General features: G+C 62.6%; 49 protein-coding genes and 4 pseudogenes (1 of these 53 running past the window's edge). 19 read left to right on the plus strand and 34 right to left on the minus strand.

The window, feature by feature from the left end; translation table 11 throughout:
• On the plus strand, positions 1-138 hold the final stretch of the coding sequence (gene oxlT, locus QYH69_RS20045; RefSeq protein WP_308833545.1) for an oxalate/formate MFS antiporter. The gene continues 1,146 nt to the left of window position 1, outside the view; the window shows 138 of its 1,284 coding nt (coding positions 1,147-1,284); its start codon lies beyond the left edge, outside the window; it ends in the stop codon at positions 136-138.
• A gap of 667 nt (positions 139-805) precedes the next feature.
• On the opposite strand, the gene QYH69_RS20050 is transcribed toward oxlT, so the two are convergent.
• Together QYH69_RS20050 and QYH69_RS20055 are read right to left on the minus strand one after the other, a co-directional pair.
• A complete protein-coding gene (locus QYH69_RS20050; RefSeq protein ID WP_308833546.1) occupies positions 806-1,903 on the minus strand; it encodes a PHB depolymerase family esterase in 1,098 nt (365 codons plus the stop codon).
• 47 nt (positions 1,904-1,950) lie between these two features.
• A complete protein-coding gene (locus QYH69_RS20055; RefSeq protein ID WP_308833547.1) occupies positions 1,951-2,379 on the minus strand; it encodes a CopG family transcriptional regulator in 429 nt (142 codons plus the stop codon).
• 119 nt (positions 2,380-2,498) lie between these two features.
• On the opposite strand from QYH69_RS20055, the gene QYH69_RS20060 reads away from it, so the two are divergent.
• Positions 2,499-2,690 carry a hypothetical protein gene (locus tag QYH69_RS20060; RefSeq protein ID WP_308833548.1) on the plus strand — a complete coding sequence of 64 codons (192 nt, stop codon included), beginning with the start codon at positions 2,499-2,501 and terminating at the stop codon, positions 2,688-2,690.
• A 78-nt stretch (positions 2,691-2,768) separates the two neighbouring features.
• On the opposite strand, the gene QYH69_RS20065 is transcribed toward QYH69_RS20060, so the two are convergent.
• A complete protein-coding gene (locus QYH69_RS20065) occupies positions 2,769-2,984 on the minus strand; it encodes a hypothetical protein (protein ID WP_308833549.1) in 216 nt (71 codons plus the stop codon).
• Positions 2,985-3,483: 499 nt separating this feature from the next.
• On the opposite strand from QYH69_RS20065, the gene QYH69_RS20070 reads away from it, so the two are divergent.
• Both QYH69_RS20070 and QYH69_RS20075 read left to right on the plus strand, forming a co-directional pair.
• The gene (locus tag QYH69_RS20070) at positions 3,484-4,992 is read left to right on the plus strand and encodes a multicopper oxidase family protein (protein WP_308833550.1); all 1,509 of its coding nucleotides are present in this window, start codon (positions 3,484-3,486) and stop codon (positions 4,990-4,992) included.
• A 186-nt stretch (positions 4,993-5,178) separates the two neighbouring features.
• Positions 5,179-6,087 carry a LysR family transcriptional regulator gene (locus QYH69_RS20075; RefSeq protein WP_308833551.1) on the plus strand — a complete coding sequence of 303 codons (909 nt, stop codon included), beginning with the start codon at positions 5,179-5,181 and terminating at the stop codon, positions 6,085-6,087.
• A gap of 6 nt (positions 6,088-6,093) precedes the next feature.
• On the opposite strand, the gene QYH69_RS20080 is transcribed toward QYH69_RS20075, so the two are convergent.
• From QYH69_RS20080 to QYH69_RS20125, 10 genes and pseudogenes are all read right to left on the minus strand, one after another.
• Positions 6,094-7,470, minus strand: a complete 1,377-nt coding sequence (locus QYH69_RS20080; RefSeq protein WP_308833552.1) for an MFS transporter — start codon at positions 7,468-7,470, stop codon at positions 6,094-6,096.
• Positions 7,471-7,536: 66 nt separating this feature from the next.
• A pseudogene (locus QYH69_RS20085) lies at positions 7,537-8,054 on the minus strand (glucose-methanol-choline oxidoreductase); the annotation flags it as partial.
• The gene (locus QYH69_RS20090) at positions 8,021-8,182 is read right to left on the minus strand and encodes a hypothetical protein (protein ID WP_374992460.1); all 162 of its coding nucleotides are present in this window, start codon (positions 8,180-8,182) and stop codon (positions 8,021-8,023) included. The pseudogene QYH69_RS20085 and the gene QYH69_RS20090, both read right to left, overlap by 34 nt.
• Before the next feature lie 45 nt (positions 8,183-8,227).
• Complete coding sequence (locus QYH69_RS20095) at positions 8,228-9,034, minus strand: enoyl-CoA hydratase-related protein (RefSeq protein ID WP_308833554.1); 807 nt, start codon at positions 9,032-9,034, stop codon at positions 8,228-8,230.
• 6 nt (positions 9,035-9,040) lie between these two features.
• Positions 9,041-10,615 (minus strand): AMP-binding protein, encoded by a 1,575-nt coding sequence (locus QYH69_RS20100; protein ID WP_308833555.1) that lies wholly within the window; start codon positions 10,613-10,615, stop codon positions 9,041-9,043.
• Complete coding sequence (locus QYH69_RS20105; protein ID WP_308833556.1) at positions 10,608-11,144, minus strand: 2Fe-2S iron-sulfur cluster-binding protein; 537 nt, start codon at positions 11,142-11,144, stop codon at positions 10,608-10,610. Before QYH69_RS20105 ends, QYH69_RS20100 begins: the two co-directional genes overlap by 8 nt.
• On the minus strand, positions 11,141-11,962 hold the full coding sequence (locus tag QYH69_RS20110) for an FAD binding domain-containing protein (RefSeq protein ID WP_308833557.1): 822 nt from the start codon (positions 11,960-11,962) through the stop codon (positions 11,141-11,143). Before QYH69_RS20110 ends, QYH69_RS20105 begins: the two co-directional genes overlap by 4 nt.
• Complete coding sequence (locus QYH69_RS20115; protein ID WP_308833558.1) at positions 11,959-15,000, minus strand: molybdopterin cofactor-binding domain-containing protein; 3,042 nt, start codon at positions 14,998-15,000, stop codon at positions 11,959-11,961. The genes QYH69_RS20110 and QYH69_RS20115 overlap by 4 nt, the downstream gene beginning before the upstream one ends.
• 4 nt (positions 15,001-15,004) lie before the next feature.
• The gene (locus QYH69_RS20120) at positions 15,005-15,619 is read right to left on the minus strand and encodes a UbiX family flavin prenyltransferase (RefSeq protein ID WP_308833559.1); all 615 of its coding nucleotides are present in this window, start codon (positions 15,617-15,619) and stop codon (positions 15,005-15,007) included.
• Entirely contained in the window at positions 15,612-17,105 is a 1,494-nt protein-coding gene (locus QYH69_RS20125) for a UbiD family decarboxylase (protein WP_308833560.1), read from the minus strand. The genes QYH69_RS20120 and QYH69_RS20125 overlap by 8 nt, the downstream gene beginning before the upstream one ends.
• Before the next feature lie 274 nt (positions 17,106-17,379).
• Here QYH69_RS20125 and QYH69_RS20130 point away from each other — a divergent pair, with 274 nt between their 5' ends.
• Together QYH69_RS20130 and QYH69_RS20135 are read left to right on the plus strand one after the other, a co-directional pair.
• Complete coding sequence (locus tag QYH69_RS20130; protein WP_308833562.1) at positions 17,380-18,321, plus strand: LysR family transcriptional regulator; 942 nt, start codon at positions 17,380-17,382, stop codon at positions 18,319-18,321.
• Positions 18,318-18,497, plus strand: coding sequence for a hypothetical protein (locus QYH69_RS20135; protein ID WP_308833563.1), 180 nt, complete (start codon positions 18,318-18,320; stop codon positions 18,495-18,497). Before QYH69_RS20130 ends, QYH69_RS20135 begins: the two co-directional genes overlap by 4 nt.
• A 35-nt stretch (positions 18,498-18,532) precedes the next feature.
• Here the strand turns inward: QYH69_RS20135 and QYH69_RS20140 are convergent, their stop codons facing one another.
• The 7 genes from QYH69_RS20140 to QYH69_RS20170 form a co-directional block, all read right to left on the minus strand.
• Positions 18,533-19,258, minus strand: coding sequence for an ATP-binding cassette domain-containing protein (locus QYH69_RS20140; RefSeq protein ID WP_308833564.1), 726 nt, complete (start codon positions 19,256-19,258; stop codon positions 18,533-18,535).
• A gap of 11 nt (positions 19,259-19,269) precedes the next feature.
• A complete protein-coding gene (locus QYH69_RS20145; RefSeq protein ID WP_308833565.1) occupies positions 19,270-19,989 on the minus strand; it encodes an ABC transporter ATP-binding protein in 720 nt (239 codons plus the stop codon).
• Positions 19,986-21,131, minus strand: coding sequence for a branched-chain amino acid ABC transporter permease (locus QYH69_RS20150; protein ID WP_308833566.1), 1,146 nt, complete (start codon positions 21,129-21,131; stop codon positions 19,986-19,988). The genes QYH69_RS20145 and QYH69_RS20150 overlap by 4 nt, the downstream gene beginning before the upstream one ends.
• Positions 21,128-21,994 carry a branched-chain amino acid ABC transporter permease gene (locus QYH69_RS20155; RefSeq protein WP_308833567.1) on the minus strand — a complete coding sequence of 289 codons (867 nt, stop codon included), beginning with the start codon at positions 21,992-21,994 and terminating at the stop codon, positions 21,128-21,130. The genes QYH69_RS20150 and QYH69_RS20155 overlap by 4 nt, the downstream gene beginning before the upstream one ends.
• Positions 21,995-22,043: 49 nt before the next feature.
• The gene (locus tag QYH69_RS20160) at positions 22,044-23,270 is read right to left on the minus strand and encodes an ABC transporter substrate-binding protein (protein WP_308833568.1); all 1,227 of its coding nucleotides are present in this window, start codon (positions 23,268-23,270) and stop codon (positions 22,044-22,046) included.
• Between the two features lie 41 nt (positions 23,271-23,311).
• Positions 23,312-24,829, minus strand: coding sequence for an amidase (locus QYH69_RS20165; protein ID WP_308833569.1), 1,518 nt, complete (start codon positions 24,827-24,829; stop codon positions 23,312-23,314).
• A gap of 199 nt (positions 24,830-25,028) precedes the next feature.
• Positions 25,029-26,087, minus strand: a complete 1,059-nt coding sequence (locus tag QYH69_RS20170) for a substrate-binding domain-containing protein (protein ID WP_308833570.1) — start codon at positions 26,085-26,087, stop codon at positions 25,029-25,031.
• 201 nt (positions 26,088-26,288) lie between these two features.
• Here QYH69_RS20170 and QYH69_RS20175 point away from each other — a divergent pair, with 201 nt between their 5' ends.
• The 5 genes from QYH69_RS20175 (at position 26,289) to QYH69_RS20195 (ending at position 30,771) form a co-directional block, all read left to right on the plus strand.
• Positions 26,289-26,723, plus strand: a complete 435-nt coding sequence (locus QYH69_RS20175) for a MarR family transcriptional regulator (RefSeq protein ID WP_308833571.1) — start codon at positions 26,289-26,291, stop codon at positions 26,721-26,723.
• Positions 26,724-26,852: 129 nt separating this feature from the next.
• Positions 26,853-27,842, plus strand: a complete 990-nt coding sequence (locus QYH69_RS20180; protein WP_308833572.1) for an acetamidase/formamidase family protein — start codon at positions 26,853-26,855, stop codon at positions 27,840-27,842.
• Between the two features lie 313 nt (positions 27,843-28,155).
• The gene (locus tag QYH69_RS20185; protein ID WP_308833573.1) at positions 28,156-29,112 is read left to right on the plus strand and encodes an ABC transporter substrate-binding protein; all 957 of its coding nucleotides are present in this window, start codon (positions 28,156-28,158) and stop codon (positions 29,110-29,112) included.
• 3 nt (positions 29,113-29,115) lie between these two features.
• Complete coding sequence (locus QYH69_RS20190; protein ID WP_308833574.1) at positions 29,116-29,949, plus strand: ABC transporter permease; 834 nt, start codon at positions 29,116-29,118, stop codon at positions 29,947-29,949.
• A complete protein-coding gene (locus tag QYH69_RS20195; RefSeq protein ID WP_308833575.1) occupies positions 29,950-30,771 on the plus strand; it encodes an ABC transporter ATP-binding protein in 822 nt (273 codons plus the stop codon).
• Positions 30,772-31,178: 407 nt separating this feature from the next.
• Here the strand turns inward: QYH69_RS20195 and QYH69_RS20200 are convergent.
• Together QYH69_RS20200 and QYH69_RS20205 are read right to left on the minus strand one after the other, a co-directional pair.
• A pseudogene (locus QYH69_RS20200) lies at positions 31,179-31,479 on the minus strand (transposase); the annotation flags it as partial.
• A gap of 13 nt (positions 31,480-31,492) precedes the next feature.
• A pseudogene (locus QYH69_RS20205) lies at positions 31,493-31,812 on the minus strand (tyrosine-type recombinase/integrase); the annotation flags it as partial.
• A gap of 45 nt (positions 31,813-31,857) precedes the next feature.
• On the opposite strand from QYH69_RS20205, the gene QYH69_RS20210 reads away from it, so the two are divergent.
• The 4 genes from QYH69_RS20210 (at position 31,858) to QYH69_RS20225 (ending at position 38,215) form a co-directional block, all read left to right on the plus strand.
• Complete coding sequence (locus QYH69_RS20210; protein WP_308833576.1) at positions 31,858-32,796, plus strand: hypothetical protein; 939 nt, start codon at positions 31,858-31,860, stop codon at positions 32,794-32,796.
• A 336-nt stretch (positions 32,797-33,132) separates the two neighbouring features.
• Positions 33,133-34,098 (plus strand): hypothetical protein, encoded by a 966-nt coding sequence (locus QYH69_RS20215; protein ID WP_308833577.1) that lies wholly within the window; start codon positions 33,133-33,135, stop codon positions 34,096-34,098.
• A gap of 212 nt (positions 34,099-34,310) precedes the next feature.
• Positions 34,311-35,987, plus strand: coding sequence for a ShlB/FhaC/HecB family hemolysin secretion/activation protein (locus QYH69_RS20220; protein ID WP_374992459.1), 1,677 nt, complete (start codon positions 34,311-34,313; stop codon positions 35,985-35,987).
• A gap of 206 nt (positions 35,988-36,193) precedes the next feature.
• Positions 36,194-38,215 carry an acyltransferase family protein gene (locus QYH69_RS20225; RefSeq protein WP_308833578.1) on the plus strand — a complete coding sequence of 674 codons (2,022 nt, stop codon included), beginning with the start codon at positions 36,194-36,196 and terminating at the stop codon, positions 38,213-38,215.
• A 138-nt stretch (positions 38,216-38,353) separates the two neighbouring features.
• Here the strand turns inward: QYH69_RS20225 and QYH69_RS20230 are convergent, their stop codons facing one another.
• Positions 38,354-40,105, minus strand: a complete 1,752-nt coding sequence (locus QYH69_RS20230; protein ID WP_308833579.1) for an NAD(P)/FAD-dependent oxidoreductase — start codon at positions 40,103-40,105, stop codon at positions 38,354-38,356.
• A 122-nt stretch (positions 40,106-40,227) separates the two neighbouring features.
• On the minus strand, positions 40,228-41,187 hold the full coding sequence (locus QYH69_RS20235) for an AraC family transcriptional regulator (RefSeq protein WP_308833580.1): 960 nt from the start codon (positions 41,185-41,187) through the stop codon (positions 40,228-40,230).
• A 118-nt stretch (positions 41,188-41,305) separates the two neighbouring features.
• On the opposite strand from QYH69_RS20235, the gene QYH69_RS20240 reads away from it, so the two are divergent.
• Positions 41,306-41,611 (plus strand): carboxymuconolactone decarboxylase family protein, encoded by a 306-nt coding sequence (locus QYH69_RS20240; protein WP_075156507.1) that lies wholly within the window; start codon positions 41,306-41,308, stop codon positions 41,609-41,611.
• A gap of 160 nt (positions 41,612-41,771) precedes the next feature.
• On the opposite strand, the gene cobA is transcribed toward QYH69_RS20240, so the two are convergent.
• The 6 genes from cobA to QYH69_RS20270 form a co-directional block, all read right to left on the minus strand.
• The gene (cobA, locus tag QYH69_RS20245; RefSeq protein ID WP_308833581.1) at positions 41,772-42,566 is read right to left on the minus strand and encodes a uroporphyrinogen-III C-methyltransferase; all 795 of its coding nucleotides are present in this window, start codon (positions 42,564-42,566) and stop codon (positions 41,772-41,774) included.
• Positions 42,567-42,679: 113 nt separating this feature from the next.
• Complete coding sequence (locus QYH69_RS20250; protein WP_308833582.1) at positions 42,680-43,993, minus strand: sulfate adenylyltransferase subunit 1; 1,314 nt, start codon at positions 43,991-43,993, stop codon at positions 42,680-42,682.
• 21 nt (positions 43,994-44,014) lie between these two features.
• Complete coding sequence (gene cysD, locus QYH69_RS20255; RefSeq protein WP_308833583.1) at positions 44,015-44,977, minus strand: sulfate adenylyltransferase subunit CysD; 963 nt, start codon at positions 44,975-44,977, stop codon at positions 44,015-44,017.
• Positions 44,978-45,093: 116 nt separating this feature from the next.
• Positions 45,094-45,834 carry a phosphoadenylyl-sulfate reductase gene (locus QYH69_RS20260; protein WP_308833584.1) on the minus strand — a complete coding sequence of 247 codons (741 nt, stop codon included), beginning with the start codon at positions 45,832-45,834 and terminating at the stop codon, positions 45,094-45,096.
• A complete protein-coding gene (locus QYH69_RS20265; RefSeq protein ID WP_308833585.1) occupies positions 45,831-46,382 on the minus strand; it encodes a DUF934 domain-containing protein in 552 nt (183 codons plus the stop codon). Before QYH69_RS20265 ends, QYH69_RS20260 begins: the two co-directional genes overlap by 4 nt.
• A 24-nt stretch (positions 46,383-46,406) precedes the next feature.
• Complete coding sequence (locus QYH69_RS20270; protein WP_308833586.1) at positions 46,407-48,086, minus strand: nitrite/sulfite reductase; 1,680 nt, start codon at positions 48,084-48,086, stop codon at positions 46,407-46,409.
• 234 nt (positions 48,087-48,320) lie between these two features.
• Here QYH69_RS20270 and QYH69_RS20275 point away from each other — a divergent pair, with 234 nt between their 5' ends.
• From QYH69_RS20275 to QYH69_RS20285, 3 genes are read left to right on the plus strand one after another with little or no spacing between them, the layout of a single operon-like run.
• Positions 48,321-49,262, plus strand: a complete 942-nt coding sequence (locus QYH69_RS20275; protein ID WP_308833587.1) for a CysB family HTH-type transcriptional regulator — start codon at positions 48,321-48,323, stop codon at positions 49,260-49,262.
• Positions 49,263-49,283: 21 nt separating this feature from the next.
• Positions 49,284-50,444 (plus strand): ABC transporter substrate-binding protein, encoded by a 1,161-nt coding sequence (locus QYH69_RS20280; RefSeq protein ID WP_308833588.1) that lies wholly within the window; start codon positions 49,284-49,286, stop codon positions 50,442-50,444.
• A 54-nt stretch (positions 50,445-50,498) separates the two neighbouring features.
• Entirely contained in the window at positions 50,499-50,756 is a 258-nt protein-coding gene (locus QYH69_RS20285; RefSeq protein ID WP_308833589.1) for a hypothetical protein, read from the plus strand.
• A gap of 30 nt (positions 50,757-50,786) precedes the next feature.
• Here the strand turns inward: QYH69_RS20285 and QYH69_RS20290 are convergent, their stop codons facing one another.
• From QYH69_RS20290 to QYH69_RS20305, 4 genes and pseudogenes are all read right to left on the minus strand, one after another.
• A complete protein-coding gene (locus QYH69_RS20290) occupies positions 50,787-51,926 on the minus strand; it encodes a Gfo/Idh/MocA family oxidoreductase (protein ID WP_308833590.1) in 1,140 nt (379 codons plus the stop codon).
• A gap of 41 nt (positions 51,927-51,967) precedes the next feature.
• Positions 51,968-53,020, minus strand: a complete 1,053-nt coding sequence (locus QYH69_RS20295) for a sugar phosphate isomerase/epimerase family protein (RefSeq protein ID WP_308833600.1) — start codon at positions 53,018-53,020, stop codon at positions 51,968-51,970.
• 71 nt (positions 53,021-53,091) lie between these two features.
• Entirely contained in the window at positions 53,092-54,057 is a 966-nt protein-coding gene (locus tag QYH69_RS20300) for a substrate-binding domain-containing protein (protein WP_308833591.1), read from the minus strand.
• A gap of 154 nt (positions 54,058-54,211) precedes the next feature.
• Positions 54,212-54,895 (minus strand): annotated as a pseudogene (locus QYH69_RS20305) (ABC transporter permease); the annotation flags it as partial.
• Positions 54,896-54,965: the final 70 nt, after the last annotated feature.

Consider the following 54,965-nt stretch of genomic DNA (forward strand, 5'->3'; position numbering starts at 1 on the left):
CTGCTGCATCAGCGCACCGGCGGTTGGCATGCGGTATTCGGCACGGCGATCGCGCTCGATACCTGCACGGCGCTGCTGGCGATCGCGGTGCTGCTGCCGCTGCGCCGCGCGTGGTTTGCGCGGCAACGGGCACACTGAGCGCCGGCGCGTGCAGCAGTGATGCAAGCAACCTCGAGGGCTGCGTGCGCGGTCGGAGGGGCTCTACCGATTCATGTGGTCGAAACGCAGTCATACCATCCCGCGTTGCCCCGAGCTTTCGCGGGCATCTCTTCACGTTGCTCCGGTTCAACACATATCGGTTCGGTGATGACTATGCGGTGCGCAGTGTCGGTGCCGCCGAAGGAAGCGAGCCAACGTGTCGCGTTGGCGCGTTCTGCCGGTCCACTTCTCACACACCAGGCACTGTGCAACCCATCCATCGGATGACATTCGGGTAGACCGCGGGCCGCTTCACACCCCACAAACGGGAGATCGCCAAGTGCGGCGGATAGCGCGTCCCCGTTAGGCAACCGGATGTTCGAGATGATGGTGAGTCCAGGTATATCGGTCGCATAGCGGTAAGTGTTCAGGCTATCCGGCCTTCGCGGCAATGCCGATCGTACTGGCTCATGGTATTCAAGCCGTCGCTATGATCGACGACAGGCTTGCGACGGCCGTTGTACGCGTAGAAGCGGACGTTTCTGCAATAGTAGCGAACGTCTCCTCGTGGCCGACCGAAGACTCCATGCCCCGCATCGTGCCCGGCAAGACGACCGTAAAACGAGATCGGACAGTGTGCACCGTCACGACATCGCGCTGGCCTGCACTACGGTTGTCGCGGATGCTCAAGAAAGAAGCGTAGCATTTCGCCACTCGCGTCCGGCCCGCTTGCGTCCGTATAACTGCCGCGCGCACTGCCGCCCGCCCATGCGTGCGGTGCGCCGTGAATGGTCCATAGCTCGGCATCGACGCCGGCGCGGGAAACCAGCCGCTCGACCGTGCAGTCACGTCGGCCCTTCCCGCTACGACGCTCTTCGTTGACCCCATCGCGTTGTTTTTCGAAACCGCGCACGATCCGGGCGGCATTCGACACGTGAACCGTGGCGTCGGCATCACCATGAAAAACGATCATCGGCCGTTGCGGCGCAAGTGAACGGCATTGCACGCGTTGTGCCTCCGCGGGATGCATGCCGCCTTTCATCGCGGCGAGCGCAGACGGCAAGTTATGCGCACAATGCGCAGCGAGACCGGAATGGATGCCAGCCGCGGCGTACAACTCGGGATACTCGCTGATCATGACTGCCGCCATCGCGCCGCCTGCGGACAGGCCCGCCACGTACGCGCGCGCGGGGTCGACATTATGCATGGCAATGATCTCGCGCGTGATGCCCGCGATCAGGGACGGCTCGCCGCGTTCGCGCGACTGATCACCCGGCCTGAACCAGTTCCAGCATTTTGACGGGTTGGCCTGCTTCGGCTGCACCGGATACGCAACAAGAAACCGGTGGCGCTCGGCGAGCGCATTCATCCCGGTACCGGCGGCGAAGTCATCGGCGTCCTGCGTACAGCCGTGCAGCATTACAACGAGCGGCATCGGTGTGCTCGCGGTCCCTGCGGGCACATAGAGCCGATATTGCCGACGGCCAGCAGCATTTGAATACGAGTGCGTGCTGAAATGCCCGCGATCTTCGACATCTGTGCGTACCCGTTCCGTCGCACGCGGCGGGACGTCGTACCTATTCGTCCGGTAACGCGGGGCGTCCACGGGACTGGATACCGTCACATCCGACGTGTCGTTCGCCGCCCGCGTGCCTTCGCCACGCAACGCTCGTTGTATTGCCGCCGTCGCTTCGGCGGGGCCGCGTGTACGCAACAAGGCCATCGCTTCGTGTATCGAGTTCAGGAATCCTTCATTCAGTTTCATGGTGTGGTCCTGTGAGCGGAGTAGATGCCGGGTTGGGCGGCGTGTGGTTACCGGATACGGTCGGCGAGCGCCGCCTTGACGGCAGGCGTCGCATGAAATGCCCCCAGCACCGCCACACTTCCGATCGTTGCGCGCGCAAGTTCCGGTGAGACGTCAGCCGCAATGCTGGCCAGCCCGAGCACCTGGATGTCGAGGCGCTCGCGCGCCGCGCGGACTGCCTCAAGGTCCTGTCTGGAAAAATGCTGCATGCCGAGCACGAGCGCGCGGCGTGTGACCGTCTCCTGAACGACCTGAGCGTGTAGCGCGAGCTGATTGCGGATGGCCGTCCGGATCAGGTCGGTGCGGTTCGAATAGAAGCCTTCTTCAACGAGAAGATCGATCTGACCAAGGTCGACCGGGACAAGGTTGATCGTGATTTTTTCGGACTCTCCGCCCTTGGCGCGAGGAGTCTCGGGGGGATTCGCAGCTTTTCTCATCATCCATCCGTATGCCATCCATGTGGATGGTTATAGGATGGTTTTAGCGACAATGCAACATATTTTCGCTGCGGGCTAACATCCCGCAGATTGGCCGGTTGGGCGCGCGACGCAGGTGCATGCCGGCGATCACTCCCAGCATCGAAGCCGTTGCGTCCGACGATATGAGCGGCACGCGATTACTGGCATCAGAAACCGACGCCGATGCCGACATGCGCCGCGGCTTCCCTTCGTCGCGGCGATGCCTTCGCGCCAAGACGCAGGCCGATGGCGCCGCCGATGTAGCCGGCACCGATGATTCCGATGGTTGACACGTTTTATATCTCCAACTGTTTGGGGATGGGTTCAGATAAACGTTGGTGCCGCCTGATGCAATGACTCGGATGGCATCAACCGTGGTAGATCGGCGTGGATCCGGATTTCCGCTGGCGGTCGCCAAGCGCGAAGAGCTTTTCGCGAAGTCGTTGAATATTGCGTTCGCCTGTCGCCAGCCCCTCGGCCGTCGCGTGCACCGAGTAGTAACCAAGATGCAGGTCGTGCGGATGCGGGATGGCCGAGCCGAGCACGAACGTCGCGCCCTCGGGACCACCCTCGAGAGCGATCACGCCGCCATCGTCTCAAAACACCAGCAGCTCGCCATTCGACGCAGAAGCAGGGCCCGACAGGCTTCCTCTGGACAGAGCGAGCCAGCCGACAGTGTGTCCGGTGGGCGGCTCGTAATTCCAGCGCTGGCGGGGCGCGAGTGTCACGAGCAGATAATTCACCCCCTGTTCGGCGGGAAGCTGCCGTTCGCAGGTCCGCTGACGAGTGCGGACGATCGTCCGAAGATGGCCGCACTCTGCCGTCTGCGACGGGCAGCCGCCGACCCTTCCGTGACATCGAACTACGCGGTATCAACGGCCGATCCCGGTCGGCATCGGTCGCGTGTCTGTTCGGAAACCGACGCGCATTGACGGTGCAAATTACGCACCGCCACTGCTCGGGCCTGAACCTAAGCCGACAACAATTGACAAAACTCCGCACACGGCTGTCACTGACCGGCGCAGTGCAAACGATGGCGGTTTTTTTCAATTGCGTTGAGGGTTGAAATCTGTGGACAGGGATTTGCTGAACCGGCAGCGCCGGAACTTTCTTGCACTCCTCGGGCGAACGGGCAAAGCTGCACTGCTTCCAGGCGTCTTAAATATCACCGCCGCCGAAGTGGTAGCAGGTAGCGCGGTATTGAGTTCGTCCGTCGAGGCGCAACCGCGGCCTGGCGACACGCTGATCGAGCCGCCGCAAATACGTAGTAAAAACGGCACGCTCGAGACGACCCTTACCGCTGCGAAAGGTGAAGTGCGACTTGGCTCGTTCTCATTTCCGGGGCGAATGTACAACGGCGAATACATCCCGCCCGTACTTCGCGTCAGGTTGGACGACACGTTGAAGATCAGATTCAATAATCGCCTTCCGGACGAACCAAGCAACCTCCATTTTCATGGAATGAGCGTGTCGCCGCGGGGCCATAGTGACAACGTCTTCGTTCACGTGCCACCGGGCGGCAGCTTTGACTATCAGGTGAATATTCCCGCGAATGACCGGCAGGGGCCGGGAATGTTCTGGTATCACCCGCATGCGCACGGTGTGGTGACACCCCAGATACTCGGCGGCATGTCTGGCGGACTTGTTGTGGAGGGGATGGACGAGCGCTTCCCGGTCCTGAAAGGGATGCCAGAGCGTCTCCTTTTCATCAAGCATGTCGAGCATGAAGGACGCGAGGTCGTTTCGATCAATGGCCAGATCAATCCGGTCGTTTCGATCCGGGCCGGAGAGCTTCAATACTGGCGCATCGCGCACATTGGTGCGACGCTGTTCATGAAGTTTGCCCTTGACGGTCTGCCCTTTTACGTCGTCGCCACCGACGGACACGTTCTGTCAAGACCACGGCGAATCACCGAGTTTTTCATGGGCCCGGGACAGCGATACGACATCATCTTCGTCGGCCCACCGGCGGGCGAGTACGCGATGCGCACCATCTCGTTCCAGAACGAAGCATGGGTGCCGCCCGAGCCCGCCCAGCAGTTGATGACGGTCGTGTCTTCAGGCCCGGCAGTGCAGTATTCGCCTATCGAAGACCACCTGCTCGGTCAGCAGGTTCGTGGGCCCAGGTGGATCGACGATGTGCGCGGCGCGGCGATCGCGCGCCGCCGGACGCTCGACTATTCGCGGACGCCGGACCGGAAGATGTTCATGATCGATGGCCGCACAATGGACGAGAATCGCGTCGACCAGACTGTCCGGCTGGGTGACACCGAAGAGTGGACCATCGTCAACACCGACCAGCAATTCCACAGCTTTCATATCCACCAGACTGCCTTTCTCGTCACGGAGGTCAATGGCGTCGCGCAGAGCAGGGACAGTTTGCACGACACATATTCAACTCCGCCCGCGACCGATCTTGGGCCGGGTTCACTCAAGGTGGTAATACCGTTTACCGACCCGGTGATCGTCGGCCGTTTCGTGTATCACTGCCATTCGGTCAATCACGAGGACAAGGGGATGATGGGGATTGTCGAGGTGGTGGACGGACGCGGACCAACCGGACCCGATGGGCCTGCGATGTCAGACATGTGACGGTGCAACGATCTGCGCACTTGCCGGTGTCGCTGAGGTCCTCGGCGCGATCGTCTCGGCCGACCCGGATGGATGCTCGGCTGCAATCAGCGACTCGATACCGTGGGTTAGCGCTACGACGCCTGCCTCATGAAAACCGGCGCGCGGTACCATCTTCGTCTGCCCCGCCCCGTATCCCCCTGCCCCATGGAACTGAAGCAGATCCAGTACTTCATCGCGCTTTTCGAAGAAGGCACCGTCACGCGCGCCGCCAGACGGCTTAGCATCGCGCAGCCGGCGCTCAGCATGCAGATCGCCAAGCTCGAAACGGAGATTCGGCAGAAGCTCTTCGAGCGTGGACCGCACGGCATGGCGCCGACCGAAGCCGCACGGTTGATGTACCGCCTTTACACGCCGATCATGCGCGACATCAATCACGCACGGGAGCACCTGAGTCGTCGCGACGTCATCGTGACGGGCCGCGTGTCGCTGGGCATGGTGTCGTCGGAGGCGCAGAGCGTATTGCCCGAATCGCTCGCCCGATTCGATGCGCTTTTCCCGCAAGTCGAAGTCTCCGTCGCCGATGGCTTCAGCGCGCAACTGATCGACGCTGTCGAATCTGGCCGGCTCGATGCCGCCATCATCAACAAGCCGCGCGGGCGGCTGACGCTTCACGTAGAGCCTTTGCTCGTCGAGGAAATGGTGCTGGTGACGAGCGTGGTGCATGGCCCAAAGCTGCCCGACGAGATCGATCTCGCGCAGCAGTCGGGCATCGAATTCGTGTTGCCCACGCGCCGCAACGGCCTGCGAGGCGCGCTCGATGCCGCGCTGATGGCGGCTGACATTGTCATCAAGCCGAAGTTCGAGATCGATCTGCTTAGCACCATCGTGCAGTTCGTCGAGCAGAGCAGTGTCGCCACAATCCTGCCGCGCGTCGTTGTGCAAGCGAAAGTGGACGAAGGGCGCTTGCGTGCACGCACGATCGCGTCGCCGCCGATCGTGCGCCACATCATTCAGGTCACGCATCCGAAGCGGCCGATTGGGCCGGCCGCCCAGGCGCTGATCGCGATCATCACCGAGGAGATCCGGCGCGTGACCGCAGGATCGCCCGAATGAGCGCGATCAGGAAGGATTGCGCGCCGAGCCGTTGTCGAGCTTGCCGAGCGTCTCCGGCACCACGAACGCGCCGACCAGAAAGATCACGCTGATCGCGCCGACGAAGATCGCGAGCGTCGACGGCAACTGGCCCGCATCCTTCGCGACGAACGAGACGAATGTCGGCATCATTCCGCCGATCGCAAAGCCGACATTCCACGAAAGGCCCGTGCCCGTCGCGCGGATCGCGGTCGGGAAGCGTTCATTCAGGAAGATCAGCACGGGCGCATAGCCGGCGCTGCCGAGCGCGGAAAGGAGCACCGCATAGACGCCGACCATCGTGATGCTTTGCGCTGTCGGCAGCAGCAGGAACAGGCCAGGCAGCGCCACGAGCCGGATGACGCCGATCCAGATGAACGCGCCCTTGCGGCCGATGAACGTGCTGACGTGCCCCGCCGCGACTGACGCGATCACCACGCCCACGCTGCAGATCATCAGGATCGCAGCGGCCGCGCCGTTCGGCGCATGACTCACAACCTTGAGGAACGTCGGCAGATAGCCCGACGTGAGGTAGTAGCCGCTGCCGCCGCCGATGGTCAGCAGCAGATTGACGAACAGCACGCCGCGATACTCACGCGAGAAAAGCGTGCGGATCGGCGAGCGCGCCACTTCGACGGTCGCGCTTTTCATCTGCGCGGCGGCCTTCGCAGCCTTGTCGGCGGCGAGCTTCTTCCAGAGCGGCGATTCTTCGAGACTGTTGAACACGAAGAGGCCGAGCAGCGAACTCAAGATGCCCGTGAAGAACATGCAGCGCCAGCCCCACTCGTCGAATGCATCGCCGGGAAAGAGCGAGGACATCGCCAGATATGTGAGCGATGCCAGCAGCGCGCCGAGTCCCGCGCCGCCGCCGCCGATCAGCCCCGACACCGCGCCGCGATACTTCGGCGCGACCGATTCGGTGCCAATCGTATGCGTGGACGCGACCACGCCGCCGACGAACACGCCTTGCACGAGACGCAGCAACAAGAACAACACCGGCGCGGCGACGCCCGCCTGCGCGACCGTCGGCAGCACGCCGAAGGCCGCCGTCGACACGCCGACGCCGACGACCGCGACGATCATCGCGCCCTTGCGGCCGTGACGGTCAGCGTAAGAACCGAAGAGCGCAGAGCCGAGCGGCCGCATCAACAGCGTCACCGCAAACGACGCGTAGACCGCAGCGAGCGAAAGCATCGCGTGCTCGGACGGAAAGAACAGGCGCCCGACGATCGGCGCGACATACAACAACACGAACAGGTCGAACAGATCGAGCGCCCAGCCCATGCACGACGCCATCACCGCTCCCATGATCTGCCGCTGATTAGCCGGAAGCACGGTGGCCCCGTCTTGCGCTGCTACAGACATTTGCATCTCCTTGTGTGTCACAGGCACGCTTTGTTGGACGCGCGCTCTTGTCCAGGTTGAAAATCGTCAGTGCGCGGCGGCGAACGGCGATGCCACGCTCGCCCTTCGCCGGGCAACCATCGCATCGGCGATCTTCCCGGCGATCGCGATGGCCGGCATGTTCGTGTTCGCCGATGGCAGCCGCGGCACCGGCGATGCATCGACGACGCGCGCCAGCATCCGCGCGCCAGCCGCGAGCCGTTGCGAATCGCGTTCGTCCTCGAGCGGATTCAGATCGACGCGCGGCGCAACGGCGGCATCGGGCGACGCCGCTGGCACGCGGCCACGCGAATACGGCCGGTTGCACCACAGGAAAAAGAGGCTGAGCCGGTTGCCGAGCACATGTCACGCTGCGCGCGTCGCGCGAGCGGCATCCGAAAGCGCGCCTCGAGAAAATGACAGAACGTGAGCGACGGATGATCGTGCAGATTGCGTCCGACGCCCGGCAATTCCACCGTACACGGGATACCCATAGCCACGAGTTGGCGCGCATCGCCGATATCGGCGCGCATCAGCATCGTGGGCGAATGTTCGCCGGGGGCACTGCGCCCGGCGGTGTATCGGCGCCCGCCTCGATCAGCGCGACGCGCACCGACGCCGCCGTCGACGGCCGATGCGCAAGCACGCATCCCGCCGACCCGCCGCCCGCGATCACGTAGTCGAAGCGATCCATCGCGTTGTCTCCTTTTGTCTCGTGCGCCATGCGGCGTGTCGGGTATCAGCTGCCGCGAAACACCGGCTTGCGCTTGCCATGAAACGCTTCCACGCCTTCGCGGAAATCGTCCGACGAGCGCAGACGGCTATAGCAATGCCCTTCAAGTTCGATCGCGATCGACAACGGCGCGTCTTCCGAATCGTTCAGGAGCTTCTTCGCGGTGCGCTGCGCGAGCGGTGAGAACGCGCGCAGTTCGTCGACGAGCGCGTCCGTCGCCGATTCGAGTTCGGCGTCCGCGACGCATTCGACGGCGATGCCCCACTCGTACGCCTGCTTGCCCGGAATGCGGCGCGAGCGCATCACGATGTCCTTGGTTCGGCCGATGCCGACCATCGACTGCAAACGCGCCGAGCCGCCCGAGCCGGGAATCTGGCCGAGCTTCTGCTCCGGCAGCGCATAGAAGGCCGTATCGGTGACGATGCGGAAATCGCACGCCAGCGACAACTCGAAGCCCACGCCGAAGCAGAAGCCGCGATTGGCCGCGATCACCGGCTTCGAGCAGCGCGCGGGCGCCGCGATATTCCAGGCGAGCTTCGACACGTGCTCCGGCGATGCTTCCAGAAAGCCCTTGATGTCGCCGCCGCTCGAAAAATGCTCGCCCTTCGCGCGCACGACGATCACCCGCACGCGGTCGTCCTCGTCGAGGGCTTCGAACACGGCGCGCAACTGATCGCGTGCGTGCATCGAAATGACGTTGAACGGCGGCCGATGCAGAATGATGTCGGCGCGCTCGCGCTGAGCGTCGATTTCGACCAAGAAGCCGTCGAGGTTTTGCAGCAGCGTCTGGCCGCGATGGTTGAGATCACTCATTGTGGATTACTCCCTGGTGGTTTCTGTAAATTGCGCGGCCTGGGCGTTTGAAGCGGGCGTGTACTCGCCCGCTTGCAGCTTGCGGCGCAGGATCTTGCCGACCGGCGACTTCGGAATGTCGTCGACGAACACGTAGTCGCGCGGACGCTTGAAATTGACGAGGTCCGACTGGCGGCACCACGCATCAAGCGCATCGGAATCGACGTACTCGCGGCGCTTGATGAACGCGACGACGCGCTGCCCCCAGCGCTCGTCCTTGACGCCCGCGACCGCGACTTCATCGACGGCAGGATGCAGCGACAGCACCGATTCGATATCCACCGGTGATATGTTTTCTCCGCCGCTGATGATCATGTCGTCGACGCGGCCCGTCACGTACAGATCGCCGTCGCGGTCGAGATAGCCCGTGTCCCCGGTGAAGTACCAGCCATCGCGCAAGCACTTCGCATTCGCGTCCGGCCGATTCCAGTAGCCTTCGAAAGATTCGTCGCCGAGCAGGTCCACAACGATCTGTCCTTCTTCGCCGGCTTCGGCGATGTCATCGGGCGAGAGCGCATCGAGCTTCACGACGCGCAGCCGCGTATTAATGCCCGCGCGGCCCGCGCTGCCGGGTTTCCTGGTCGCGTCCTGATCGATGCTGAACGTGTAGACCTCGGACGAGCCGTAGTGATTGACGAAAAGCTCCGGCTCGAACGCGGCCGAGAGGCGTTTGAGCAGCCCGTCGCTCATCGGTGCGCCCGCGAAGCCGAGTTTTCTGACCGGCGACGTATCCGTGCTAGCGAACGCGCTGTCGGCGAGCAGATCGTGATAGAGCGTCGGCACGAGATAAAGGCAGGTGAGCGCGTGCTTCGAAATGCATTCGAGCGCGAGCTTTGCGTTCCAGCGCCGCACGCAGACGAACAGGCCATCGACGAGCGCCATCGCAAGCAGCGAGCGCACGCCCATCGTGTGATAGAGCGGCATCACGCCGAGCGTGCGTTCGCCGCGCCGGTAGAGGTTCTGCGCGACGTGCGCGAGCGCGGCCGCCCGTTCATGCCGATGCCGGCGCGGCACGCCCTTGCCTTGGCCTGTCGTGCCGGACGTGTAGAGGATCAGCGAGATGTCGTCGGCGGTGGCGTGCGTCGTGTCGGTCACCTCGCCGCTGCGCGTTCGCTCGACGATGAGCGCATCGAAGGTGGCGGTGCGGCCGGGCGCACCGTCGAGTCCGACGCGCGGCACTTTTTGCGCGGCGGCGCTCTGCGCGACGGAATCGGCGCTCACGGGTTCGTAGACAATTGCCTTCGCCCCCGCGTCGGTCATGCAGTAGTCGACTTCTTCCGGCTTCGCCCGCCAGTTGAGCGGCACGATCACGATACCCGCAAACTGTGCGGCCCAATGCAGCGTCGCCATTTCCCAGCGGTTTTGCAGCACGACGAGCAGCCGGTCGCCGTGTTCCAGGCCGAGTTCGCGCAGGCCATCGGCGACATTCAGGATCATGCGATGCCACTGCGCGTACGTCAGTTGCACATCGCTATCGACGAGCGCGAGCGCGTTGGGACTGCGCTCGACGCTTTGCAGGAACGTGCGTCCGAGATCAAGCATGTTCGACCTCCTTCGTGCTTGCCTCGGCCCTGCGGCGCGCGGCCACGTCGAGCACCGCGGCCACGATGGGCGTATAGCCCGTACAGCGGCAGATATGACCCGAGAGCATCTCGCGCACTTGCTCTTCGGACGGATCCGGCACGCGCCGCAGATAATCCGCGCACGACATCAGAATGCCTGCCGTGCAGAAGCCGCATTGCAGCGCGTGATGCCGCTGGAACGCCTGCTGCAGGTCGCCAAGCGTCTGATCGGGCGCCAGGCCCTCGACGGTATCGATATGCCGCCCATCGGCCTGCACCGCGAGCATCAGGCACGAGCGCGCCGCGACGCCATCGACCTGCACGGTACATGCGCCGCACACGCCATGTTCGCAGCCGACGTGCGTGCCCGTCGCGCCGAGTTCGTGCCGGATGAAGTCCGACAGCAGTTCGCGCGGCTCGCAATCGCCGCTTCGTTCGCGGCCGTTCAGCGTCAGCGCAATGCGCTGCGCTTTGCCGTGCCGCATGAGGGTGTCCGACAGCTTGCTCACTTTGCCTCCTCGATCACGCGCCATCCGAGTTGTCGGACCAGATTCCGGCGATATTTCGCGCTGATGTGCGCGTCGTCCTGCGCGTTCAGTTTCCAGCTCAAATCGTTCAGTGCGCCGCGCAGGTCATCGCCCTGCAAACGCGGCCATTGCTCCGTCACCGGCCGGTCCGCGACGCCGCCGACCGCAATTCGGATCGACTCGTCGGTGACCACGGCCGCGCACGCGACGATCGCGAAATCGCCGTGTCGCGCGGAAAATTCTGCGAACGCGTAGCGCTCGCCTGCCTTGCGCAGCGGAAAGCGCACCGCTTCGACGAGTTCATCGGGCTCGCGCGCGGTCATCAGCATTCCCTGAAAGAAGTCCTGCGCGGCGAGGGTGCGGCGCCTTTTTCGCGAGCGCAGCATCACGTCGCCGCCGAGTGCCGAAAGCACGAGCGGCAACTCCGCGCTCGGGTCCGCATGCGCGATCGATCCGCACACGGTTCCGCGATTGCGAATCTGAAAGTGCGAGATATGCGGGAAGGCCATCGCGAGCAGCGGCGCTTCGTCGGTGAGCGTGCTGCGCCATTCGACGCTGCCTTGCGTCGCCGCGGCGTTCACGACGAGATGCCCCGCCTGATTGTCCACGCGCACGGCATCGAGTTCGGCCGTGCGCGAGATATCGACGAGCACTTTCGGTTGCGCGAGCCGCATATTGAGCACGGCCATCAGCGACTGGCCGCCTGCCAGCACGCGGGCGTCTTCGCCGTATTGCGCGAGCGCCTCGAGCGCGTCTGACGCGGTCATCGCGCGCAGGTAATCGAACGGTGCGGGCTTCATGCGTGTCTCCTGAAACGTACGAGGAGTCTTGCGATCCACGATCCGTGCGCCTGCGCGGGCTTGCCCGCCGCCTGCCGTCCGAGCGATTCGAACAACTGCCTGAGCACGACCTTCGCCGCGCCTTCGAGCATGCGGCCGCCGACCGCCGCGACCTTGCCTGACACTTGCGCTTCGTAGTCGTACGCGAGCCGCGTCCCGCTGCCTTGCGGCGTCAGTTCGACGAGACCGCTGCCGCGCGCGCTGCCGAGCGGCGAGATTCCCGCACCAGCGAGTCGCAGACGGCGCGGCGCATCGATCTCCGACAAGCCGATACGCGCCTCGAAACGCGCCTTGATCATGCCGACGCCGACGGTCACGTCGGCGCGATACTGGTCCGGCGCCGTCTCTTCGAGCGCGTGACAGCCGGGAATGACGTTCGCGAGTGCCTTCGGATCGAGCAGCACGGCGAACACGGCTTCGGGTGTCGCCGGCAGATCGACAGCGCCCTGCGCCGTCAGTGCGCGTCCGCCGCCCGGCGTCGCGGGCTTCGTCGCGGGCGCTTCGCGATATTCGGGGCGCGACGGTTCGGGATCGTCCATGCCTATCATCGCCATCACTCTGGGCGGCGTGAGCGGCAGGCGAATGTCTTCGACGCCGAGCGCGTCCGCCACCGCATTCGCGATGCACGGCGGCGTGCTCATGTTGTTGCCTTCGCCGAGACCCTTCGCGCCAAGCGGCGTGAAAGGCGAAGGCGTCTCCAGATGCACGATCAGCGGATCGGGTACTTCGCAGGTTGTCGGCATCAGATAATCGGCGAGCGTGCCGGACAGGAAGCTGCCGTCCGCGCCGTAGCGGAACTCTTCCATCAGCGCCGCGCCGACACCTTGCGCGAACGCGCCGCGAATCTGGCCATCGGCGAGTGCGGGATTGAGGATGGTGCCCGCGTCGTGCACGGTCACATACCGGTCGATGCGCACGCGTCCCGTCACGCGATCCACTTCGACGCCGCACATGTCGAACGCGAAGCCATACGCCGCCGATGTATTGATGCGGTCCTGTTCGTCGGGCGCATCCATGTGCGGCGGTGACCAGAACACGGTTTCGCGCAGGCCCGGCTCTTCGCCCTCGGGCAAGAGCGCGGGCGCCCAGTGTGGCGCATTGCTGGCGGCGCGCGCGAACGGCAGCGCACGGTCTTCGGCATCGCGCGGAAAGACGCGCGCGCCTTCGAAGCGCACGTCGCCGGGCGCGCAGTTGAACTGCTTCGCGAGCACGCGCGCGAGTTTGTCGCGCACGCGCGTCGCGGCGAGATGCACCGTGCCCGCCACCGCGCCCGCGAAGCGGCTCGAATAATTGCCCGCCGCGACGGACCAGGCGTCCTTGTGCGTATCGAATTCGACATTGACGACGATGTCTTTCGGATCAAGCCCGAGCACATCGGCGACGACTTGCGCACACACCGTCATGTGGCCCTGACCCGCGGGCGTCGATGCGATCGTGACGACCACGCCACCGAGCAGATCCACGCTGACGGTCGCGCTCGCTATCGCGCCGTTTTTTGGCCCTGCTTTCCTACGCGCGTCCGCGGGCATCACGGTCGTGATGTAGCCCATGTTCGATACCGACGGCTCGACGATCGCCGCGAAGCCGATGCCATACAGCCGCCCTTCGTTGCGCGCGGCGTCGCGGCGCGCAACGAGTCCCCGGTATCCGCCTTCGTCGAGTGAACGGCGCAGCGCTTCCTGATAATTGCCCGAATCGAGCAGCGCGCCTGCCGCCGCGCGATACGGGAACGCATCGGCGGGAACGAAGTTGCGGCGATACACGTCGAGCACGTCGAGCTTCAGTTCGATCGCGATGCGCTGGATCAGCCGTTCCAGCGCGAAGTACACCTGCGGCCCACCGAAGCCGCGCACAAGGCCCGTCGGCGTCTTGTTCGTCAGCACGACGCGATTACGCGCGAGCAGATTCGGGATCGCGTACGCGCCCGTCAGGCAGCCGTGCATCCGGTAGAACGTCGCGGGCTCCGGCGCGCGCACGTAACCGCCCACGTCTTCCATCTGATCGTAGGACAGCGCGACGATGCGGCCGTCGGCTTCGACGGCCGCTTCGAGCGTTGAAACACGCGCCGTCGCCGATGTCGCCGCGCTCAAGTGCTCGAGCCGATCCTCGACCCACTTCACCGGCGCGCCCGCCTTGCGCGACGCGAGGCACATCAGCACGACATACGGAAACACGGCCTGCTTCACGCCGAAGCTGCCGCCGGAATCGCGCGGGGCTTTGTGACGCAGCCGATTGGCAGGCACGTTCAACGCCATCGCCATGACGGCGTGCAGCGAGAACGGCCCCATGAAATTCGACGTGACGTCGTAGCCTTCGTCGCCCGAAAGATACTCGGCGATGACTACGCCGCACTCGATCGGCGCGCACGTGTTGCGCGGATAATGCGCAACCAGTTTCACGCGATGCGGTGCGCGCTCGAAGGCCGCTTCCGGCTCGCCGTAGCGGAAATGCCGGTCGCTGATGACGTTGCTGCCGACGCGTTCGTGCAGCACCGGCGCGTCGTCCTTCGCGGCTTGTTCAATCGACGTCACGGGATCGAGCATCGCGTAGTCGACCTTGATGAGATCGAGCGCGTCTTCCGCGAGCGCACGCGATTCGGCCATCACGACCGCGACCGGCTCGCCGACGTAGCGCACGCGGTCCATCGCGAGCGCCCACTGCTCCATCGGCGATTTCACGCCGACGACGAACGGTCGCGACCACGGACGCAAATCGTCGCGCGTGAGCACGGCGCGCACGCCCGCGAGTTTCGACGCGCCTTGCGTGTCGATCGACAGGATGTCCGCGTGCGCGTGCGGCGAACGCAGAATCGCGGCGTGCAGCGTGCCCGGCTTGACAGCGATGTCGTCGCCATAGCGGCCACGGCCCGTCAGGATCGCCGGGTCTTCGAGGCGCTGCATCGGGCGTCCGATGTGACGCTGCGGTGCGCTCGCTTCGCGCGTCTCCTTGTCTGCGACGCGCGCGTCCAGGTCGTCAAATGCGGTTTCGCGCTGATTCATGACCTTACTCCTCAAGTGCGGTGTGGCCGCCGAATTCATCGGCGAGACCGCTCCAGCGTCGCGCAATCTCGCCATGCTCGATGCCGAACAGATCGAGGATGCGCCCGACCGTGTGGTCGACCACGTCGTCGATAGTCTGCGGATGCGCGTAGAACGCGGGCACCGGCGGCATCACGATCGCGCCCATTTCCGTGGCGAGCGTCATGTTGCGCAGATGCGCGAGATTGAGCGGCGTTTCGCGCGCGACCAGCACGAGGCGGCGGCGCTCCTTGAGCATCACATCGGCGGCGCGCGTCAGCAGGTTGTCCGCGAAGCCGTTCGCGACGCCCGCGAGCGTTTTCATCGAGCATGGCGCGATCACCATGCCTTCGGTCAGAAACGATCCGCTTGCCACGGCCGCGCCGATATCGCGCACGTTGTGCACGACATCGGCAGCGGCTTCGAGATCGCCGCGCGCGAGGCCGAGTTCCTGGGCGGCCGTCACCGCGCCCGACGACGACACGATGAGATGCGTCTCATGCGTGCCGACCCGGCGCAAGGCGGCGAGCAAACGCACTCCGATCACCGCGCCGCTTGCGCCCGAAATGCCGACGACGATGCGTTTCTTTCGTTCAGCCATGATCGCGCGACAGATAGGCGTCGAACGCGCTGTTGTCGGCGGCGACGAGTGCTTGCAGATCGACCGTGTCTTGCCCCGGTATGCGCACGCGTGTGAACACATGCGCGGGATACACGACGGGGCGCGTCGCATCGAGGCCCATCTTCGCGCTGACGCCTTGCAGATGCGACGGCGTATCGTCGGGCTGACCCACCGTCGTCGACGGATCGAGCGGCGAACCTTGCGCGCCTGCAATCACGACGAGATCGCGGTCTGCCTGGAAGCGCGTCGCGATCGCCCATTCGATTTCGGCGGGATCGTGCACGTTCACATCGGTATCGACGACGACGACCTGCTTGATGTCGTAGTGCGCGCCGAATGCGCACAGAATGACGTTCTTCGCTTCGCCTTCGCGCTTCTTGTCGAGTTGCACCCACAGGTGATAGCGGCACACGCCGCCCACCGACAGATGCACGTCCTTCACGGCGGGATGGCTGCGCTGAAGATGCGCGAGCAACGTGGCTTCGCGTGGAATCGCGCCGAGCAGCAGATGCTCCATTTCGGCGGGCACGATCGTATGAAAGATCGGATCGCGCCGATGCGTGACGGCCATCACTTCGATGACTTCGCGTGCTTCCTTCGCGCTGTAGTACTTCGGAAATTCGCCGAACGGACCTTCCGGCTCACGCACGTTCGGCAGAATGCGCCCTTCGATGACGATCTCCGCAAACGCCGGCACGTGCACGCCGTTCGTGACGCATCGTGCGACAGGCAGCGGCGCACCGTGCAGCGCGCCAGCGATTTCGAGTTCGTCGCGATCGATCGGCGTGATCGCTTGCGACGCGAGCATGGTCAGGGGATCGACGCCAATCGCGATGGCGACGTCGAGCGCATCGCCCGCGGCCTCCGCGTCGCGCTGGAATGCGTAGAGATGACGCGGCAGCAGCAGGATCGCCATGCGATCGGGGCCGTGCACCTGAATGCGGTTGATCGAGACGTTCTGCACACCGGTGCGCGGATTGCGCGCGATCACCAGACCGGCGGTGATGTACGGGCCGCTGTCGTGTTCGCTGTGCGTGGGAATGGGCAGCAGTGCGTGAAGATCGATGCCGCTCGTATGCATCACTTGCTGACACGGTGCGTCTTCACGTTGAATCAGTTTCGATGCGAGCGGCGCTGCGGTCGCAGCGGAAAAACGCGCGAGCAACGTGGATTCGTCGACGCCCATCGCTTCCGCGATCCACGCGCGCTTCGACATGAAGCCGCTCACGACGGGCTTGGCATGTCCGAGCGGCTGCGTGAAAAAAGCAGCTCGTTCGCCGTCGAGTCGCTTTGCAATAGCGGCGAGTTCGTGCTCGAGCGCGACGGGCTTGTCGATCGTCGCGACACGGCCGGTTTTCGCGAGATGCACGAGCCAGTCGCGCAGCGACAGCGAGCCGGTGTCGGCGTGATCCCGTCTCCAGGCGAATGGGGGAATGCCGTGCGTTGCGGCATCGCGTGTGTTCATCGGCGTCTCCATCTGTGCGCGCTACCGTAGCGAGCGCATTGGATGAAGCGTAGTGAGATCACGCCATAAGATCTAATACTGTTTTCTGATGCGGAGGATCATTCTCGCTTATATCGGTGTTCCTCCCGATGACAGCGTTCTTGCCGTTCCGTATCAATGTAACGCTCAATGTGCCTCACCAGCAGGAGCATGAAGAACCGGTACCCTGCCCGTCTGCGCAAAGCGAGATGATAATGACGACATAGGCTATTAGCGTCTCTGATGCCCCGGAAAAATGGACCTCAAGCAAATCCAGTACTTCATCGCGCTGTTCGAGGACGGCTCGGTCACTCGTGCCGCGAAGCGCTTGAACATCGTGCAACCGGCCTTGAGCATGCAGATTGCGAAACTCGAGGATGAACTGCATCAGCCGCTGTTCGAGCGCGGCGCACACGGCATGGCGCCGACCGCCGCGGGACGGCTGATGTACCGGCTGTTTTTACCGATCGTGCGTGACCTTGCCCACGCGCGGCAGCAACTCGTGCAGCGCGACGAAGTGGTGACGGGGCATGTCGGCATCGGGCTGATCGCATCGGTGACGGAAAGCGTGCTCGCGGATTCGCTGTCGCGCTTTCACGCGCGCTACCCCGATGTCGAAGTCACCGTCGCCGATGGCTACAGCGCGACCTTCATCGACTGGGTGGCGGGTGGCCAGCTCGATGCCGCCCTCATCAACAAGCCGCGCGCGCGCCTTTCTCTCGACTCGCGCCCGCTGCTCGACGAAGAGATGGTGCTTGCCTCCAGCGCCGCGCATGGCCCCGACTTGCCGCATGCAATCGAACTCGCGCAATTGCCCGAACTGGAACTCGTGCTGCCCACCAAACGTCACGGCCTGCGCGGCGTGCTCGACAGCGCCGCGCAACATGAGGACGTTCTGCTCGCGCCGCGCTTCGAGATCGACGTGCTTTCGACGATTCTCAAGCTCGTCGAGCACACGCGCTTCGCGACGATCCTGCCGCGAATCGTCGTCGAGCGTGCCGCGCGGCACGGCACGTTGCGCGCGTGCCCGATTCTGGCACCCCGCATCGTGCGGCACATTGTCTGCGTGAGCCATCCGCGCCGCCCGTTGAGCGCGGCGGCGGAAGCACTGATCGAGATCATCGGCGACGAGTTGCACCGCGCGTCGAACATGTCGGGCGACGAGCCCTCACACCCCATCAAGGAACGTTCACCATGAACGCACGACACTTGGCTGCCGGCGAATCGACCGGCACGCCCAACATCGACAGCATCGATCCCGCAACGGGCGAGGCCATACATTGCGGTGGCTTCGAATGTCCGATCGGATCGCTATTTGACCGGCTGCGGATGGAGGGCCGCGACAACTCAGACGTGGCCGTGCGTAAGGAATAACGAAGCGGCCGAGGGGCCGCGTGTTGAAGCGGCCGTCAAGTAAGCGAATTGCGCGCTACGCATGAACCCCCCGTGTATTCGCTGACCTTATCGAGGTCCGCCAGATGCTCACGGGGAATTTCATCGCCGATCTGCCCGCGCCGGATGACCAGCACCCGCTGAGACACCGCCGCGATGAAGTCAAGATTCTGCTCGACCAGCACGATCGTCAACCCGCGCTTTTCTCTTAGCGTCACGAGCGTCTCGGCGATTTCCTCGATGATCGAAGGTTGAATGCCTTCGGTCGGCTCGTCGAGCAGCAGCAGCGAAGGCTCGCCCGCCAGCGCACGAGCAAGTGCGAGCAATTGCTGTTCGCCGCCCGACAATGAACCGCCCGCGCGGTCGAGCAGCGGACGCAGCTGTGGAAAGTCATCGAGCAGCGCGGCAATCGCGTCGTCCGGCTTGCGTCCTGTCTTTACGAGGCCGAGCCGCAAATTGTCGTAGACGGACAGCGTCGGAAAAATTTCACGGCCCTGCGGCACGTAGGCCATTCCGCGCCGCGCACGCGCATGCGGCGGCAGCGCGGTGATATCGTCGGCGCCGAAGCGAATCGTGCCTGCGGTAGCGGGCAGCGCGCCGATCAGCGTGCGCAACAACGTCGTCTTGCCCATTCCGTTGTGCCCAAGAATGCCGATCGCCTCGCCCTCGCGAACCGAGAGCGCTACGTCGTACAGCACCGGAATCGCGCCATAGCCCGCGCATAAGCGTTGTGTTTCCAGCATCGCGCCTCCGTTCAATGCGGCTTCTTGCCAAGATAGATTTGCTGGATGAACGGGTCGCGCATGATGCGTTCGGGCGTGTCCTCGCGGATCACCGCGCCCTGATGCAAAACGGTAACGGTCTTTGCGATACGCCGGATAAAACTCATATCGTGCTCCACCACGACGAGCGCATGCCGCCGGTTGATCTCCAGAATCAGGTCTGCCGTGCGCGCGACTTCTGTATCGCTCATGCCCGCGGCAGGTTCGTCCAGCAGAATCAGCGGTGGATCCGCGGCGATGACCACGGCCAGTTCGACCCACTGCCTCTCGCCGTGTGCGAGCAGGCCTGTAACCGCGTCGCGATGCGACAGCATGCCGACCCGCTCCAACACTTCACGCGTCACGCGCTCGGTCTGCATCGGCGTATTGACGCGGCGCGCCGCTAGCCATACGTTCTCCCACACGGAGAGCCCGTTGAAAAGGCTCGGCACTTGCGTCTTGATGCCGATGCCGAGGCGCGCCGGCTCATGCGGCTGCATCGCGGTGATGTCCTTACCGCGAAACAGAATTTCCCCTGAAGTCGGCTTGACCTGACCCGTCAGCAATTTGAAGAAAGTGCTCTTGCCCGCACCGTTTGGACCGATCACGCATCGCAGTTCCGCCTCCGCGAGCGTGAAGTCGACGTCACGGGTCGCATGCACGCCGCCGAAGCGGACGTTGAGCTTGCGCGTTTCGAGCAGTGGCGTCGTCATGCGGTTTCCTTGCGCGATGGGCGATGCGTGCCTTGCCGCGCTTGGTCGTGCGATGCGGCGACCGCGGCGTGCGCCGTCCCCGACCCTGTGCGGCCGCGCCGAACCAAGGCGGCGAGCCGCATGCCCAGTTCGCCGAGGCCAGGAACGATGCCCTTGGGCACCATCAGCACGAACACGACGAGAATCGCGCCGAGCACGAGATTCGAATTGATCGTCTGCTGCGTGCCGATCTGCGCGGTGAGCCATTGAATCGCCACGCAACCGACAACGGGGCCGACCAGCGTCCCCAACCCGCCCACGATGACCCAGATGATGATTTGCGCCGATTGCGCAAGACCGAATACCGTCGGACTCGTAAACGCGCCCCAGTTCGCGAACAGACATCCGGACAGCCCGGCGATCGCCGCACCGAGCATAAACGTGAAGAGCTTGTAGGCGCGCGAGTCGTAGCCGAGCAAAAGTAGACGCTGTTCGTTTTCCTTGCTCGCCACGATGACGCGCCCCATCTTCAACGCAAGCAGCACACGCAGCAACAGATAGACGCCGAGCAGCGCGCCAAGCGACAGCTCGAATAAACCGCGCGGGCCGATTACATCGTCGACATTGCCCGGCATATTGAGCCGCGCGATGTTCGGAATGCCGTTGAAGCCGCCAAGCGGTGCGTGGCCGATTGTCCATTCCGGACCCGCGGTCGAATTGACCGTATTGAACAGAATCAGCGTGACCGTGAGCGTGATGACACCCATGTACACGTCCGACAGCCGCCCGTAGAAGATCAGATAGCCAAGCACCGCCGCGAAGGCGGCCGGCAGCACGATCGCGAGAATGAATGGTACGGTGCTGTCGCCGAAATTTGTGACGGCGATCGCGTACGTGTACGCACCGAGACCAAAGAACGCCGACTGCCCAAAGCACAGGATGCCGCCGCAGCCCCACACAAAGCCGAGACTCACCGCGAGTATCGCCATCACCGCGTACACGGTTGCCTGCACGAGCGCGAAGTCGTCGAGCACGCGAGGCAGCGCCAACAGCATCAGCACGCCGATTGCGAGCGTGAGCGCTGCGCTCTTCCACGAGCGCGAAAACCGTGACAGCGCGTCGGGCACCGGCATCGCGCGGTTCGCATTGACAGGGCTGTTCACAATGCCCCCTTGAAGAAGCGGCCGGTAATGCCACGCGGCAGCAGCCGCAGCATCACGATCGCGCCGGCAAGCAGCGCCACTTCGCCGAATACGGGCGTCGAAGCGAATGTCGCGATCTGGCTGATCGCGCCGAATAGCGTCGACGAGCTGATCAGTCCCGCCACGATGGCCGGTCCGCCGCCGATCACCGTGATAAACGCCTTGGCGACGAATGCGCCGCCCATCGTCGGCACCACGCCCGTCATCGGCGCGAGCAACGCACCTGCAAGTCCCGACAGCGCCGCTCCGATCGCGAAGGTTGCCGAATAGACGCGACCCGGAGCGATGCCTAGCGCATCGGCCATCTGCGGATTCTGCATCGTGCCGCGCGCGATCAGCCCGAGCGACGTGCGCAGCAATATCCAGCGCATCGCTAGCGCGAGGACCGCGGCAATCGCGATGATCACGAGCGTATAGCTGCTCACCGAATAGCGGCCGATGGCAAAGCTGCCGAGCGGCGCCGAAATGCCCGCAGTCGTATTACCGGCGATCGACGTGACGATGCCGATCAGCAGCAACGAAAGCCCCCACGTAGCGAGCATCGTGTCGATCATGCGGCCGTACAGCCGCCGGATAAACACGCGCTCCAGCACGACGCCGATCAGCGCGACCACGACAGGCGCAACGACGAGAATCGCGACCCACAGGTTCACGCCGAAATGGATCGCCTCGATGCACGCATAAGCGCCCAGCATCATAAACTCGCCGTGCGCGAGATTAATCACCTTCATCATGCCGAAGATGACTGCAAGCCCCGACGAGATCACGACGAGACTCGCTATCGCATACAGCACCTGAATCAGGACAATCGCCGCAAGATCCATCGCTTGGTTCCCTTGTATGACGCTGATAAAACGATGCGACGCGCGCACGTCACAGCTTGATCACATATTGCTGGTTATCGCGCGGATTCTTGATGAGGTTGCACACCGCGCTCGTATCGCTTGGCGGCTGCGCGATAAAGGTCTGCACGATGTCGAGCCTGTGATTCTTCACTTGCGCGATGCTTACATTGAGCACGCAGTGATGCGTCGCCGGATCGATCGACACCTTGCCGCTCGGCGCATCGATGCTAATGCCGGATTCGAGCGCGTCGATCACCTTGGTGCGTTCGAGCGTTCCTGCTTTCTTCACGCCCTGCGCCCACAAATTGAAGCCTTGATAAGTGCCCATCGCGAGTTCGGTAATGTTCGGATAGTTCGCACCGAAACGCTTGTGAAAGCGCGCCTTGAACGCCGTATTCACCGGGTTGTCGAGATTCTCGAAGTAGTTGTACGAGACGAGGAAGCCGTCGCATTCGTCGGGCGACAGCACGATCTGCTCGTTACCCACCGCGAATGTCGTCGACGCAAGCGGGATCTTCTTGTGCAATCCCGCTGCCGCCCATTGCCGGTAGAACGACATATGCGAGCCGCCGACGAGCGCGGAGACCAGCATGTCGGGCTTCGCCGATTCGATCTTCGAAATGGTCGGGCCGAAGTTCGTCACGTCGAGCGGGAAAAAGTCGATCGACGCCACGGACCCGCCGTTCTGCTGCACGAACTTCTTGACCCACTGCGACGTGATCTGTCCGTAGTTGTAATCGGCCGCGATCACATAGACTTTCTTGCCCCATTGCTTCATCGCGTACGGAATCAGCTTGGCGACAGTCTGTGCCGGCGTTACGCCCGTGCAGAACGTGTTGCGGTCACAAACGCCCCCTTCATACTGCGTGTTGTAGAAGTAGAGCGTGCGATAGCGGTCGAGCACGGGCCGCATCACTTCGCGCGACGCGGACGTAATGCCGCCTTGCACGACCGCGACCTTGTCCTTGAGCGCCGCCTGCTGCGAAAACTGCGTATAGAGCTGCATGCTCGATTGCGGATCGTAATTCAGCAGTTTTATCTGCTTGCCGAGCAAGCCGCCCTGCGCGTTCCATTCTTCGACTGCAAGAGTCAGGCAATCGGCCATCGGCTTGCCATAGATGTCGAGTCCGCCAGACAGGTCGGTAATGCCGCCGACAAGAATCTCGTCGGCCGCTTCGGCGACGAGCGGCAAGGTGCCCGCCATGCTTGCCACGGCCGATACCGCAGACGACTTCAAAAACGAACGTCGATCCATAGTGTGATTCCGGAAAGTGACACGATGAAAGAATGACGGGTTCAGAGCTTGATCCAGTCGACCGACTGCTCGAATGCATAAGCGCCGCGATAGATCGTCGCTTCGTCCCAATGCTTGCCGATCAGCATCATGCCGACTGGCAGGCCGTCGACCGTGCCGCACGGCACATTCATCGCCGGGTGCCCGGTGCAATCGAACGGGCACGTATTCGGCAGCATCTCGAACGCGCGTGTGACGACTTCGTCGACGCTTGCACCGGGTTCCGGCAGCGGCGTTGCTGTGAGCGGAAGCGTCGGCATAAGCAGCAGATCGTAGTCGGCGAATGCGGTGTCATACGCCGCCGTCAGCTGGCGCGACAGATTCTGTGCCTTCGCATAGAAGCGCCCACGATAGTGACGAATAAAGTATTCGCCTAGCACCATTGTGATTTTCAGCGTTTCGGACAACTCGTCGGCACGCTCGCGCCAGCCAGCATGAAAGTCCACCATGCTGGTCACGTAGAGGCCCTTCCAGTTGAAGCCGTGGCCATTGTCTTTCATCATCTGCTGGGTCGCGCCTTCAGCGGCGATCGGCAACCAGATCGATGGGCCGACGCGATGCATCGGAATCGATACGTCGCTCACCTTCGCACCGAGCTCGGCGAAATGATCGGCGGCGGCGCGCACTTTGGCGTCGGACGCAGCAAGCGACTGCGGCCAGCCAAACCCTTCCTTCACCACGCCGATCCTCAAGCCGCGCACACCCTCTTTCATCAGTTCCGCGTACGGCTTTGCAGTTTGCCCCGCATACTGGCGCGGATCGAGACCGTCGGGGCCAGCCAGCACTTCGAGCATCAACGCGTTATCGGTGACGTTTGCCGTCATCGGGCCGGTATGGTCGATTGTCAGTTCGATCGGCATGACGCCGGTATAAGGAACCAGCCCATGTGTGGGCTTCATGCCATAGACGCCGCAATATGACGCGGGCATGCGAATCGAGCCGCCCTGATCGCCGCCGATCGCAAGATCGACTTCGCCCGCGGCCACCAGCGCCGCGCTTCCCGATGAAGAACCGCCTGCCGAATAGCCGATCTTGCGCGGGTTGTGCACCGGCGCCGGCGAGCTCGTGTGCGAACCGCCCGAGAAGCAGAAGTACTCGCAGGTCGCCTTGCCGACAATGGTCGCGCCCGCGTCGAGCAGGCGCGTCACGATGGTCGCGTCGACATCCGGCACATAGCCCTCGAGCGTGGACGCGCCGTTCATCATCGGCACGCCCGCGAGGCAGACGTTGTCCTTCAGCGCGACAGTCTTGCCGACGAGCTTGCCCGTCGGCGCGCCTTTCACTTCGGTTTTCACGTACCACGCGTTATAGCGGTTTTCATCGCCAGAAGGCCGATAACCGGGCGTGCGCGGATAGGTGACGCGCGGGATGTAATCGGGCATCGCGTCGATCACATCATAGGCGTCGAAGTTCGGCTGCAACAACGTGTGATATGCGGCGAGCTGGGCTTCGGACAGATGCATCCCGAGGCCTTTGGCGACTTCGTCAAGCTGGGCGGGCGTGGGACGTTTCACGGCCATGGCGCTTCCTCACTCAAACGGATTCGTGTGGGATTGCCGCCTGCTGCGCGTTCATGCAGGCGTGTCTGGATGAACAGGACGTTTCGGCATCCGAACGCCTGATCCGAGACCCATGGTAGGAACACATATTTTCCTCGTCAACAATTTATTTTCCTTGGAAAGTAACTTGTCGACGCGGCGATGACGGCCGCGCAGCGAACTACGCCGCGTGGCCCTGCGGGATTACCTCGAACCGATGACCCTCCGCGCGCGCGAGATGAATGGGCATGTGGTTCACGCGGCCGCCCGCATAGGCAGCGTCGCGGGCACTGCGATAGGAAAGCGGCGCGATGCCGAGCTGCGCAAGCCCCGCGTCCCGCGAAAGACGTCTACGTTGCGCGTCCTCGAACAACGCTGCGAGAAAGTGGATGCCTTCATAGGTAGATTGACCGAACGTATCCAGCGTCGGCGCACGCGCGCCGAATCGTCCGAGGTAGCGCTCCTTGAATGCGAGATTTGCATCCGTACGCAGTGAAGCGAAGTAGCCCGACGCGACGTAGAGATTCGCGGTGTTACACGCGCCGATTCCGAGCAGTTCGTTCTCGCCAAGCGCGCATGATAGGCGCACTGCTTTCTCCGCGAGCCCTGCTTCGCCAAACGCACGATTGAAATCGATCGTATCCTGGCCGATCAGGGAGAGCAGCACGGCATCCGCACGCCGTTCCCGAATCGCATCGAGCACATCGCCGTAATCCCCGATGCCGAACGGCACGTATATGTCTCCGACCACCTGGGCGCCCGTGTCGATCACCGAACGATGCGCGAGCCGATGCGTCGCGTGCGGCCATACATAGTCGTTGCCGACGAAAAGCCAGCGCTTCGGGCGAAACTGCGCGGTCAGCCAGCGAATGGCCGGCTGCAGTTGCCGCGACGTGGTTTCGCCGATCGCAAAAACGCCGGGCGTGCGCTCGCCGCCTTCGTAGAGCGGCGTGTAGATGAACGGTATCTGTCCGCCCACAGCCTTCAGAAGGTCGTGGCGCACCGCGCTTGTATGCATGCCGACGAGCGCATCGATCGTGCCTTCGTCGATCAGACTCGTCAGTGTCGATTCGAGTTCGCTCGCATTGTCACCCGCGTTGATAGACAGGAGCCGGCAGGGCCGGCCCGCGATACCTGACGCGGCATTGAGCTCGGCCACTGCGAGCTGCGCCGAAGCGAGCGCGCAAGGTCCCCAGAGTCCCGCAGCGCCTCCGAGCGGCACGCACAACGCGATGGTCATCTCCTGCACATGACGGCAGGAACGGGAACGCTGCTTCATCAAACGGTTGACGACGCGCAAAGGTCAAACGATCGGAATGCACCAACAAATGGCGTGCAGGCATCATCGCGCACCGATGCAACGGACAATCTGCACCGATACTTTCCATGGAAAGCTTATTTGCGTAAGATTCAGCTATTCACCATCGACAAAGCATCTACCATGCCGGACATCGAACTCTCTGGATACCTCGCGTGGCTCATCGCGTCCGCGCATCGGCAAATGAAGCTCAGTCTCGCACAACTGACCGCCGAGGAAGGCGTAAGCGAGGAGCATTGGCGTATCTTGCATGCGGTCGCGGACGAAGCGGGGCACTCGATGAGCGAGCTCGCCGAACAGGTGCTGCTTAACCTTCCTGCGTTGACTAAAAACGTCGACAAGCTGGTGAGCCGGGGCCTCGTGCAGCGCTCGGCGGACGATTACGATAGCCGCAAGGTGCTGATCTTTATCACCGACCGTGGCATCAAGCTGCTTGCGCGCCTTCAACCCGGCGTGGACGCACATCATGCCGCCATTGAAGATGCGCTCGGCTCCCGTAACGCGAAGCAGTTGAAGCGTCTGCTTGAACGGTTCATCGAAGAGGCGGGGCCGCGCTGAGTGACACGGTATACGCACGGTGCGATGCAGGTGCTGGCGCGATCGCAGCAATTGAGTTCGCTTGACACGCGAAATTCCGATTCGTAGATTTTCCGTTCGCGCTTTCAGCGCTGTGCCACAGGAGAATAGATGGGGCGGTCGCACGTGTTGCATGCAGGACCGGATACGGTCCACTGGGGTTACTTCGACGCCGCGCTTGCGCCAGCACTCACGATTGAGTCCGGCGACTCTGTTCGCATCGAATCGGTAAATGGCCAGCCACGCGATCTCGTCGGCGTGCCTTTCGATGTACTGCCCGAGCATCGGCGCATCCACGAAACGTGCACACCGAAGCTCGGTCCGCATATCGTTACAGGCCCGGTCGCCGTTAACGGAGCGGAGCCAGGCGATTTGCTCGAAGTACGCGTGCGCGAAATCGAGCTGCGCCAGGACTGGGGCTGGAACGTGATACGCCCGCTGCGCGGCACGCTGCCCGACGAATTTCCACTCACGCGGTTAATGCACGTGCCGATCGATCGCGAACGGCTCACGGCGACGTTGCCATTCGGCGTCACGCTGCCGCTGCGCCCGTTCTTCGGCGTAATGGGCGTTGCGCCACCCGCTGCTTACGGAGCGATCAGTTCGATCGAGCCGCGCGAGCATGGCGGAAACATTGACAACAAGGAGCTGTGTGCCGGTGCCACGCTGTTCCTTCCCGTGCACGCGAGCGGTGCACTTTTCTCGACCGGCGACGGACACGCGGTGCAAGGCGACGGCGAGGTCAATCTCACCGCACTCGAAACTTCGCTCGCGGGATCGTTCGAGTTTCATGTGCACAAGGCAGTGCACGCGCCGATGCCAATCGGCCTATCGGTTATGCACGTCATCACGATGGGTTTCGATGAAGACCTCGACACCGCAGCGCGGCAAGCGCTGCGGGAAATGATCGCGCTGCTGGGCGAAATCACCGGATGGGCGCGCGAGGATGCTTACGTGTTCTGCAGCATGGCGTGTGACCTGCACGTGACACAAATGGTGAACGGCGAAAAAGGTGTGCACGCAATGGTCGATCGGTCTCGCCTGTCTTCGGTGCTCAAAGGATCGCATCCTCTCGCGCTCGCGTTGAGGGGCACGAGCTGATTTCTTCGTCAGCCGAACGGTACCAGAATCATTTTTGAAATTTCTGGAAACCACTCCACAATGATTCCTGCGGCCCGCTAGCCGATTCTCAAACAGACGCGACTACCGCGGCAGCACGTGCGCATAAACCATGTGCAAATAGATGACCAGCGACATCCGGATTCCAGCCGCCTTGTCGCGTCTCGTTCCAATCGAAACGTAAATTCAATCCCCGAAAAACGTAAGCCTCTCTTCATACCGTCAGGAGCTCCAGGTGTCTCGCGCATCAAACAAGTCGATTCCGTCACGCGACGCGAAATACAGCCGCCGTCATATGCTGAAGCTCGGCGGAGCGCTTGCAAGCACCCTGGCGATGCCGGGCCTCGCGCGCGCCGCTGGCCCGAAGATACGGGTCGGTTATTTACCGCTGTCCGCAGGTCTGCCGTTCTATGCGGCCGTGGAGAAAGGCTATTTCAAGGAAGCGGGTCTCGACGTGGTGCCGGTTCGTTTCAGTTCCGCGCAGCAGATCATGGAAGCGATGCTGGCCGGCCGTCTGGAAGGCTGCGCGAACGGCACGGGGACGGCCACGCTGGGCATTGGCGCGATCGCGGAACACGGTGTATTTCGCGTGTTTTGCACCAACCCTAGCAACAAGGACCACATACTGGAAGAAATCCTGGTCGGTAAAGCCAGTCCGTACAGGACGATTGCGGACTTGAAAGGAAAAAGAATCGCCTGCGGCCCCGGAATCCAGAACACGACGCTGTGCAAAGCGATTCTCGAAGGGGGCGGCGTGCCCGGCGTCAAACCGGTCGAACTGCCGTACGAACAGCACGTGGCCGCCATTGCGGCGGGTCAGGTCGATGCGGCGTACACGCTGGAGCCGATGGGGACGCTTGGCCGCCTGAACGGTTCGACCCGTGTGCTGGAACCCGCTGTCGTGTCCCATTACGTACTCGGTAGTCCAGCGGCCCCATGGCACGGCGGCGCAGCCGTTCTGACCGCGGCGTTCGTGGAGGCCAACCCGCAAGTATCGAAGCAGTACATCGCCGCGTATCTGCGCGGCGTCGACCTGGTGCGTCATTCACTCGACTCGACGCTCGTGTACCTGAGCGGCTATACACCGATTACTGCAGACCTCGCAAAGCAGGTCCCGATGGCAGGCTACGCGTCCTACACCGAATTGAGCGCCGACGATTTGCGCTACTACCAGAAGTTCTACGACTTTTTCTCGCAGAAAGGCGTGTTCTCCGAAAAGGTCGACGTGACAAGCTTGCTATACAAAGGGTAAGCGATGAACAAGCCCGCTGCTTCCGATTCGTCGGCCGCCGGCTGGACGCCGCCGGCATCGCGCGACACTGCCGCGCCGCGCACGCCGCTGCACGATCGCATGCTGCCTTTCGTCGGCCCGGTGATTCTGTTCATCGTCTGGGAGGCGGTAGTACGCATCGGGTTGATCAAGCCGATCCTGCTGCCGGGTCCGATCGACACGCTGGGTGCACTGGTACACGGCCTCGTGGGCGGCCCGCTGCTGACCGACTTCCTCGTGACGGTTGGGCGCACGCTTGAGGCATTTGTGATCGCCGCGGTCATCGGAATGCCGCTGGGCATCGCGCTCGGCAGCAGTCAGCGTGCGTATCGCAGCGTCGAGTTCCTTGTCGATTTTTTTCGCTCCACGCCTGCATCCGCGCTTATTCCGCTGTTCCTGCTGATCTTCGGGGTTTCCGATATCAACAAGGTCGCGATTGCGGCGTTCGGCTCGCTGCTTATCGTCGTGTTCAACAGCGCTTACGGGGTCATCAATGCGCGGAAGCAACGGGTGATGGCGGCCAGAGTGATGGGCGCGTCGCGCTGTCGCATCTTCAAGGACGTGCTGATCTGGGAGAGCTTGCAACCCAGCTTCGTGGGACTGCGCTCGGCGGTGTCGATGTCGCTGGTCATCGTGATCGTGGCCGAGATGTTTATCGGCTCGCAAGACGGTTTGGGTCATGCGATTCTCGACGCACAGCAGGTGCTCAATGTGAAGACGATGTATGCGGCGATCCTCGCGGCCGGAGGTCTGGGTTACGCGCTTAACATTCTTTTTTTGCTGCTGGAGCGGCGCGTGGTGCACTGGAGCGGAAGATAGATGAATACGGTACTGAACGCTCCGCCTTTCGCCGAAGTTCCGCCTGTTCGCTTCAGGCCGGGACCAGCAGGCACTCACATTACGATTCGCGGCCTGACAAAGTACTTCGCGGGGTGGCCGCTGTATGAGGACTTCGACCTCGATATCCCGAAGGCTCGCATCGTGTCGGTTTTCGGCCCCAACGGCTGCGGCAAGAGCACGCTGATCAACATGATTGCGGGCCTCGTGCCGATCGATCGGGGAGAGATCCTGTTCGAGGGTAAATCACTGAAAGACACCCGTATCGGCTACGTGTTCCAGAACTACCGTGAGGCGCTGTTCCCGTGGATGCGCACGATCGACAACATCGCGTACCCGCTGTTGCTCGAGCGCAAAAGCAAGGCTGAAGTCGATCGCCGTATGGAAGAGCTGGTGGCTTCTTTCGACGTCAGGTTCGACCTGAAACGCTATCCGTACGAGTTGTCGGGCGGACAGCAGCAGACCGCATCGATCATGCGTGCACTGGCGCCGCGCCCGGAAGTGCTGTTTCTCGACGAGCCGTTCTCAGCGCTGGACTACGAGATGACGCTCTTTATCCGGGAAAAGCTGCAGGAAGTCTTTATGCAGACCGGCACCACGATGCTCGTCGTTTCGCACGACCTTGAAGAAGCGGTGTATCTCGCCGATCAGGTGCTGCTGCTGACCAAGCGGCCGACCCGTATTGCCGAAATAATCGACTATGACGAAGCACGGCCGCGCACAGTCGAGACGCTGTCTCAGGCTAGCTTCGTTAAAACCAGGAAGCGTAGTCTGGAAGTTTTTCAACGCGAGGTGCGCAGATGAATGAACAGGGCGCTATAACGGCTATGTGAACGCGAGCGTTGCGGTGCTGAATCAAACGACACCCAGTTCACCCGGGTGTCTCGTCGTGACCGATGCGCCGCGGATCTGCGCGACGACTGCATCGACGAGCCTGAAAGGCGATGCGTGTTCATGTAGGTACCCTAAGGGCCTCCAGCATCCGCTTCACATATCGCGCAATTATGTTGAGTCTGGTTGCAGACGATTGTCCAACCAAAGTGGGGCGACAGACTCCTCGCACACCGTGAAAAATACCGTCGAGCGACGCTGGTTCCAGCGACACGTCAATACACAATGCGCTACATCCGGAGTCCCGTCTTCGCCAAACGGCAAATATCGACCCTGTGGTCCTCGGGCCAATGTCCGCTCCAGTCGAGTCGCTACCTTTAATACGCGAGCACCGCTTCTGTTCCGGTGAACGGCCGCTTCGCATACACCACCCGGTCGCACGCGCGCAGCGGTGCGCGCCACCGGGCGAAGATAGTGGAATCGGCACGCCCGGCGTATTCACCGAAGAAACGCAACTGGCCGCGGCGATATGCAGGCGAGCTTTTCCAGGAAGCGCGCCGGAACAGCCGCGAGAGCACGCGCACGGGCAGGAAGAAGCCGGGCCGGCATGCGACACAGCGCTTACCGACCTGGGGAGAGGCCCCCACCGGGAACGATGCCGTGCACGTGAGGATGGTGTGAGTGCTGAGCCTCAAGTGCGCATCGAGCCACGCTTGTCGATATTCGCGGCCTCGGCGGCGGCATGGACGGCACGGTTGAGCTGCCGCGTGCTGAGCGGATCGAGGCCTGGAAACAGCCAGCCGCCCCCAGCATCTTGCCCTGAGTGCGGGCAACCCGCCACCAGACACGCCGACGCTCGAGCAGCACCGGTGAGAGCATGGCGTAGCGATCCTTGCGGCCCTTGCCCTGTTCGATGCGCAGCGTCATGCGCTGGCCGCCGACGTCGCCGACCTTCAGCACCACGACTTCACTGGCACGCAAGCCGGCGTCATAGGCCACTGACAGTGCGGTCTGATCTGCAATAGCTCTACGCTCGGCGGAACACTGCTATCGAATGTGGTGGCCGGCGCGGCCGGTGCGGCGGTAGGCGCCGCGTTGGGCGGCTCCGCAGGCGCGTTGAGCGGTGCGAATGGCGCGACGAGTGCCGATCTTTACAATCGCCAGCTTCATCCGCAAGAACGGCAGTTGATCAAGGACAAGGCGAACGAGCTTGCAGCACAGCAAGCTCAGAACCCGGCAGACCAGCAAAAACTTGCAGACTACTGGACCAACATGTTGACGATAGTTGCCGACGCCGATGTTGATTCACAGGCCCGGACGCAGTTAGAGCAATACGTTGGTCAGCTCATGCAGGCCGCTCAGGCCGCTCAGGCGTCGGGCAATAACCAGGACTTGCAATACTTCCTAGGCCAGTTGTCCGTGGCGCAAGGCTATATCCAGCAAACGGCAGCCCAACCGATCACGGACGGCAATGATCCGATCGTCGCGGACGATGGCGTGCTGAAGACGTTCCAGCCAACGGGGTCGCAGTTCACCGATTCTTCGCTGTTTGGAACGCCGGGCGGAACCAGTACCGGACTCGCGATCGGTGAAACGCCGTCGTCCGCAGGCATCGGAAATCCGTTTTATACGGACCCGAACGGTCCCACCAATCAGCAGCTTGCTGGATTCGAAAGCGATCTGCTTGAGAGCATGGGAATACCGAACGGTGCAATCACGCCGGCTTATCCGATTGAAAATATCGTTTTGCAAGGCGTAGCAGGGAAAGCTGCGTCGGCGGTGCTCGATTACGTGCTCGGTATCGGCGAAGTGACGCTGGCAAGCGGCGCCAGTAAACTGGCATCGTCGCGGGCGTCGGATGCAGCGACGCGACAGTCGAAAGCCTGTATGGAGAGACACTCGACGGGCCGACAGTTTCGCATCTCACAGCCAATAGCAACAATGGAAAACTGGCTGAGGCAATCGGGCGAGAAACGCTCGATACCGAAACTGGATTGACGTTTTCGCCCTTGCAGAACGCAAGCGGACATGGTGCGGATGCAGTTGCAATCGATCCGACCACGGGGACCATATGGGTGGCTGAGATAAAATCGTCACAGAATGGTGTGGCCGAAGCAGCTGAGGCAGACGGGGACCCGGTTACCAAACTCAATGCATGGGTCGATAAGTCGCAAACGAGCTCAAGAAATGGGGCACCCAACCTGCGAGCAACAGCACGCTGACCGATAGCATTCAGGCTGCGTTGCAAGAAGGCTACGAGATTAAAGGACTGCAAGTGCAGGTTGGCGTGCCCGCACCCGGTACGACAGGCAGCACACAACTTCTGATCAAACCGTGCGTATCGAAGTGACTTATAAAATGGATCTCAACGTGACTCGACAGGGCATCGCATCAAACTGGCCCAGCCGAAGGTCTGTTATCCGCTCAATCGAATCGACTAAACCATGGTCGATGGAATCGGCAATCGCATACAACGAGAGAAGAGAAACTCTAAATAAATCAAAGTCTCCACCGGGCAGTGCATACACGGGGGTGGGTAGTCGACTCCTTCGAGCTGCGGAGGCGCTCGCCTTGAAAGGCGAGCCTTGGGAACAGCAAATGGTAGAGGCACTCGGCTACCTTCAATTGGCGGCGAAGCTGAACTACTTCTGGCATGTTCAGTTTCGACGCCTTGCCCTGAATCCTTCCCAGCCACTAAGGCTGATGAGTTGGAAGTCGATGACGGAAGCGATGGCGATGCTTTTTGCGCTAGGCCGATTAGATGAAGGGATATACGAGGGGTATCTCATTCACTCTGCGCTGAACAACACTTTTCAAGTGCAAAAGTCCTACGAAAATGAGCACCGTCGCGTCCACGCGTTTATGCTGCGCCTATTCGCCGCATGGCGCGGTGACGTCAATCACGCATGGCCGCCTTTCGCATTCGACGAGCCGATTTACGAAGGAATTCTCGCCAGGTGGCGCGATCCGGACCCCAAGGCGATAGAACCGTGGTTGCTCGCAGCCTGCGATCGACATACGCACCAATCGAAGAGGGAAAGCGAGAAGGTCTTCCGTGACTGCGCAGATTTCCCGCGTACACCGTCCGAGATTCTCCTCGTGCTGCGTTTGCGAAAAATGACTGGTCTCGAAATTCCTTCTCTCGATCATCCACTGATGGAACCGCCGTTCGACAGGTTACCCGAGCTGCAACAGCCTTACATCCCTGATACATTCGTGCAAGCGACGCTCAGACGCATCCGCGAGGATTGGCCCGAATTCGATAGGATCGTTTCACTTGAAGCGCTGCGGGCAGGCTGACGACACAGAGATTCAACGGGGTTAGTAGCGCGCATGTAAAGCGGGGACTGCATCTCACTAACTTATTAGTCTTTTCATATAAGAGCGACTTTTTGCGGAATAACAGCAAAATGACTCGCGCAGTACAACATGCACATAAGAAAAGCAAAGCATCACGCCATACTGATGGCAACGGGGATGGTTCTCGCCTCGGGCATTGCACAGCACAGCAACTGCCCACCACAACGCCAGCGGTAACAGGCGGCGAACAGGATCAACGCACACGCCAGCAGCAACAGGCGCGCGATCGCGAACAAACGGTCAACGCGCCCGCGGTCCGCTCGTCGCTTGCGCCCTCGCCCGGATTTCCCGCGCTTCCCGCAGAAACGCCCTGCTTCAGGCTCGACTCGATCGTCGTCGAAGTGCCGACAGCACTTCCCCATGAGGTCCGCGCGCAAGGCGCATCCGCTTTACCGCTCGATCGATTCGCCTTTGCGCGCGAGTGGGCGGCGCATTACATCGGTGCGTGCGTCGGCAAGCAGGGCATCGATCTGATCGTCAAAGGGCTTTCCCAAACGATCCTGAGTCGAGGTTACGTCACCACGCGTGTGCTGCTGCCGCAGCAAGACGTCTCGTCCGGCACGTTGACGCTCGCGCTTGTGCCCGGCGTCGTCCACGAGTTGCGTTTCGCGGACCCCAACCTGCGCGGTACTTGGAAGTCAGCATTTCCCACACGCGATGGCGATGTATTGAATCTGCGCGACCTCGAACAGGGACTCGAGCAGATGAAGCGCCCTGCCAGCCAGGACGTCGACATGCAGATCGTGCCTGCGAACCAACCCAGCGAGAGCGATGTTGTGATCGCCGTGAAACGCACAAAGCCTTGGACGCTTGCCGCATCCGTCGACAACTCGGGACTGCGGGCGACCGGCAAACTACAAGGCAATCTGAGCCTGAATATCGATAACCCGCTCGGTTTGAATGACGTGTTCAACGTCGGCGCTAACCAGGATCTGGAATTTGGCGACAAGCAACTCGGGTCGCATGGCTGGAACGGCGCCTACTCCATCCCATGGGGCTACTGGACAGGAACACTGTCCGGCTACACCAACACGTACTACCAGCAGATCGCCGGCGTAAACCAGACCTTCGTGTCGAGCGGTAATGCACAGACCGCCGGTTTCAAGCTGCAACGCGTGCTGAGCAGAAGCCAGTACGACGTGCTGGGCGCGGAGTTCCAGTTCATCAAGCGTTTCGGCGCCAGCTTTATCGAAGATACTGAAATCGCGCAACAACGGCGCGACAACACGTTTCTCGAAGCAGGCATCACCGATCGCCATTACTTCGGCAACGCGCAGTTCGACGGCACGCTTGCCTATCGGCAGGGAGTCGGTTGGTTGGGCGCGACGCCGGATACTTCCGTGCAATCAGGTGGGCCGACTTACCGCTTCCACATGGGCACGCTCGACGCCAATCTGTCCGTGCCGTTTCGCGTCGCCAGCCAGAACCTGACGTACATCGCGACTGTACACGGCCAATACACCCCTAACGAGTTGTTCTTTATCGATGACCTCACCATCGGCAGCCGGTATACGGTCCGCGGCTTCGATGGCGAAACGATGCTCGCCGCCGAAAGCGGCTTCTATTGGCGCAATGAATTGCAAGCGCCACTTGGAGCAACGGGGCAATCGCTCTACGCGGGTATCGACTATGGCCATGTCTGGGGACCCTCCGCGGCATTTCTCGTCGGCACGCAACTGGCGGGCGCCGTAATAGGCGTACGCGGACATCTGTCCGCCGGTCCGGGGGCTTTCGGCTACGACCTGTTTGCCGGTACGCCGATATATAAACCCTCCGGGTTTTCAACGGCCAAGGTTACGCTATGCTTTCAGATATCAGCGCAGTTTTAGCGACGCGTAAGCGTTAATCATACCGCTTCCTATGCGAAATGACTAAAAGTCGCTTAAGCACGCTTAATGACTTGCATATCAGACCGAGTCTAAAGAAAATGCTAGCCCGTCCGTAAACAACGGATAGCTGGCAATTTTCTAAAGCTGCTCACACCGCCAGCGGCAAACCATAGAAGACCCACGCCCTCGGGTCCCCCAACTTCTTCATGTCGTTCACTCCTCGCACCCGCACCCAACACGTCTCCCAGACTTATCGTCCCGACATCGACGGCCTGCGCGCACTGTCCGTGATCGCCGTCATGCTTTGCCACGCCGGCCTCAAGGCGTTGAGCGGCGGCTTTATCGGCGTCGACGTGTTCTTCACCATTTCCGGGTTCGTCGTCACGACGTCCCTGCTAGGCGACCTCGAGCGCGACGCGTTTTCGTTCAAGGCGTTTTATGCGCGTCGCGCCAAACGCCTTGCGCCAGCGCTGTACGTCATGCTGCTCGCGACCTTCGTGTTTAGCCTGCTGTTCCTCTTTCCCGAGGACACGTTTCATCTTTCCAAGAACATCCTGGCTGTCTCGACGATGACGTCGAACATCTTTCTGTCGCGGCAAACCGGATACTTCGATGCAAAGGCGGCCGATCAACCCTTGCTGCATACATGGTCGCTGTCCGTCGAGGAGCAGTTCTACGTATTGCTGCCGCTGCTGCTGTTCTGGCTTTATCGCAGCAAACGCAAATGGATGACGCCCGCGTTCGCATTGCTGACGCTCGCCTCATGCACCGCAGCCGTCGTGGCGGCCCATCGCGAATCGAACGGCGCGTATTACTTCGCGCAATATCGCGCATTCGAATTCCTTGTGGGCACGCTGCTCGCGCTGCACGAACATAAGCGCGAGGCACGTCCGTCGTGGTGGGCTGCCGTACTCTTCGGCATCGGTATTGCGGCAATCGTTGCAGGCGCGGTTGGCCTGAGCAAGATGACGCAATTCCCCGGCATCGGCGCATTCGTGCCATGTGGCGGCGCATTGCTCGTTATCTACGGTGGCCGCCGCGCCGGCGCCATCCGTTTCGTGCTCGGCAATCCGGTCGCTGTCTATCTAGGCAAGATTTCCTACCCAGTCTACCTCTGGCACTGGCCGCTCTTCTTCGCACTGCGCCAACTCGATCTCGCAAGTGCACGCGGATACGCAATCGCAATCGGTTTGACGTTCGTGCTATCCGCTCTTACGTATTCTTTAGTCGAACAGCGCATCCGTCACGCGAGGCTTGCGCCTCGAAAGGCACTGCTCGCCTTTCTTGCGATTCCGCTGTTCGTCACCGGCGCGATGGCCGGCACCGGCAAGCTCACTGAAGGTTTTCTCTTTGCATACCCCGCGAAAATTCGCGCGGACGTGCATTGGTCCGGCGATGCGCTATTCGATATGCCGCGTGGCAAAAAGTGCTGGTCAAAAGTCGACGTCACGCCTGAAAGCACCTGTACGCTCGGCGACGCGAACGCCAGCAATAAGGCGGTTCTTTGGGGCGATTCGCACGCTTACCACCTGATCTACTTTTTCGACCTACTCGGCAAAGACCATCAGCTCGCCGTGCACGACATGGCGCTGACACTTTGCCCGCCAATCGAACATGAGCCGCCGATGCCTGGTTACATGCCCTACCTGAAGGACCATCTGCAGTGTGTCGCACACGACAAGGCAGTGATGGCGTATCTGATGGCGCATCCGGACATCCATACGGTTTTTATGGCCGCGGCGTGGCAGAACTACATCAATCTGAGCACCGACCCGAACGCCGGTCCGAACGGCCACGGATTCAAGCCTGGCCAGATCGACCGTGAACTGGCCGCAACGATCGACGAACTGACTCGCGCCGGAAAACACGTTGTGCTGGTGAACGACGTGCCAATGATCCCGCTCAAGCTCGTCAACTGCGCATTCAACAACGACCTGTATTTCCCGATTCATCCGCAGGCATGTCAGTTCGACGAAAACATTGCACGTGAGCAGCACGCGCCGATTCGACAGATGCTGAGGCGGTTAAAAGCGCGCTTCCCGTCCGTCGACATCATGCACACCTACGACGTGCCTTGCGACGGAACCATCTGCAAGCTCGATTTCGACGGTTTGCCCGCGTATCGGTACGACGACTACCATCACCTGAGCGTCGCCGGCAGTACATTGCTGTACAGCCACTATATGAAGCGGCATCCGGGGGAACTCGCGGCATTGCTTACGAAGTAGGACCAGCCTGTTCCGCTGCAGATGCCGGCCACCGGGCGCCCCCTTGACGACGTCTGCTGCAACAGCTCTCGCGCCCCGAGCTTTTCGCTACGTTGCGCGCATCCATCAACGAGCAGCGCGCCTCGCGCAGTAACCCCGCTAGGGCCGATAAACATCCAGCGGCATTTTCTCGAACCGCGCCTTCAACTGCAGCGCGAGAAACCGCGAATAAAACCGCCCCATCTGGAAATTACCGGCATGGATCCAGAGCCCGGGCTGTCGCGTCGGTTTCCACAAGTTGCGCAGTTCGCCCTCCCAAGGGCCTGAGTCTCCCTCGAGCCCAGAGCCATATCCCATCACCGGCCCCACCGAGTCAGCCACTTCGCGCGACACGAGCGTCGCAATGCGTTCATTGATCGGCCTGTAACCGGTCGCATAAACGATAGCGTCCGCATCGAGACACGAACCATCGCCAAGCACGATGCCATCACGCTCGATGCGCGTAACTTCGACGCCGGACTTGAGCTTGATGCTGCCGTTCGCAATCAATTCCGATGCGCCGGTATCGATGTAGAAGCCGCCGCCTTTGCGCAATGCCTTCCCGACAAGGCCCGTGCCGTCCGGACCGGCGTCGAGTTTGAACCCTGCCGCGGCGAGCCGTTGATAGAACGCGCTGTCTTCCTGCGCAAACTTCTCCATCATCGGACGGAACACTACCGGCAGCATCCGCATCGGCAATGCGGCCCGCTGCAAGTCTGCACGCTCCACATCGAGTCCGCGCGCCAGCGCCTCTTCCGAATAGAGCGGACGCAACATCTCGAGCACGCGTTGCTGGCGAATCACGTGGGTCGACGAGCGCTGGATCATCGTCACATTCGCGCCATGACGGAACAGGTCTTCGCAGATGTCGTGGGCCGAGTTGCCCGAGCCGAACACGGCCACCCTGCGGTCACGGAACCGGTCGCCGCCCGGATACGCGCTCGCATGGCATTGGTCGCCCGCGAACGTGCCGGCGCCGGGAATCGACGGAATGGAGGGAGCGCCGTTCAAGCCAGTCGCAAGCACGAGATGCGCGGGCCGCAACGTCGTTTCCTGTCCGTTTCGCACGACGCGCACCTGCCATCGGCCACTCGGCGCGTCGTATTGCGCGCCTGCACATTCGGCGCCGTGCCGGATGTCGAGCTCCATGATCCGGGCATAGCACTCGAGCCAGTCGCCGACTCTATCCTTCGGCGCAAATACCGGCCAATGGTCCGGATAGTTCAGATAAGGCAGCGCGTTCCACCAGAGCGGATCGTGCAGATGCAGCGACGCATAACGCGCCCGCCAGCTATCGCCGGTGCGCGCGTGGCGATCGATGATCAGCGTCGGTACGCGAAGCAGCTTGAGCCTCGCCGCCAGTCCCAGGCCGCAATGGCCGCCGCCGACGATCAGCACATAAGGCTGCGGCGCATTCTCCGCTTCGGCGGCTTGCGCTACTGGCCCGCCGTCGTCTCGCCATTCGCGACCCGACGCCCGACGGTGACGCGTCGGCTCCTCGAAGCCCTTCAGCTCGCGCAGCGCCGTGAGCAGGGACAAACAGCGGCCTTCGGCATCGAGCCGCACGTGACCGTCGCAACGTCCGAGCGCAGTTTCGAATGAGATGAAGCCCTCGGTCGCATCGGGCCGCACCTGTTCCGCAACGGTCCACGCGGACGGCCGGATCGACGCGAGAGTCGCCTCGAGCATCGCGCGAATCGCGTCGCGCCCTTCCATCGTCCGGATGTCCCACGTGAACGCGACAAGATCGCGCCAGAAGCAGGTGTCGCCGAATAGCGCGACGACATCATCGATCCTGTTGGACGCGATCGCCCGCGAAAATGCGTCGAGCCACGCAGCGAGCGTCGCGTGCTCGGGAGATTGCAGGGTCATTCGGTCGAACTCCGTCTATATCAACTCATCGAGCCGGCCGCGATCACGCGGCCCGCCCGGTATGCAATAGAAAAAACGTGCGATGAAGACGTCTATTCCGCACGCCACGCACGCGTGGGCGCCTATTTGACGAACCGGTTGGCCGATCTCGACAGCAGCCTGAACCGCGTCGGATCGACGTTGTACATGTGCTGAAACGCGACCGAAAAATTGCTGCGGCTCGACAATCCGACCGCTCGCGCCACCTCGGGAACGGCTAAGGTTGTGGTCGCAAGCAATTCCGCCGCCTTGCGCAAGCGCACGATTTTCAGCATCGCCATCGGCGACTGGTCGAATGCTTTCGCAAACTGCGCGGCAAACGCGGATCGGCTCATGTTTGCAGTCTGGGCCAGCCGCTCGACCGACAACGGGCTCGCATAGCGTTCGAACATCGTTTCCAGCGCCGCGGCAAGCCGCGCATCGGCCACACCGGCAGCCCACGGAAACTGCACGCCGCCATCGTCGATATGGCGCCTGAGCGCCATCACCAGACATTGTTTGAGCAGCGCTTCGACGAGCACACGCGAACCGGGCCCGGGACGGGCCGATTCTGCGAGCAACATCACGAACTGATCGCGCAACCCTGCGGACGCATCGAACCGCGTCACCAACGGGCGGCTCAGCGCCTTTAACGGATCGGCGGCGAACCTGCCGCCCACATTCAGCTCGCCGCACGCGGTGACGACGCCTTGCGCGCCTTCGCCGACCTGCACGGTCGGCGCGGTCTCGCGCGCAGGGCCACGGCCGACCCGCGTGCGGCTCACCGTCCGTGCGGCGTTCCGGCCCGCCGCGTCGATCCGGTACGACACGCGCGGCGGCAACAGCACGAAGCTATGCGCGTCGAGCGTCATGTGATCGGCATCGTCCAGCACGAGCTTGCCGTTTCCGGACAGACAGTAGTGCAGACTCACCGTGCTGCACGCTTCGAAACTCACGCCCCAGCCCTTGCGCACGTCGCATACCGAGAAGTTCGCGACACCGAGGTCGAGGGCCGCGAGCAGATGATCGAGCACATGCGCTCCGGATTGAGGCAAAGTCAGCATGGGACGTCTGGAAGATTGCACGTTTGGATGGCTGGACGATTTGGAACCAGAACGAGACCCTTTCGAACCAGGTCAACTCTACCATTATATGCACCAACCCTTTTCAAAGGAGACATCCATGTTCGACATGAAGCATCTTACCCGACTGAAGAAGCTGGACGAAAACGCACCTGATCTGATGAAGACCTTCTGGGCATTCGACAAGGCCGCGTTCGAGGCGGGCGCGTTAAGCGAGCAGACGAAGCAGATCATCGCGGTCGCCGTGGCGCTGACCACCCAATGCCCGTATTGCATCGAACTGCACACGACGGCGGCGCGCAAGGCCGGCGCAACCGACCAGCAGTTGACGGAAGCGGCTATGGTCGCCGCGGCGATGCGCGCGGGCGCGGCAGTGACGCACTCGACGCATCTGTTCAAGGACTGACCGCATATCGTTGCGGCGTTCGGCAGGCAAGGCGTCACGCAGGCAAGGCATCAGGCAGGCAGGGCATCAGGCAGGTAATAAAAAAGGCGCGATGTGAATCGCGCCTTTGTTTCGTCATGCCGCCTTGCCGGGATGATCGATATTCGTCAGATGAGCGGCCTCACGCCACCCTGCGGATGCCTTTGCCCGGCTGTTCATCGCGAGCCGTATTGGCCTCGGCTGAATCGTCGCTGTTCTGCGCCGCGCGCTGCCGCTCGGCGAATGCGTCGCCGATCATCAGCAGACTCGGCTGCGCCGGATCGAGCCACTGCTGCGCGTCGCCGGCCGCGAGGCCTTCAAGCGTCAGCGTCAGCGTGCGCTCGCGCGGCGTGCTGCAGGCTTCGACGATCGCAACCGGCGTAGCCGGTGCACGTCCCGCGTCGATCAGTTGCTGCGCGATTTCAGGCGCGCTGTCGCGGCCCATATAGAACACGAGCGAGTCGGCATTGACCTGCTCGCGAATCGCCTCGGTATCGGCGGCGCGGCTATGCGTCGCCAGCGCGACACTGCGCGATACGCCGCGCAGCGTCAACGAACGCTGCAGCGCAGCCGCACTGGCAAGCGCCGCGGTAATGCCCGGCACCACCTCGTATTCGATGCCGGCCGCTTCGAGCGCGCGCATTTCTTCGTCGGCACGGCCGAACAGCATCGGATCGCCACCCTTGAGCCGCACCACGACATCATGCTCGCGCGCCGCATCGACGATCTGCTTGTTGATAAAGTGCTGCGCGGTCGAGCGCTGCCCGCAGCGCTTGCCGACCGCGATCTTGCGCGCATGCGGCGCATGCTCCAGCATCGCCGGCTCAATCAGCGCATCGTGCAAAACGACATCGGCGATGCCCAACAAGCGTGCGCCGCGCACCGTAATAAGGTCCGCCGCACCAGGCCCCGCACCGATCAGATACACCTTACCCATTTGCTCCCGCTCCGTTCGTCCCGCTTGCGTGAAATCTCGCGTGAAATCCGTTTGCCGCGATATGCACCCTTGATGCACGGCTCGCGCTGTTTCACGTTTGAAGCCGCGAGCCCTCAAGCAGAAAGTGCACGAATCATGCCCGCGGCGACCGTATGATGCGTCGCCTCATCGATCAGCACGAATGCGCCCGTGCCCGGGTTCGTATCATACTCGTCGGCCACGAGCGGCTTTTGCAGCGTCAGCTGCACGCGTCCGATATCGTTCATCGACAGGTCGTGCCGGTCAGTGGCGTGCGACAGCGTATGCACATCGAGCACCTGTCTGATCGCGCCGATGCGCGCGAACACCGTGTTGGTGGTCTGCTTCAGCAGGTACTTGCGCTGCGTCGACAGCGGCGTGTCGTCGAACCAGCACAGATCCGCTTCGAGCTTCTTCGCCGGCTGCGGCAGGTCACCCGCGAGCACGAACGTATCGCCGCGCGATACGTCGACGTCCCGGTCGAGGCGAATCGTCACCGTCTGGCCCGCGAACGCGCGATCGACTTGCGCAGTGCCGCCCGGCACCGGCGCGACGATTTCCGCGACCGTTGCTTCGCGATTGGCCGGCAGCACGACAATCGCGTCGCCCACCTTCACTTCGCCGGACTCGATGCGGCCCATATAGCCGCGAAAGTCGTCGGCCTGGCTGCCGTCCTGGCGCGCCACCCACTGCACCGGAAAGCGCAGCGCCGAGTGATCGGCGGTTTCGACCGGCAATGCCTCGAGCACGTCGAGCAGCGGCTCGCCCGCATACCACGGCATGCGCTCGCTCGCGCTGACGATGTTGTCGCCCTTCAGCGCCGACACCGGCACGAAGCGCACGTTCGTCAGGCCGAGCTGGCGCGCAAGTTCGACATACGCGTCACGAATCTCGTTGAAGCGCGTTTCGCTGAAGTCGACAAGATCCATCTTGTTGATCGCGACGATCACATGCTGCAAACCAAGCAGCTTCACGATCGCGCTATGGCGCTTCGTTTGCGGCAGCAGTTGCGCGACACCGTTTTCGAGCTTCACACGCGTCGCGTCGACGAGAATGATCGCCGCATGCGCGGTCGATGCGCCGGTCACCATGTTGCGCGTGTACTGCTCGTGCCCCGGCGTATCGGCGATGATGAACTTGCGCTTCGCCGTGGCGAAATAGCGATACGCGACATCGATCGTAATGCCCTGCTCGCGTTCGGCTTCGAGGCCGTCGGTCAGCAGCGACAGGTCGATTTCGTCGCCGACCGTACGCTTGTTCTTCACGCGCGACAGCGCCGACAGCTGATCGGACAGCACAGCCTTGCTGTCGTACAGCAGGCGGCCGATCAGCGTGCTCTTGCCGTCGTCGACACTGCCTGCCGTGATGAAACGCAGCACGCCGAGGTCTTGCGGTTGATGAATGCTCATGACTGTCTTACCTCGCGTGCCTCAGAAATAACCTTGTTTCTTGCGCTGTTCCATCGCGGCTTCGGACGTCTGGTCGTCCATCCGCGTGGCGCCGCGTTCCGTAATCTCGGTCACCGCCGTTTCGGCGATGATCTTTTCGACCGTATCCGCATCGCTTGCGACCGGGCACGTGCAGCTGATGTCGCCGACCGTGCGGAAACGCACGAGCGCCTGTTCGCTCGTCTCGCCCTCGCGCATCGGCGTAAGCGGCGTGACCGGCACCAGAAGCCCGTTGCGGCGCACGATCTCGCGCGTATGCGCGTAATAGATCGACGGCAGTTCGAGCTGCTCGCGTGCGATGTATTGCCACACGTCGAGCTCGGTCCAGTTCGAGATCGGGAACACGCGCAGATGTTCGCCCGCATGCAGACGCGCGTTATACAGGCTCCACAGCTCGGGGCGCTGCGCCTTCGGATCCCATTGGCCGAACTCGTCGCGGAACGAGAAGATCCGTTCTTTCGCACGGGCCTTTTCTTCGTCGCGGCGCGCGCCGCCGATCATCGCCGTATAGCCGTATTGCTCGATCGTTTCGAGCAGCGTGACCGCCTGCACCGCGTTGCGCGAATCGGTCTCGCGACGCAGACGCACCGTGCCGCGGCGGATCGAATCTTCGACGTGGCCGACCACGAGCTCCGCGCCGATCTGCTGCGCGCGACGATCGCGGAAGTCGATCACTTCCTCGTAGTTGTGGCCGGTGTCGATATGCACGAGCGGGAACGGCAGCTTGGTCTGCCGGTTCGCGCCGAGGCCGAATGCCTTCAGCGCGAGATGCAGCACCACCACCGAGTCCTTGCCGCCCGAGAACAGCAGCGCAGGCTTGCTGCATTCGGCGACCAGCTCGCGCAGGATATGGATCGACTCGGCCTCGAGCCAGTCAAGGTGATCCATCCGGTTGCCGGTATTCGTATGCGGTGCGGTCACAGTGGGTTCGAGCGTCGTGCTCATGGTTCGGGTCCTTCTTTGATTCATTCGGGCGAGCGGCGTTGCCAGCTCGCGCTATCGAAAAGGCTTTTGATGCGTTCGGGGTCGCTGCCCACGCCTGGGCGCCTATGCGGCTCGGGTCACGCGGAGGCGTTTTCGGCGCTTGCCGCGATCGGAATGGTCGTGATGTGCAGCCCGCATTCCTTGGTATCGCGCGATTCCCACCACCAGCGCCCGGCCCGGCTGTCTTCGCCCGGCCGCACCGCGCGCGTACAGGGCTCGCAGCCGATGCTCGGGTAGCCGCGCGCGTGCAGCGGATTGACCGGCACGTCGAACGCCTTAAGGTACGCCCAGACGTCCGCTTCCGTCCAATCGGCAAGCGGGTTGAACTTCGCGATGTGGCGGGCGGCGTCGTGCTCTTCCTCGTGCAGCTCGGCGCGCGTCACCGACTGCTCGCGGCGCTGGCCCGTCACCCAGGCGCTGACGCCCGTCAAGGCGCGGTTAAGCGGCTCGACCTTGCGGATTTCGCAGCAGCGCTTGCGCAGGTCGATGCTTTCGTAGAACGCGTTCAGACCGTGCGCGGCGACATATTCGTCGACGGCGGCCGTCTGCGGGTGGTACTGCTCGATATCGTAGCCGTAGCGCTCGCGCACGCGATCGAACATGCCGAGCGTTTCCGCATGCAGCCGGCCCGTATTCAGACTGAATATGCCGATCTTCACCCCACGCGACAGGATCGCATGCGTAAGCAGCATGTCTTCCGCGGCGAGGCTGCTCGCGAACTTCACGTTCGCGTGGCGGGCCGCGATCGAATCGAGCAGCGCATCGAGCCGCTCGATCTTCACAGCCAGCTCGGGCGCGACGTTCTGCACTTCGCTCATGCGGAGACCTTTTGCGCCGCAGCAGCCTGAGCCGCTTCGCGGCGGCGGAACAGCGGGCGCGGTTCGTCGAATGCGCCCTGGTACTGCACCGTGAACTCGGTGAACGCCTTCAGCGCGTCGTGGATGTCCTTGTCGGCCCGCACCGCATAGGCGTCGAACCCGCAGCGCTCGTAAAAGCGCAACTGATCGCGCAGCACGTCGCCGATTGCGCGAATCTCGCCCTTGTAGCCGTAACGTTCGCGCAGCAAACGCGCGATGCTGTAGCCGCGGCCGTCGCGAAACACCGGGAAATCGACTGCAATCAGCGCGATCGTGTCGAAATCGCCGACGATGTCGGCCGGTTCGCTGTCCCCCGCGAGCCAGACGCCGATGGCGGCGGCGCCGCGCGCGGCCGTCAGCGCGTGGCGCGAAGCCTGCCACAACGCGAGCGGCACGATGATCTTGCCGGCCGGCAACGCGTCCACCGCGGGCAGCGTGCCGTCTTCGGCCGCGCGCACCACGGTCCAGTCATCGCTCACGACCTTGCGGTTCTTGATAATCGAAGCCATTTGCAGAATTCCTTATTGCGCCGGTTATGCGTGAGCGGGTTGGCGCGATGCGTACACGCGCTCCTTGAAAGGCGCGATGCCGATACGGTTGTACGTGTCGATAAAACGCTCCCCATCGAGGCGATGTTCGACAAACGTATCGATCACTTTCGCGACCACATCCGGCATTTCCTCAGCCGAGAACGACGGGCCGATGACGCGGCCCAGATGCGCGCCGGTCGCACCGGTACCCTGCTCGCCGCCGAGCGACACCTGGTACCACTCGGAGCCGTCCTTGTCGACGCCGAGCACGCCGATATTGCCGACGTGATGGTGACCGCACGAATTCATGCAACCCGAAATGTTCAACGACAGTTCGCCGAGGTCATAGACGAAATCCATATCGTCGAAGCGCTGCTGGATCGCCTTCGCAATCGGGATCGACTTCGCATTCGCGAGCGAGCAGAAATCGCCGCCCGGGCACGCAATGATGTCGGTCAGCAAGCCGATGTTCGGCGTCGCGAAACCGATCGACTTCGCCTTTTCCCACAGCGCGTACAGGTCGCGTTTCTTGACGTTCGCGAGAATCAGGTTCTGCTCGTGCGAGACGCGGATTTCACCGAGCGAGTATTCGTCGGCGAGATCGGCGACCGCGTCCATTTGCGCATCGGTCGCATCGCCCGGGGCAACGCCGTGCGGCTTCAGCGAAAGCGTGACGGCCGAGTAGCCCGACACGCGATGCGGCCGCACGCTGCGCTCGACCCAGCGCGCAAACGCGCGGCTTTCGAGCAGATGCTTTTCGAAGCTTGGATCCGTGTCCGGCAGCTTGTCGTATTGCGGCGGCGCGAAGTGTTGCGATACGCGGTCCACTTCCGCTTGCGTCAGCGTCGACGGGCCGTCCTTCAGGTGCTGCCACTCTTCCTCGACCTGCTGCGCGAACTTCTCGGGCGACAGCGCCTTCACGAGAATCTTGATGCGCGCCTTGTAGAGGTTGTCGCGGCGGCCGTAGCGGTTGTACACGCGCAGCACGGCTTCGCAGTAGGTCAGCAGATGCTGCCACGGCAGGTTTTCGCGAATCACCGCGCCGATGATCGGCGTACGGCCCAGACCGCCGCCCGCGAGAATGCTCGCGACCACGTCGCCGTCGGCATTCTTCGACAGATAGACGCCGAGATCGTGAATCTGCACCGCTGCGCGGTCTTCCTTCGAGCCCGACACGGCAATCTTGAACTTGCGCGGCAGCCATGCGAATTCAGGATGGAACGTCGACCACTGGCGCAGAATCTCGGCCCACGGACGCGGGTCGATCTGCTCGTCGGGCGCGATGCCCGCGAACTGGTCGGCGGTAATGTTGCGGATGCAGTTGCCCGACGTCTGGATACCGTGCATCTGCACCGACGCAAGCTTGCGCAGAATTTCCGGCGTCTCCTCGAGTTCGACCCAGTTGAACTGGATGTTCGTGCGCGTCGAGAAATGGCCGTAGCCGCGGTCGTGCTCGCGCGCGATCGTCGCGAGCATGCGCATCTGGTCGCTGCGCAGATTGCCGTAAGGAATCGCAATGCGGTGCATGTACGCGTGGCGCTGCATATAGAGGCCATTCTGCAGACGCAACGGGCGGAACTCTTCTTCGCTCAATTCGCCCGACAGCCGGCGGCGAACCTGGTCGGCGTACTGCGCGACGCGTTCGTCAACGATGGTCTGGTCGTACTGATCGTATTGATACATTCGGGGACCCCAGTTTGTTTGTCTCAACCCACGCGGCGTTCCGGTTACGCCACGTGATGGACGTCGCCGTCCGTCTTATTAGCAGAGCAAGTCAGGTGCACGACATCAGACCCGCTTGTGATTTGCTAATGACGAAAAGAGATACCCATATTGGAAAAGTTCGAGAAATCGTAATAAACTCGCTTAATATCTCAAACGACTAAAAAATTCTGTTGATATGCGGAGAGGTTATATATGAACCTGCACCAGTTCCGCTTCGTCCGGGAAGCCGTGCGCCAGAACTTCAACCTCACCGAAGCGGCCAAGGCGCTGTATACGAGCCAGCCTGGCGTCTCAAAGGCGATCATCGAGCTTGAGGACGAACTGGGCGTCGAAATCTTCACGCGCCACGGCAAGCGCGTGCGCTCGCTGACCGAGCCCGGGCGCATCATTCTGGCGTCGGTCGAGCGGATCCTGCAGGAAGTCGAAAGCCTGAAACGGATCGGCAAGGATTACGCCGCGCAGGACCAGGGCAATCTCGTGATCGCCGCGACGCACACGCAGGCGCGCTACTCGCTGCCCGCCGCGATCGCCGAATTCAAGAAGCGCTACCCCAAGGTTCACCTTTCGATTCTGCAAGGAAGTCCGAGCCAGGTGGCCGAGATGGTCATCCACGACCAGGCCGACGTCGCGATCGCAACCGAGGCGCTATCGAACTATAAGGAGCTCGTGACGCTGCCGTGCTTTACCTGGCACCACGTCGCGGTGATGCAGGACGACCATCCGCTGCTCGAGCGCAAGCAGCTGTCGCTCGACGATCTGTCGCAATTTCCGCTGATTACCTACGAAAACGCGTTTGCGGGCCGCACGAAGATTAACGACGCGTTCCGGCTGCGCGGCCTGCACCCCGACATCGTGCTCGAGGCGATCGACGCCGACGTCATCAAGACGTACGTCGAACTGGGGCTTGGCGTCGGCATCATGGCCGACATCGCATTCAACGCCGAGCGCGACCGGCATCTGCGCGCGATGCCGGTCGGGCATCTGTTCGGCAGCAACATCACGCGTGTCGCGCTGAAACAGGGCGGGTACTTGCGCAGTTACGTCTACACATTGGTCGAACTGCTGTCGCCGAGCATGAACCGCAAGCTCATCGAACAGGCGTTGAAGGGCGAGAGCGAAACCTATGAGCTTTGATAGTCCGGCCGGAGTGTCCGCATGACGTCCTATAAGAAGACCCTGCGCGGGCTCGCCGCGCTCGGCGCCTTTCTGCTCGCCAGCGCCGCGCACGCGCAGCTTAAGGTCGGCATCGATCTGTCGACGACGGGCCCCGCCGCCGCAATCGGCATCACGAGCAAGAACGCGATCCTGATGTGGCCGAAGACGATCGCCGGCCAGCCCGCGCAATATATCGTCCTCGACGACGACTCCGACCCCGGCGCCGCAGTCCGCAACATCCACAAGCTCATCAACGAAGACCACGTCGACGTGATCGTCGGCCCGAACGTGACGCCGGCCGCGCTCGCGGCGCTCGACCCGGTCGCGCAAAGCCGCACGCCGATGATCACGCTGATCGGCTCGGCGGCCGTCGTGGAGCCGCAGGAAGGCCAGCGCGTGTGGGCGTTCAAGATGGCGCAAACCGATAGCGCGATGGCCGACGTGATGACGCGCTATATGGCGAATCACAACGTAAAAACGGTCGGCTTTATCGGCTTCGCGGACAGCTACGGCGACAGCTGGCTCAACGAGTTCACGAAGTTCGCGGCGCTGCGGCACATTCAGGTGGTCGCGACCGAGCGCTTCAATCGCACCGACACGAGCGTGACGGGCCAGGTGCTGAAGCTGATCGCGGCCAAACCCGACGCGGTCCTGATCGCCGGTGCGGGCACGCCGAGCGTGCTGCCGCAGCGCACGCTCGTCGAGCGCGGCTACAAGGGCGCCATCTATCAGACGCACGGCATCGCAACGCCGGAGTTCATCAAGCTCGGCGGCAAGGACGTCGAAGGCACGCTGTTTCCGACCCAGCCCGTGGTCGTCGCGCGCACGCTGCCCGCCGATCATCCGGCGAAGCAGGCGGCGCTCGCGTTCGTCAACGACTATGAGACGAAGTACGGGCCGAACACGGTCACGCAGTTCGCCGGCGATGCAGCCGGCGTCTATCCGCGGCTGAACGATGCGGTCGCGCGTGCGTTGAAAACGGCGCAGCCAGGCACGCCGGCGTTTCGCGTCGCGCTACGCGAAACGCTCGAGCAGGCGCATGAACTCGTGGTGCCGAACGGCGTCGTCAATACGAGCGCGACGGATCACGTCGGGCTCGATCAGCGCGCGAGCGTGATGGGCACTATCAAAGGCGGGAAGTTTGTCTACCTGAGCCAGTGACGCTGTTGTTAAAGTAGACCTCTTTCGTCGCCGATCGCGTTCAGCGCCCCCACCATGCGCACTACCCGAGCCATCCATGCCGTCGAACGGCTGAAAACCCGCAGCGGCAACGCCCGCTATGCGGCCGTCGCACTGCCGGGCGGCCTGTTCTACCTCGTCGACCGGTCGAGCGGCGCCGATCAGAAAATGTCGGAGCCGTTGCCGCTCGACGACTTCGTCAAATTCGTCGACGAACTCGGCCCGAAAAAGCCGCGCAAGGCCAGCAAGCTCGACCTTGCTTTCGAAGAACAGATCAGAAAGAGCAAAAGCTAGCGCGTTCGCGCATCGAGCAGCCGGCACGCGTCAGATCTGCCGCCACTGGCCGCCGGCCGCGCTGCTGGCCAGCATTGCATCGATAAACCGCAAACCTTCGACACCATCGCCGACGGTCGTCAAAAGGCGGCTTTGCGGCGGCAGCGGCTGACCCGCATCGAGCGCTTCGATCTGCAACGCAGCGTCCTTATACAGCTGCGCGAACGCTTCGAGATACCCTTCCGGATGCCCGGCCGGCACACGCGTCGCGTTCGCGGCCGCGGCGCCCTTCGCGCGCCCGCGCGTGATGCGCCGCCGCGCGCCGCCAAGCGGCGTGAAACCCAGTTCGTTCGGCGCCTCCTGTTCGAACGCGATGCTTGCCTTCGTGCCGTACACGCGCAGCCGCAAGCCGTTTTCCTCGCCGCTCGCGACCTGGCTCGCCCACAGCATGCCGCGCGCGCCGTTCGCGTAACGCAGCATCGCCTGCACGTGGTCGTCGACGCGGCGACCCGGCACGAACGTATGCACTTCGGCCGCAAGCGCCTCGGGCAGCATGCCGCTGATAAACCCCGCGAGGTGATACGCATGCGTGCCGATGTCGCCGAGACAGCCGGCCGGCCCCGACAGCTTCGGGTCGGTGCGCCACACGGCCTGCTTGTTCGTGCCGCTCTGCTCGACCGGTTCCGCGAGCCAGTCCTGCGCATATTCCACCTGCACGACGCGAATCTCGCCCAGTTCGCCCGCTTCGATCATCTCGCGCGCGTGCCGCACCATCGGGTAGCCCGAGTATGTATGCGTCAGTGCAAAAAGCCGCTGCTTTTCGTGCGCGAGACGGGCCAATGCCTCGCCCTCGGCAAGCGATACCGCGAGCGGCTTGTCGCAGATCACATGGATACCGGCTTCGAGAAACGCCGTCGCCACGGGCGCATGCAGATGGTTCGGCGTGACGATCGCCACCGCGTCGATGCCGTCCTCACGTGTGCTTTCCGCACGCGCCATCTCGCGCCAATCCGCGTAACTGCGCGCGATATTCGCTTCGTCGGCGCTCGCCTGCGCGCGCTGCGGGTCCGACGACAAGGCGCCCGCGACGAGTTCGAAGCGGTCGTCGAGGCGCGCGGCGATCCGGTGCACCGCGCCGATAAAAGCGCCCTGCCCGCCGCCGACCATGCCCAGTTTCAGTCTTGCTGCCATCGCGTCATGCTCCTCGGGTTTTCGTTGCGCGCGCAACCGGATCAGTCGATGCCGAGCACGCGCTGCAACTGCGCGCGGTCGACGCCACTCTCCGCGAAATCGTCGAACGAACGCTCGGCGACGCGGATGATATGCCGCTTGATGAAATCCGCGCCTTCGCGCGCGCCATCGTGCGGGTGCTTCAACGCGCACTCCCATTCGAGCACGGCCCAGCCCGGGTAGTCGTACTGCGCCATCTTCGAAAAGATCGCGCCGAAGTCGACCTGCCCGTCGCCGAGCGAACGGAAGCGCCCGGCCCGCTCGACCCAGCCGCTGTAGCCGCCATACACGCCCTGCCGCCCGCTCGGACGAAACTCCGCGTCCTTCACATGGAACGCCTTGATCCGCTCGTGATAGATATCGATGAACTCGAGGTAGTCGAGTTGCTGCAGCACATAGTGGCTCGGATCGAACAGGATATTCGCGCGCGGATGGTCGTGCAGCGTCGCGAGAAAACGCTCGAACGTCACGCCGTCGTGCAGATCCTCGCCCGGATGCAACTCGTAGCAGACGTCGACGCCCGCGGCGTCGAACGCATCGAGAATCGGCTTCCAGCGGCGCGCGAGTTCGTCGAAGGCCGTTTCGATCAGGCCCGCCGGACGCTGGGGCCACGGATAGATATAGGGCCACGCGAGCGCGCCGGAAAACGTTACGTGCGTATTGAAGCCGAGCCGCTGCGAGGCCTTCGCCGCGAGCATCATCTGTTCAATCGCCCATTCGGTGCGCGCCTGCGGATTGCCGCGCACCTGCGGCGCGGCAAAACCGTCGAACAGCTGGTCATAGGCCGGATGCACGGCCACGAGCTGGCCCTGCAAATGGGTCGCGAGCTCGGTCACGGTGACACCCGCGTCGGCAGCCGTGCCGAGCCAGTCGTCGCAATAGGCCTGACTCGCCGCCGCCTGTTCGAGGTCGATCAGTTGCGCCGCGACCGGCACCTGAATGCCTTTGAAACCGAGCCCCGCCGCCCATTGCGCGAGATGCGCGAGATTGTCGAACGGCGGGTCGGCGCCCATGAACTGCGCGAGGTAGATCGCCGGTCCTTTGATGGTCTTCATCATGCGCCTCCGTCAGTGGTCGAATACGCGCGGCGCAGCATGTCGTATGCCGCGCCGCGCGCTCGCGTCGTTCAGAACGGCGAGTCCGGGAAGTAGAACTGCTGTGCGTTTTCTTTCGTGATCAGCACCGACGGAATGATCGTCGTGGCCGGCAGCTTGTCGCCCTTGAGCCGCGCTTCGGCCGTCAGCTTGATCGCGTCATAGATGAACTTCGGCGAGTACGACACGTCCGCCCTGATCATCGGCGCGCCGTCCATCACGTTCTTCACCATGCCTTTCGAGCCCGCGCCGCCGAACACGATCTTGATGTCGGTGCGTTTCGCCTGATCGATCGCCTTCAGCACGCCGACGGCCATATCGTCGTCGGAGGCCCATACGGCGTCGATGTGCTTGAAGCGCGTCAGGTAATCCTGCATCACCTTGAACGCGTCGTCGCGGTTCCAGTTCGCGTACTTCGCATCGAGAATCTTGATGTTCGGATACTGCTTCATCACCGACGTGAACGCGGTCCAGCGCTCGTTGTCGAGCGTCGTCGGAATGCCGCGCAGCGCGACGATATCGCCCTTGCCGTCGAGCGCCTTCGCGAGATATTCGGCCGGGATCTTGCCGAACGCGGTGTTGTCCCCGGCCACGTACGCGTCCTGCGCGCTCGTGTCGGTCAGGCCGCGGTCCACTACCGTCACGTATACGCCCTTCTTCTTCACCTGTGCAACGGGCTGCGTCAATGACGCAGACTCCTGCGGGAAAATGACAAGCGCGTTGATCCTGTTCACCGTCACGAGATCCTGCAACTGGTTCGCCTGTTCAGGCGCGCTGGCCGCGGTCTTGACGATGATCTTCAGTCCCGGATGCTCTTTCTCGAGATCCGCTTTCGCCTTGTTCGCCCACCAGACGATGCCGCCCGTGAAGCCGTGATCCGCGGTCGGGATCGAGACGCCGAGCGTAACCGGGTCGGCGGCGCGTGCGGCGCCTGTCGTGGTCGCCAGCATCGAAAGCGCCAGCATGCCGGCGCCGACCGCGCGTATGACGTGTTTCATGATGTTTGTCTCCTTTGTGCGGGCGCGCCTGTCGATGCGCCCGGATTTCATTGTCGAACCACCGGAACGACTGATACGAACCGTAGTGCCTCAACCGGCCAGGCGAACCCGGCCACCTGAAGCGACTTGCTGCTGCCTCCCCTTCACCACCGCATTAGCGCCGTCCGCGCTGCAAGAACGCGACGACGATAATCACGACGCCCTGCACCGCCGCGTTCAGATACACGCTGATGATGCTGGTCAGATTCAGAATGTTGGCGATGACCGACAGCAGGATCGCGCCGATCACCGTCCCGATCACGCGGCCCTCGCCGCCCTTGAGCGCAGTGCCGCCGACCACCACCGCGGCGATCGCTTCGAGTTCCCATAGCAGGCCCGTGGTCGGCGTCGCCGAACCGAGCCGCGGCACGTACAGCACCGTCGCGACGCCGACGCATACGCCGAGCAGCATGTACGTGACGATCTTCACGGTATCGACGCGAATCGCGGCATAGCGCGCGACCTGCTCGTTCGAACCGATCGCCTGCACATGGCGGCCGAACGCGGTGCGATTGAGGATCAGCGCGCCGCCGGCCGCGACGACGAGAAACACCCAGATCGGCACGGGCACGCCAAGCAGACTCGCGTAATACACGGGTCCATACAGGTCGGACAGATTGTTATCGAGCGTCAGCGCGCCGCCGTCGGCCAGCCATGTGAGCACCGCGCGAAAAATGCCCAACGTGCCAAGCGTGACGATAAACGGCTCGATGCGCCCTTTCGTAATCAGCAGCCCATGCGCACAGCCGAACAGCGCACCGAGCACGAGCGCGCAGACAATGCCGATCGCCACGATAAGTCGGATCGTAGCCATGTCGTTCTGTGAGCCAAGGAGTTGGTAGAATGTTTTGTCTTCCTAAGACCGCTTG

The sequence above is a fragment of the Paraburkholderia sp. SARCC-3016 genome (assembly GCF_031119615.1).
Taxonomy (GTDB): Bacteria; Pseudomonadota; Gammaproteobacteria; order Burkholderiales; family Burkholderiaceae; genus Paraburkholderia.

Bases quoted from the DNA above. Each gene is read 5' to 3' on its own strand.
- QYH69_RS20050 (WP_308833546.1), bottom strand. From the start codon at position 1,903: ATGAAACTGAATGAAGGATTCCTGAACTCGATACACGAAGCGATGGCC.
- QYH69_RS20055 (WP_308833547.1), bottom strand. From the start codon at position 2,379: ATGAGAAAAGCTGCGAATCCCCCCGAGACTCCTCGCGCCAAGGGCGGA.
- QYH69_RS20060 (WP_308833548.1), top strand. From the start codon at position 2,499: ATGCCGGCGATCACTCCCAGCATCGAAGCCGTTGCGTCCGACGATATG.
- QYH69_RS20075 (WP_308833551.1), top strand. From the start codon at position 5,179: ATGGAACTGAAGCAGATCCAGTACTTCATCGCGCTTTTCGAAGAAGGC.
- QYH69_RS20080 (WP_308833552.1), bottom strand. From the start codon at position 7,470: ATGTCTGTAGCAGCGCAAGACGGGGCCACCGTGCTTCCGGCTAATCAG.
- QYH69_RS20090 (WP_374992460.1), bottom strand. From the start codon at position 8,182: ATGGATCGCTTCGACTACGTGATCGCGGGCGGCGGGTCGGCGGGATGC.
- QYH69_RS20095 (WP_308833554.1), bottom strand. From the start codon at position 9,034: ATGAGTGATCTCAACCATCGCGGCCAGACGCTGCTGCAAAACCTCGAC.
- QYH69_RS20100 (WP_308833555.1), bottom strand. From the start codon at position 10,615: ATGCTTGATCTCGGACGCACGTTCCTGCAAAGCGTCGAGCGCAGTCCC.
- QYH69_RS20110 (WP_308833557.1), bottom strand. From the start codon at position 11,962: ATGAAGCCCGCACCGTTCGATTACCTGCGCGCGATGACCGCGTCAGAC.
- QYH69_RS20115 (WP_308833558.1), bottom strand. From the start codon at position 15,000: ATGAATCAGCGCGAAACCGCATTTGACGACCTGGACGCGCGCGTCGCA.
- QYH69_RS20120 (WP_308833559.1), bottom strand. From the start codon at position 15,619: ATGGCTGAACGAAAGAAACGCATCGTCGTCGGCATTTCGGGCGCAAGC.
- QYH69_RS20125 (WP_308833560.1), bottom strand. From the start codon at position 17,105: ATGAACACACGCGATGCCGCAACGCACGGCATTCCCCCATTCGCCTGG.
- QYH69_RS20130 (WP_308833562.1), top strand. From the start codon at position 17,380: ATGGACCTCAAGCAAATCCAGTACTTCATCGCGCTGTTCGAGGACGGC.
- QYH69_RS20135 (WP_308833563.1), top strand. From the start codon at position 18,318: ATGAACGCACGACACTTGGCTGCCGGCGAATCGACCGGCACGCCCAAC.
- QYH69_RS20140 (WP_308833564.1), bottom strand. From the start codon at position 19,258: ATGCTGGAAACACAACGCTTATGCGCGGGCTATGGCGCGATTCCGGTG.
- QYH69_RS20145 (WP_308833565.1), bottom strand. From the start codon at position 19,989: ATGACGACGCCACTGCTCGAAACGCGCAAGCTCAACGTCCGCTTCGGC.
- QYH69_RS20155 (WP_308833567.1), bottom strand. From the start codon at position 21,994: ATGGATCTTGCGGCGATTGTCCTGATTCAGGTGCTGTATGCGATAGCG.
- QYH69_RS20160 (WP_308833568.1), bottom strand. From the start codon at position 23,270: ATGGATCGACGTTCGTTTTTGAAGTCGTCTGCGGTATCGGCCGTGGCA.
- QYH69_RS20165 (WP_308833569.1), bottom strand. From the start codon at position 24,829: ATGGCCGTGAAACGTCCCACGCCCGCCCAGCTTGACGAAGTCGCCAAA.
- QYH69_RS20170 (WP_308833570.1), bottom strand. From the start codon at position 26,087: ATGACCATCGCGTTGTGCGTGCCGCTCGGAGGCGCTGCGGGACTCTGG.
- QYH69_RS20175 (WP_308833571.1), top strand. From the start codon at position 26,289: ATGCCGGACATCGAACTCTCTGGATACCTCGCGTGGCTCATCGCGTCC.
- QYH69_RS20180 (WP_308833572.1), top strand. From the start codon at position 26,853: ATGGGGCGGTCGCACGTGTTGCATGCAGGACCGGATACGGTCCACTGG.
- QYH69_RS20185 (WP_308833573.1), top strand. From the start codon at position 28,156: ATGCTGAAGCTCGGCGGAGCGCTTGCAAGCACCCTGGCGATGCCGGGC.
- QYH69_RS20190 (WP_308833574.1), top strand. From the start codon at position 29,116: ATGAACAAGCCCGCTGCTTCCGATTCGTCGGCCGCCGGCTGGACGCCG.
- QYH69_RS20195 (WP_308833575.1), top strand. From the start codon at position 29,950: ATGAATACGGTACTGAACGCTCCGCCTTTCGCCGAAGTTCCGCCTGTT.
- QYH69_RS20225 (WP_308833578.1), top strand. From the start codon at position 36,194: ATGTCGTTCACTCCTCGCACCCGCACCCAACACGTCTCCCAGACTTAT.
- QYH69_RS20230 (WP_308833579.1), bottom strand. From the start codon at position 40,105: ATGACCCTGCAATCTCCCGAGCACGCGACGCTCGCTGCGTGGCTCGAC.
- QYH69_RS20235 (WP_308833580.1), bottom strand. From the start codon at position 41,187: ATGCTGACTTTGCCTCAATCCGGAGCGCATGTGCTCGATCATCTGCTC.
- QYH69_RS20240 (WP_075156507.1), top strand. From the start codon at position 41,306: ATGTTCGACATGAAGCATCTTACCCGACTGAAGAAGCTGGACGAAAAC.
- cobA (WP_308833581.1), bottom strand. From the start codon at position 42,566: ATGGGTAAGGTGTATCTGATCGGTGCGGGGCCTGGTGCGGCGGACCTT.
- QYH69_RS20250 (WP_308833582.1), bottom strand. From the start codon at position 43,993: ATGAGCATTCATCAACCGCAAGACCTCGGCGTGCTGCGTTTCATCACG.
- cysD (WP_308833583.1), bottom strand. From the start codon at position 44,977: ATGAGCACGACGCTCGAACCCACTGTGACCGCACCGCATACGAATACC.
- QYH69_RS20260 (WP_308833584.1), bottom strand. From the start codon at position 45,834: ATGAGCGAAGTGCAGAACGTCGCGCCCGAGCTGGCTGTGAAGATCGAG.
- QYH69_RS20265 (WP_308833585.1), bottom strand. From the start codon at position 46,382: ATGGCTTCGATTATCAAGAACCGCAAGGTCGTGAGCGATGACTGGACC.
- QYH69_RS20270 (WP_308833586.1), bottom strand. From the start codon at position 48,086: ATGTATCAATACGATCAGTACGACCAGACCATCGTTGACGAACGCGTC.
- QYH69_RS20275 (WP_308833587.1), top strand. From the start codon at position 48,321: ATGAACCTGCACCAGTTCCGCTTCGTCCGGGAAGCCGTGCGCCAGAAC.
- QYH69_RS20280 (WP_308833588.1), top strand. From the start codon at position 49,284: ATGACGTCCTATAAGAAGACCCTGCGCGGGCTCGCCGCGCTCGGCGCC.
- QYH69_RS20285 (WP_308833589.1), top strand. From the start codon at position 50,499: ATGCGCACTACCCGAGCCATCCATGCCGTCGAACGGCTGAAAACCCGC.
- QYH69_RS20290 (WP_308833590.1), bottom strand. From the start codon at position 51,926: ATGGCAGCAAGACTGAAACTGGGCATGGTCGGCGGCGGGCAGGGCGCT.
- QYH69_RS20295 (WP_308833600.1), bottom strand. From the start codon at position 53,020: ATGAAGACCATCAAAGGACCGGCGATCTACCTCGCGCAGTTCATGGGC.
- QYH69_RS20300 (WP_308833591.1), bottom strand. From the start codon at position 54,057: ATGAAACACGTCATACGCGCGGTCGGCGCCGGCATGCTGGCGCTTTCG.